The following is a 55,639-nucleotide window of genomic DNA, read 5'->3' on the forward strand; positions in this document are numbered from 1 at the left end:
GCCGCCGATGCTGCCAAAGTTCCCATCAGCCATCGCATCAAGAAATGCGCCTGGAACGACGACTATCTCATCAATGCCATCACTCATATGCGATAGCCCTGCCCTTGAGGGGGAGATGTCCGGCAGGCCAGAGGGGGGTGCTGTCCCGCCAACATTTCTGATCGCCTACCAGTCCATCACCACCTTGCCGGAATTGCCGCTCTTCATCGCTTCGAAGCCGGAAACATAGTCGTCGATGCCGATGCGGTGGGTGATCAGGCCGCTGACATCGAGAGGACCCTGCACCAGCGCAATCATCTTGTACCAGGTCTCGAACATCTCGCGGCCGTAGATGCCCTTCAGATGCAGCATCTTGAAGATGACCTTGTTCCAGTCGATTTCGAAGCCGGTCGGCGCGATGCCGAGAATGGCGATCTTGCCGCCATTGTTCATGGTGTCGATCATGTCGCGGAAGGCAGGGGCTGCGCCCGACATTTCGAGGCCGACGTCAAAGCCCTCGGTCATGCCAAGCGCCGGCATCACGTCGCGCAGCTTTTCCTTCGATGCGTCGACGACATGCTGAACGCCAAGCTTTTTCGCCAGTGCCAGGCGCACCGGGTTGATATCGGTGATGACCACTTTTCGCGCGCCGACGCACTGCGCCACCAGTGCACCCATGATGCCGATAGGCCCGGCGCCGGTGACCAGCACGTCCTCGCCGACGAGATCAAAGGACAATGCGGTGTGAACAGCATTGCCTAAGGGATCGAAGATCGCCGCGATCTCGTCGGGCACGTCGTCGGGGATCGGCACCACATTGTGCTGCGGGATCGCCAGGTATTCGCCGAAGGCGCCCGGCCGGTTGACACCGACGCCAAGCGTGTTGCGGCAAAGGTGCCCCCTGCCCGCCCGGCAGTTGCGGCAATGGCCGCAAACGATATGGCCCTCGCCGGAAACGCGCTGGCCGACCTTGTACTCGGTCACCGCCGCGCCGAAATCGGCGACGGTGCCGACGAATTCGTGGCCGGTCACCATCGGCACCGGCACGGTCTTTTGCGCCCACTGGTCCCAATTATAGATGTGAACATCTGTGCCGCAGATCGCGGTCTTCCTGATCTTGATCAGCACGTCGTTGGGGCCGATCTCCGGCACCGGCACCTCTTCCATCCAGATGCCCGGCTCGGCGCGGGCTTTGACGAGGGCCTTCATCATGTTCGACATTCTGTAGTCCCTTGAAAGTCTTGATCGGGGATGGCTTTTCGATTCCGGCCGTTCAGGAAATCACGCCGAGTTCGCGACCGACTGCGGCGAACGCCTCAACCGCACGATCGATGTCTGCGCTGGAATGGGCGGCCGACATCTGCGCGCGGATGCGCGCCTGGCCCTTCGGCACCACCGGGAAGGAGAAGCCGATGACGTAGATGCCGCGCTTCAGCATGCGCGCCGCCATCTCCTGCGCCAGCGTCGCGTCGCCCAGCATCACCGGGATGATCGGATGGTCGGCGCCGGCCAGCGTAAAGCCGAGCCTGCCCATCTCGGAGCGAAACCGCGCTGCATTGGCATATAGGCGCTGACGCAACGCATCGCCATTGCGGATCAGCTCGAACACCCGGAGCGAGGCGCCGGCGATCGCCGGCATCAGCGTGTTGGAAAAAAGATAGGGCCGCGAGCGCTGGCGCAGCCAGTCGACCACCGGCTTCCTGCCCGACGTGTAGCCGCCCGACGCTCCGCCCAATGCCTTGCCGAGCGTACCGGTGATGATGTCCACCCTGCCCTCGACGCCACAATGTTCGGCCGAGCCACGGCCATTCCTGCCGACGAAACCAACTGCATGGCTGTCGTCGACCATCACCATCGCATCGTATTTGTCGGCGAGGTCGCAGACGCCCTTCAGATTGGCGATGATGCCATCCATCGAGAACACGCCGTCGGTGGCGATCAGCCGGAACCGGCAGTCGCTCGCGTCTTTCAACCGCGCCTCCAGATCGGCCATGTCGTTGTTGGCGTAGCGGAAGCGCTTTGCCTTCGACAGCCGCACGCCGTCGATGATCGAGGCGTGGTTCAGCGCATCGGAGATGACCGCATCCTCCTCGCCGAGCAGCGTCTCGAACAGGCCGCCATTAGCGTCGAAGCAGGAGCCGTAGAGGATAGTGTCCTCCATGCCGAGGAAATCAGAAATGGTCGCCTCGAGCTGCTTGTGTTCTTCCTGCGTGCCGCAGATGAAGCGCACCGACGCCATGCCGTAGCCGTAACGGTCGAGCGCCTGCTTGGCTGCTTCCCGCAGTTCGGCGCTGTCGGCGAGGCCGAGATAATTATTGGCGCAGAAATTCAGCACCTTCTCGCCGCCCACCTCGATCTCGGCCGATTGGGTCGAGGTTATCACCCGCTCGGATTTGTAGAGACCTGCCGATTTCAGTCCTTCAAGCTCGCTGTCGATGTGGGAAAGGAATGCTTCGGTCATGATCAGGCCCTGTTGAGATCGATGAGGACTGTCGCGCCGCGCGGACGAAAAATCCATCGCAAAAGCGACCGCTTCGGTGGCGGCAATGGCACGGCAGAGGCCACGATGTTCAAATGCAGAGGCGCCGCGAAAGATTGCAATAACCACTTTGCGGGTTTCCCGCCACGGTCGTCGCCGCCGGCCTGTTGCCATCCCAAAGCTGTTAACACTTTGAAGCCAAAGGTTGTCGCACAAGAATTCGTTGGCGAGAGGCCGCCTCAGAAAATGTCACACCAGCCGGTGCACGCCGTTTCGGGCAGGCTCATACTCCTGATCAAATCCGGCTACTGGCTGGCTCTGCTGATCATAGCCGCCATGGTCGTGGCCTCCTTCATCCTGCTGCAGCAGGTGATGGCGACCCAACGGCACAATCAGGCGCTGCTCGATATCGTCAGCACACAAAAAGCCCTGTCGCAGCGCATCGTCTTCCTTGCCGGCGCCACAGGCAGCGCCCCGCGCGATCAAGAGCGCGCCCTGGTTACCGCGCTCAAACAAGCGACGGTGGAGTTCGAGAAGAATTACGATCTGCTGCTCGAACGAACCGCCGCGGATCCGGTGTCGCCGGCAAGGTTCGATCCGAAATCGATCGAGAGCGTGCTTTTCGCCAAGCCGTACCATCTCGACTATTTCTCGGTCGGGCTGATCGCCAATGGCGAGCGCCTGATCTCTTCATTCGAATCGCGGCTCAACACGACAGGCAGCGGCGGCTACAAGGGCGGAGAGGAGCGCGTTAATCTGGACGCTTCCGTTGCCAACGCAACTTTGTCGGGCTACGCAGCACTCGGCCAGCGCATCAGCGCCTACGCGGACCAGCGCTCCGAAAGGCTCCTCGATCTTCACCGCACATTGTTCTACTCGACCATCGGCGTCATGCTGCTGGTGGCACTTTTCATTTTTCGGCCGATGTCGAATGCCATCTTGCGCCGGACGCGCGAGCTGGTCGATGCACGCAATTCCATGGCCTTCATTGCCGTGCATGATGGGCTGACCGGCCTGCACAACCGTACCTTCCTGACCGACCATTTCGATACGTTCATCAGTGGTGCGCAGCGAAGGCGTGAGCGGGTCGCCGTAGTGCAGTTCGACCTCGACCGGTTCAAGCAGATCAACGACACGCTCGGCCATGCCGCCGGCGATTATGTGCTGGTGGTGGCCGCGCAGCGCATGCGCGATTCCTGCCGGACGTCGGATCTCAACGTGCGTCTCGGCGGCGACGAATTCGTTGTCGTCCTCAACGACGCCGGCAGCACCGCGGACATCGATATCGTCGCCAGACGCATGCTGGCCAAACTCAATGAGCCGGTCATCTTCCAAGGCACGACGATCCATCCAGGCGTAAGTGCCGGGATTGCGGTCTACCCCGTCGACGCCGACAATGCGCAGGACCTGCTCGTCCATGCCGATCTGGCACTCTATTCAGCCAAGAGGCAGGGCGGCGGCAGTTTGTCGTTCTTCTCCGATGAGCTGAGGCGCGAACTTGATAATCGCAAGCAGCTCGAACTCGACATCAGGATCGCCATCTCTGAGAAGGCGTTCGAAGTCTATTTCCAGCCGCAGGTGTCGCTGTCGGATGGCGCTATCAGTGGCATCGAGGCTTTGGTTCGCTGGAGGCATGCCGAGCGCGGCATGATCGCGCCGGGCGAGTTCATTCCGATCGCAGAAAAATGCGGCTTGATGCCCGAGATCGGCCGCATCGTTATTGCCAAGGCGATCGACGAAGCAGCCGAATGGAACCGCGCAGGCATCGCCTTCGGACGGATCGCCGTCAATGTGTCCGGCTCGGAGCTGCGCGAGACAGATTTCGAAGTCTTCCTGTTCGGTACGCTGGAGAGGGCTGGCCTGCCCGCGCACAAACTATCGCTGGAGATCGTCGAATCCGTCATTCTCGATGACGAGAAGACCGGTATCGCGGCAAAGCTGCGGCACATCCGCGCCGCCGGCATCCATCTTGAGCTCGATGATTTCGGCACCGGCTACGCATCGCTCAGCCATGTCAATCCAAACGAGATCGACCGGCTGAAGATCGATCGCCGTTTCGTCCAGAACATCAACGAGAACAGCGGCAACACCAAGATCGTGCGTGCCCTCACCGAGCTCGCCCGCGGTCTCGGCATCTCGATCGTCGCCGAGGGCGCCGAAACCGAAGCCGAGCTCGACTCGCTGATGGCGATCGGCTGCGACCAGGTGCAAGGCTATTCCATCGCTTTCCCGATGCCACCGGACAGGGTGCGCGAATGGCTGGTGGCCCGGGCGCCCAAGAAGGCCAGGCTGACGGTGCTGCAGGGCAGCCGGGCGTAGATCCGTCATGGTTCGGGCTTGCGAACCGACCTGATGAGCCGAGGCGGAAGGTCATCCTCATCACCGGGAAATGCTGCCAGCAATTGTCCAATGTTGGGCACACGCGCCAGTTTTTCGTAGTCCTGAAATGACAAAATGACCGCCTGCTTGCGGCCGCGCCGCGTGATGGCCGCCGGTTCTCCCGCGACGACCTGATCGAGCAGCGCCGAGAGTGTAGTCCTGGCATCCTTCAGCGAAATTTCGCGCATAGCGTTTTCCTAGCCTAATTCTAACCCTCGACATTGGCCCGCAGCGCGGCCAGCACCTGTGCAAACTCCGCCAACCTGTCGTCGGATAATCCCTTCCGCAGCCGCTTGTCGAAGGCTAACGCGGCGGTGCGCAATTTCAGGAACAGCGCTTCTCCGGCTTGGGTCAGCTCCACCTGGTGAACCCGGCGATTTTCGGGATCGCGGCGCCGTATCAGCAGGCCTTGCGTCTCCATGGCGTTGAGATGATGGGTCAGTGTTGCGCCCCGAATACCGATCATGCCGGCGAGCTCGCGTTGGTTGGCCAGCTCCCGCGACTTGACCGACAGCAAAGTCACCCAGACCGGCAGCGTGCCCCCCGCCTCGACCAGGGCAGCGTCGAAAGCCTGCGCGACCAGCTTGGCGGTGCGGGCGAGATTCATCCCGATCGGCGGGCGGTCAAAGGGCGTCATGATCCGACACTAGAACAAGGGCAAAGCCTATGGAACCGGCTCGAGCTTATGCGTTGACATCTAATCATTTGATATCTATCCATATGGTTAGCGGTGGGCAAGAGAGGAAATGCGGTCATGCAATATGTCTACATCATCGTCCTCGGCCTTCACGTCATGGCGGGTGTGTTCTGGGCCGGCACCACCATCGCGGTTGCCCGCGAACCGGAGATCCGGGCGGAACGTTTCTTCCGGCCGCAAATGGGCGCGGCCGGCGTGGTTTTCCTCACGGGTTTGCTGCTCTGGTATTTCTTCCACAACGGCTCCTTCGGCTCGATGGAGAAGGTCCTGGCGCTGGGCATCTTGACTGCCTTGATTGCCGCCGGGGTCCAGGGCGCACTGGTGGGTTTCGCCAGCAGGCAGTTGGCCGGCGCTGATGCGGCGACGCAAACCCAGTTGCGCGCGAAGATGACAAAAGGCGAACGCATCGCCGGCGGGCTGCTGGTCATCACCGTGTTCTGCATGGCTACCGCCAGGATGTTTTGAGCGGCCTGCCGCAATCGCCAGATCGTACGGTGTCCGGCCGCAAGCCGGCGGCGTGCGCGGCGCGCAGAACGAGCCGAAGTACCGTGGTGGCTCTCCGTACGGAGGTTCGGCTGCGCGCCACCAATCAATCCAAAATATTCCTCAGATTCGCAAGCCGAACCTGATGCCGTCATAGATGGCGGCGTGGATGTTGCGCGAGGCTACTGCATCGCCGATGCGGAAGAGCACGAAACCGGCGTTAGGATTGCGCACGGGAAAGATGTCGCCGCCATTGACCAGCTTTTCGTAGTCGATCGCGCCGGTGTTCTTCGACAGCGGCTTCAGCGCCAGATAGAGATCGTCGAGCGGCAGCGTGCCGTGCTCGACCACCACCTGGTCGACGCGGCGCTCTCCGCGCCAGCCATCAGCGAAGTCGGAGGCGAGCTCGGCGATCAGCTGGTTGCCCTCGCGCCGCACCGAACGCAGCCGTGTGTTGATGGTCACCGTGACACCCTTTTCCTGGAAGGCGCGCATGTAAGGCACATGGTTCATGCCGCCCATTTCCGGCGCGAAGAAGCGCTCTGGTGAAACCAGCTCCAGCCTGGCGCCGCTGTTGGCGATCAGTTCGGCAGCACCCATGCCCTGATGGCCGCCATTGTCGTCATAGAGCAGCACGTTCTCGGCCGGCTTGACGCTGCCGGCCATGATGTCCCAGCTCGAGGTGACGAGATCGTCGCCCGCAGTCAGAGGCGGGTTCTGCGGCAGGCCGCCGGTGGCGATCACCACCACGTCCGGCGACAGCGCCAGCACGTCGTCCTTCTCCGCCCAGGTGTCGTAGCGGATCTCGACGCCGAGCCGGTCCAGCTCGGCCAGACGCCAGTCGATGATGCCGATCAATTCCTTGCGGCGGGGATTCTGCGTTGCCAGCCGCACCTGGCCGCCGGCCTGGCTCGATGCTTCCAGCACCGTTACCTGGTGCCCGCGCTCGGCGGCGACCCGCGCTGCCTCCAGCCCGCCGGCGCCGGCGCCGACCACGACCACCTTTCGCCTCGGTCCCGCGGTTTTCGGAATAATGTGCGGTATCGACGCCTCGCGGCCCGTTGCCGCATTGTGGATGCACAGCGCCTCACCGCCCTCATAGATGCGGTCGAGGCAGTAGGTTGCACCGACGCAAGGGCGGATCTCGTGCTCGCGGCCCTCCATCACCTTCCTGACGATGTGCGGGTCGGCAATGTGGGCGCGCGTCATGCCGACCATGTCGAGCTTGCCGGCGGCGATGGCGTGACGCGCGGTGGCGACGTCGGAAATCCGCGCCGCATGGAAGGTCGGGAATTTCGTCGCCGCCCTCACCTCGCCGGCGAAGTCGAGATGCGGCGACGACCGCATGCCGGTCACCGGAATGACTTTTGTCAGCGCGGCATCAGTCTCGATCGAGCCACGGATGATGTTGAGGAAATCGACCTTGCCGGAGCCGGCCAGCCGCCTGGCGATTTCGACGCCTTCCTGTTTCGACAGGCCTTTCTCGAAATCCTCGTCGGCGACCATGCGGATGCCGACGACGAACTTTTCGCCGACCGCGGCACGCACCGCATCGAGCACCATTCCGGTGAAGCGCAGCCGGTTGTCGAGCGAGCCGCCGAAATCGTCGTCGCGCTGGTTGGTGGCCGGCGACCAGAAGCCGTCCATCAGGTGGCCGTAGGCCTCGAATTCGATGCCGTCGAGGCCGGCAGCCTGGCAGCGCTGGGCGGCCGCCGCGTAGTCGGCGACGATGCGCTCGATATCCCAGTCCTCGATAATCTTGGGAAAGGCGCGATGCGCCGGTTCGCGCACCGGCGAAGCCGACAGCACCGGCAGCCAGTCGGCCTTGTTCCAGCCGGTGCGGCGGCCGAGATGGGTGATCTGGATCATCACCTTGCAGTCATGCTCGTGGCAGGCGTCGGCAAGCTCGGCGAGCCATGGCACGATGCGGTCGTCATAGACATGCAGGTTGCCGAAGGCGGCCGGGCTGTCGCGCGAGATGATCGCCGAGCCGGCGGTCATGGTCAGCGCCATGCCGCCCTTGGCCTTTTCGGCATGATAGAGCCGGTAGCGTTCTTTCGGCATGCCGTCCTCGGAATAGGCCGGCTCATGGCTCGTCGACATGACCCGGTTCTTCAGCGTCAGATGCTTGAGCTGATAGGGCTGAAGGAGCGGGTCGTTGCTAGTCATCGTCTTCCTGCTGTTTCAAATTGTGCTAATGAGCGGCAAATTTTTGTTTTACGCATGTCGCTATCCCAAAATCGCTGCGCAGTTTTGGGCGACATGCAGCAAGGAACCTGCTCATGACCGATACGAAAAACCTCACCCAGCTCGGCACCAACGTCGAGGCGCCACAGAGCCCTGAAGCGGCAGTCCTGGAAACCGTGCCGTTTTCGCGCGGCGACGGCCCGCCGGCCATCGTTCGCTTCACCTGCCCGGAATTCACTTCGCTCTGCCCGGTCACCGGCCAGCCGGACTTCGCCCATATCGTCATCGACTACGCACCCGATGCGCTGCTGGTGGAATCGAAGTCGCTCAAGCTGTTCATGACCTCGTTTCGCAACCATGGCGCCTTCCACGAAGAATGCACCGTCATGATCGGCCGCCGCATCATCGCCGCGACCAAGCCATTGTGGTTGCGCATCGGCGGCTACTGGTATCCGCGCGGCGGCATTCCGATCGACGTGTTCTGGCAGACGGGCGCCCCGCCGGAAGGTGTGTGGCTGCCCGACACCGGCGTCGCCCCCTATCGCGGGCGCGGGTGAGCCTGAGTTTCTGAGGAAAATACGTTGCATCAGTTGAGCGGGAGCCGCCGGTAGCGGCCGGGATTGTTCGGGTCGCTGAAATGGCCCATCGGCCCGTGTTCGGCGAAGTGGCCCGCCCAGCGTTTCATCGCAGCCGGATCGAGTTCGACGCCCAGCCCGTCACCCTCCGGCACGCGCACCGTATTGCCCGTCTGGCGGAAAGGACCGTCCTTGATGACATCGCCGATCTGCCAGCGAAACAGCGACTGCGATGCTTCGGTGATCCACGGTGTCGCCGCCACGACGTGCAGATAAGCCGATGTCATGATGCCGAGATCGTTCGAATAGCACCAGAACCCCTTGCCCATCGCCTCACAGGCGGCGATGAATTTCAGAGTTTTCGACAATCCGCCGAGTGCTGCGAAATTGCAGACGAAGTAATCCGGCGCACCGAGCGCGACTGCCCGTCTGAGATCCGGGATGTGCGTGGAGAACGGAATGCGCGAATGCTGGCGCAGCGCTGCCATCTCCTCGAAGGTCGCGACCGGATCCTCGTAATTGCGGATGTTGAACGGCTCGATCTCGCGCAGTACCCAGCGCGCTGTGGTCAGCGACCACTGCATGTTGGAATCGAGTTTGATCTGCGCCTTATCGCCAAGCGCCTCGCGCAGCATGCGCACTGTCCTGATCTCGAGCTCGGGATCGCCCATGATCAGCTTGCCCTCGAAGATCGTCGAGCCGTGCTGTTCTCGCATGCCGAGACAATAGTCGACGATCGCTTCGGCGGTCATCTCGCCGCCGGCTCCGCCTTGAGCGGGGCGAAAGGCGAAATATTCCGAAAACGGAATGTCCTTGCGCACCGCGCCGCCGAGCAGCTTATAGAGCGGCATGCCGAAGACCTTGCCTCTTATATCCCAGAGCGCCAGTTCGATGGCGCCGAACGCCACCGTGGCTGCGTTCTCGCCGGTGTTGGCGGTGATCTGCCAGGGCGGCACACAGCGCGCCTCGCAGTCGGCGATGTCGAGCGGATCGGCGCCAATCAGCGCCGGCGCGATCTCGGCCTTGATCACCTCGCCGAAATGCCACCATGGCGCCTCGCCCAGTCCGACCACGCCTTCGTCCGTCTCGACCTCGATGATCGATTTCGAGGCGCCGCCGTAGAGACCAGCCGTCCACCAGAACGGAGCATCGAGCGGGACGTTGACGTGGGTGACGCGGATGTTGCTGATCTTCATCGGTTCCGTTCTCACTCACACTGGTATTGGCTGAGCGCCCATTCGCCTGTCACCGAGAGCAGGTCCGATATCTTCCAGTCGCCGTCGACCTTTTTGAGCTTCCATTCCAGCCGGTGCGGATTGCCGGAGGCGACGAAAGCGACAACGACCTTGGCCTGGTCGCCCTTGACCGCTTCGATGGTCTTCAGGCTCTTGTCGATCTCCGCCTCGTCGTATTCGGCATTGTCGAGCGCCATGTTGGGATCGAGGCACTCGCCCTGCCCCGACTTCCGCAGCGCGTCGCTCTTGTCCAGCACCGACTTTGCCGGATCGGTGAAATGGCCCCGCTGAGCCGGATCGACCTCGAGCCCGGCATGCTCGTAGAACGGCTTCACCACCGCCGTCGGCGAGCCCGGCTGCACGGGTGCGGCCGGTGCGTTTTCTGCCGGCGACTCTGCCGGCGGAGGTGCCGCGTTGTCGGCCGGCGCGTCTGTGGGCGGCGCGCCCAACAGGCCCTGAGCGGCGGCGCTGCTCAATCCGGCCAGCAGGCACCCAGTCGCCAGAACCCAGGGACGGCAGCGGAGCACGGCATCACTCCGGGGTCTGCCCGGCCAGACATTCGAGCGCACTGAGTGTCCAGCCGCTGGTCTTCGAGGTGATGTCGGCGACCTTCCACTGGCCATCGATCTTCCTGAGTGACCAGACCATTTCGCGTTTGGAATCATCGCCTTCCGGGAAAAGGTTGAACGTCGCCGACACCTCGGCGCTGTCGCCATCCAGCGTTTCGGCCAGCGTCAGCGTCTTGGCCACGGTCTTCTCGTCATAGTCCTGCGCATCGAGACCAGGGGCGAAGTCGATGCAGGGAACTTCATCCGGATGGTTCTTTGCCGCGTTGTCGTTCAGTTCGAACAGTTTCGTCACCGGCGCGGTGAAGCGGTCGCGATATTGCGCATCGGCCTCGAATTTGACCGACGGGACATAGAAGAACTTCACGGCGTTGGCAGCAGGGCCGGCAAACGCGGCCGCCGGCAAGGCCATCGAAAGCGCGGCAACAAAAAGTGGCAGTTTCATGCGTGTCCCCGATTGTTCACTGACGGAAGCTATCAGTACCACGCATCTTGCCTGTCGGCTTTCTTGCGGTCCATGAAATCCTGCAACGCGTCCTCTGCTGGCAACTCAGGCGTTCAGCCAGACGTTCTGGAGATCCATCTCGAAGGTTTGGTGGACACCGTAGTTCTTCACCTTCTCGTTCATGTGGCTGAACAGCTTCTGCCAAAACGGCTGAATGATGACGCCCGAATCCTGGAGGATCTGCTCGATGTCCTTCATGACCTCGCGGCGCTTCTCGACGTCGATAAGCGACAGAGCCTGCTTGAGCTTGGCATCGAAATCAGGGTTCGAGTAGCCGGTTTCGTTCCACGCCTCGCCGGTGCGATAGCCGAGCGCCAGCACCTGGACGCCAAGCGGGCGCATGTACCAGATGGTCATCGAATAGGGGTATTTCGTCCAGTCGTTCCAGAAGGTCGAACCCGGCAGCACGGTGCGCTTCACCTTGATCCCGGCATCGCGCAACTGGCCGGCAATAGCGTCGCCGGTATTCTTTTGCCAATCGTCCTCGACGGTGATCAGTTCATGCTCGAAGTCGGCCTGCTTGGCCTCGGCCATCAGCTTCTTGGCGCCCGCGGCGTCACGTGTCTTCTTGGGCAGCGCGAAGTATTCCGGATGAATCGGGCTGACGTGATGGTTTTCACCAACAGTCCCTCGCCCGGCATAGCCAAGTTCGAGCACCGCCTGGTTGTCGACGGCCATTTGCAGCGCGTTGCGGACGCGCTTGTCGTCGTAGGGCTTGTGCGTGACGTTGGTCCGGGCAACGAGCGTGGTCGCTGTCGCGACCTCCGATTTTACCAGCCCCATCTTGTCGAGGATGTCTATGAAGTCGGCGGGCGTCTCGAAGTTGAGATCGATTTCGCCGGAGTCGAATGCATTTATCGACGCGTTGAAATCGGTTCCGTAGTCGATGAATTCGACGCCGTCGAGAAGCGCTTCACCGCCCCACCACTTGCCAGTCTCACGACGCTTGACGACCGCTTTCTGGCCGACCGCATAAGACACCAGTTCGAACGGCCCGGTGCCAATCGGCTTCTCGATCGGATTGGCACCGTCGGCGTCGAAGTTGCGATGGACCACCAGCGCCGGATAGTCGGTGAAGTTCGGGATCAGCGAGATGTCCGGCTCGTTCAGCTTCAGCTTGACCGTGTTGTCGTCGACCTTGGTGATCGCGCCATCCCTGGCCTTGCCGGTTTTTGCGTCGATCAGTGCACCGACGCGCGCGGCCATGGAATTGCCGGCTGCAGCCTTTTCGCACCAGCGCGTCAGATTGTAGGCCACATCATCGGCGCCGAAAGCATCACCATTGGTCCAGGTGATGCCCTTGCGCACATGCAGCACATATTCGGTGGCGTCGTCATTGACCTCCCAGCTTTCAAGCAGAACCGGCTCGAAAGTGAACTGGCGGGTGTAGCGGACAAGCGGCTCGAGCCAGCAGCGTGAAATGTTCGCAAGTTCCACCCAGTCGTAGGTGCGCGGGTCCTTTTGTGCCTTCACCGACATCGAAACATGCAGCGTGCCGCCTTTCTTCGGCTCTTCAGCCAAAGCCCGTTCTGGCACGGCAAGACCGATCATGCCGTAGGCAAGGGCCGTCGATGCGCCGAAAGCGCTTGCCAGAGCCAGAAACTCGCGCCGATCCACACGACCTGCACGCGCCTCGCTGGCCATCGCTTCGATGGCGCTCGGTACGCGATCACCATTGCTTCTGAAGAGTGTCATTTTTTCCTCCGTTATGGTTCCCATCGGGTCTTCGCCCGTTATCAACTAACGCTGTCCGGTAGTTTCTCCTCGCGCCGCGCAATCAAATCTTTGAGACCATCGGCGATGCCCTCATCGAGCTTCGGCTCCTCATAATCGGCGAGCATGTTGCGCGCTTTCTCGCGGCCGCGACTGTCGTGGTCCTTTGCTCCTTCCGCCTTCCACTGTTCGAACGAATTGAAGTCCATGATGCTCGGTATGAAGAAGGCGGACTCGAAATGCTGGAGCGTGTGTTGGGTGCCGAGGAAATGGCCCTGCGGTCCGACCTCGCGGATAGCCGCCATAGCCTCCTTGAAATCGTCGAATGGCAGCCCGCCAGCATATTTGTACCAGCCGACAAGCTGCTCGCAGTCGGTGGCAAATTTCGAATAGCCGCAGGTCAGGCCGGCCTCGAGCCAACCGGCGGAGTGCCAGATGTAGTTGGCGCCGGCAAGGATGGCGGCATGCATCAGCATGTTCGCCTCGTAGCCCGCCTGGGCGTCGTTCAGCTTCGAACCGACATGGAAACCGGACGTGCGCCACGGCAGCCGATACTTCCGCGCCAGCGCGCCCATGAGATACATCATCTGGGCCGCCTCCGGCGTGCCGCCCATGGGAGCGCCGGTCTTCATGTCGACCGTCACCATGAACTGTCCGTAGATCTGCGGCGAACCCGGACGCAAGAGCTGTGTGAACGCGACGCCCGCCAGCGCTTCGGCATTGACCTGCGCGACCGCACCGACTGCAGAGGCCGAAGTCGAGGCGCCGCAAAGGGCGAAGGGCGCGAGGATCAGCGGCTGGTTGTGGCGCGCATAGACTTTCATCGCGTCCAGCATGGTGGCATCCCAGACCAGCGGCGAATTGCAGTTGGTGATCGCCACCAGGACCGGGTTGTCGCGGACATAGTCCTCGCCGAACACGATGCCTGCCATCGCCATCGTGTCTTCGGCTCGATCTTTGGAGGTCACGATGCCCATGAACGGCTTGTCGGAGTGCTTCAGCGCTGAATGGATGATGTGGAGGTGACGCTTCGGCACCGCGATTTCCATCGGCTCGCAGATGATCGAGCTCGACGAATGCAGCGCCGGCGCCATGTAGGCCAGCTTGTGGAAATTGTTGAGGTCGGCGAGTGTGCCGTAGCGCCTGTTGTTGTCGAGGTCGCGCACATAAGGCGCCCCGTACATCGGCACGAAGATGGAGTTGTTTCCACCCACACGTACGGAACGCTGGGGATTCCTCGCATTGAGCGTGAACTCCGACGGGACCTTCGAGACGAGGTCCATCAGCAGGGCGCGGTCGATCCGGACCCTTGTCTCGGAGACATCGGCGCCCGCCGCCTTCCACATTGCGATAGCCTCGTCGTCGCGGAACTCGCATCCCACCTCTTCGAGGATGCTGAGCGACTCCTGGTGGATGAGCTCCACCGCCTCGTCCGGGACCATCTGATACACCGGAATCTTGCGAACCAGGGTCGGAAATGACGCTACGGGAGCTCCCCGCAGCGCCTTGCGCCCCAGGCGGCCACCCGCGCGACGATTGGTATGTTCGCTCACTTCAACGGCCGGTGCGTTCATGGAGGCTCCATCTTCCTGTCTCGATCAATCTAGCCAGACAAAATGCAGCTGTGACGCTGGAAAATCCTGATCTCTTGTATAAGCTCAGCTTATGCGAAGCTTGCGCCATCTGCTGCCCTCGGCCGGCAGCCTGATCGTTTTCGAGGCCGCCGGCCGGCTGTCGAGCTTTACCGCCGCCGGGCGGGAGCTCGGCATGACGCAGGCTGCCGTCTCCTATGCGATCCGTGGGCTCGAGGAGCAGCTCGGCGCCAAACTCTTCCAGCGCCGCCACCGGCAAGTCAGCCTTACCGAGGCCGGCGACCGCTTTCACGCCGACGTCTCGCTCGGCCTGTCGCACATCCGCAAGTCGGCTGAGGATCTGCGCCAGATCGCCGTCGGCGCGCATGTGACGCTCGCCGCCTCGACCGCATTCGCCTCGTTCTGGATGATGCCGCGCCTGCAGCAGTTTCGCGACGAACTGCCGGGCATCGACCTGCGCATCCAGACCGCCGACCGCGATCTCGACATCATCGCAGAGGATATCCCGCTCGGCGTCCGCGGCGGCGAGCCCAAGGAATGGACGGATTATCATTCGCTGCCGCTGGCTGATGAAGTGATATTCCCCGTCGCCGGCGCTAGTTATGTGGCGCGATTCGGGCTGCCGGAGAGCGTCGCGGACCTCCCATCGCACCGCCTCATCCATCTCGAAGAGCCGTTTCGCGAGGCCGCCAGCTGGGACGAATGGTTCGCCTCGGCCGGTGTCGACATCGCCGATGCCGGGCGTGGCTTGCGCATCAACGACTATGCGCTGGTGATCCAGGCAGTCATGGAAGGGCAAGGCATCGCGCTCGGCTGGGGTCACCTCGCCGAGCGGCTGCTGGCATCAGGGCTGCTGGTGCGCGTCACCGGCCACACAATGACGACCGGCAAGGGCTTTCATGTCATCTGGTCGAGGAACCGCGAGCTCAGCGACAACGCCCGCAAGGTGCGGGACTGGCTGGCGGCGCAAGCGTGAGGCTATCCCACAATGCCCGGTCAAACCGTCACGACGATCTTGCCGAATTGTTCGTTCGACTCGAGATAACGATGCGCCTCGACGATCTGATCAAACGGAAAGGTTCTAGCGATTGCGGGCTTCAGCGAACCCGATTTCAGTCCATCAAGGATGAATGTCTTGGCGGCCTGTAGCCGGGCCGGATCGCGCACGATCTCGTGGACGAGATAGCCGCGCAGCGTCAGCGTCTTGCCTAGCACTGCAGGTAACGGAAAAGGTGTCGGGTCGGGGCTCAAGCCGCCATATTCGATGAGAATGCCACCCCGTGCCATCGCTGCCGTCAGAGGCTCGAAGATCGGCCCGCCGACCGCGTCGAACACCACGCGCACGCCGTCCGGGCCGGCGATTTCCTTCAACCTGGCTTCCAGATCCACCTCTGCCGAGGCGATGACGTGGGCCGCGCCGAACTCAAGCAGAGTCCGCTTCTTGGCGGACGTCCGTGTGACGGCGATCGGGGTCGCGCCAACCAGGTTGGCAATCTGGATCGCCGCCAGTCCGACGCTGCTCGATGCCGCAGTGATGACGACAAAGTCCTTCCTGCCGAGTTTGGCAATGTCGATCAGCGCACCGTAGGCCGTGAGATATTGCATCCACGCAGCGGCGGCCTCTTCCCAGCTCAGCGATGGTGGATGCTTGACGACGAGCTCGGCGGGATATGTGGCAATCTCACCATAGGCAGGCCAGCGGGCCATCGACACTGGCGGCACGATGCTGACGGCATCGCCCGGCGCAAACCCGTCCACGCCTTCGCCGACCGTTTCGACGAGGCCAGCGGCCTCAAGCCCAAGACCGGAAGGCAACGGCGCGGTTTGGATATATCTGCCTGAACGCAGCAACGCCTCGGCCCGGTTCAGACCCAACGCCTTGACACGGATCTGGATCTCGCCTCGTCCCGGCGCAGGCATGTCGACATTCTCGATGCGCAGAACCTCGGGACCACCCAGCTCATAAAAACGAACGACACGCGCCATCGGTCACAACTCCAAAATATTTGCACTGAATGTGCTATGCCAGCGGCAATCAGGCGGATAAATAGCCGCTTGAGTAGATCAGTGGAAACTGTGGGTTTTGAATATGGATCGCCTTACCAGCATGGCCGTGTTCGTCAAAGCCGTCGACCTGGGCTCGTTCGCGGCCGCGGCGGCGGCTCTTGATCTGTCCGGGCCGATGGTCGGCAAGCATGTCCGGTTTCTCGAGGAGCGCCTGGGCGTGCGCCTCATCAACCGGACCACGCGCCGCCAAAGCCTGACGGATTTCGGGCGCGCCTATTATGAACGCTGCCGGCTGGTGCTTGCCGAAGCGGAGGCCGCGGATGCACTCGCCGCCGACCAGCTTGCCGAACCGCGCGGAAAGCTGCGCGTCCTCATGCCGGTGCATTTCGGCCGGCGCTGCGTTGCCCCGATCCTGTTCGGGCTTGCGCAGCAATATCCGGCGCTGGAACTTGACCTGTCGTTCAGCGACGCCCTCGCCGACCTCGCCGAGGACGGCTGCGACCTTGCCATCCGAACGGGCGATCTGGAGGACCAGGCCGGGGTGATGGCGCGGCGCGTCGCGCGCCAGCACATGGTCGTCTGCGCGTCGCCATCCTATCTCGACAGGCACGGCCAGCCGCAGGCGATAGATGACCTCGGCAGCCATCACGCGATCATCTACCGCCGTTCCGGGCGTGCCGTTCAGCCGTGGCTGTTTCCACGCAATGGCCAGCCTGCGACGGAGGTCAGGCTCGCTGGCAGATTGCGGCTCGACGATCTCGATGCCATCGCCGATGCCGCGGCCGCCGGCATGGGGCTCGCCTGGCTGCCATACTGGCTGGTTCGCCAGCGCATTCAGGCGGGCGTACTTGTCCCGCTATTGCCGGAACAGCCGAGGTTTCTCTATGACGCCCATGCGCTGTGGCTGCAGACGCCACATCTGCCGATGAAAGTCCGCCTTGCCGTCGATGCACTGGCGGCAGCGCTGCCCAAGCTCATGAGTTGAAGGCACGGTCGCGGTCAGCTGCGTGGATTTCCTCGAGAACGACCCGACGATTGAACAATAATCTATATGGTAAGATTTCGAATATACAGGAGGTAAACCAGAACAACTGTTAGCGATATCGAAATAATCGTCCAAATAGTGAACAAAATTACTCTTGCAATACGACTCTTTCGACGCTGTATCCATCGAGCGAAGTTTACCATTAAGTAATCTAGGATGAATCCAAATGTCGCCTCCAACGGCCATTCGCTTCAGATTTTGGCCTTCGCCCGACTAAATCCACTAAGTCAATTGGGGGCCAAGCCCATTCACTTCAACAATATTCCTATCTCTACATCGTGGCGGGACAGCACCCCCCTCTGGCCTGCCGGCCATCTCCCCCGCAAGGGGGGAGATTGGCGGTTCATGCGTCCCGCCGACCTTTGAGACATTGGAGACTGGCGGAGGCCGAGGCGACATCCGATCTCCCCCCTTGCGGGGGAGATGGCCGGCAGGCCAGAGGGGGGTGGGACGGAGCGCAACGGAGCAGTCTCCCTGCCTTGCAACAATCAACGCTATTCTCCCCCTCCCGCATCGACCACGAATCCGCCTATAGTGCTGCCATGCCCATTCGCCAGCTTTCCGAAACGATGATCAACCAGATCGCCGCCGGCGAAGTCATCGAGCGTCCGGCAAGCGTGGTCAAGGAACTGGTCGAGAACGCGCTCGATGCCGGCGCCACGCGTGTCGAGATCGTCACCGCTGGTGGCGGGCTGAACCTGATCCGCGTCAGCGACGACGGCTCGGGCATTCCGGAAAAGGAACTGGCGCTGGCGATTGCGCGCCATTGCACCTCCAAGCTCGCCGACAACATTCACGACATCCGCTCGCTTGGCTTCCGCGGCGAGGCTTTGCCGTCGATCGGCTCGGTGGCGCGGCTGTCGATCCGCTCGCGCACCGCATCAAGCGAAAACGCCGCCGAGATCGGCATCGCCGGCGGCCGCGTCTCCGCCGTCAGGCCCGCCGCCGCCAATCGCGGCACCACGGTCGAGGTGCGCGACTTGTTCTTCGCCACGCCGGCGCGGCTCAAATTCATGAAGGGTGAGCGCGCAGAAAGCTCGGCCATCGGCGACGTGGTCAAGCGCATCGCCATCGCCTTCCCCGCCGTGCGCTTCACGCTCGCCGGCCCGGACCGCTCGACGCTGGAGCTGCCGGCGACTGAGGACAGCCCGGAAGGCCGGCTGCGCCGGGTGGCACAGGTGATGGGCGCCGACTTTCCCGACAATGCGATCGCCATCGACGCGGTGCGGGACGGCGTGCACCTCGCTGGCCATGTCTCGGTGCCCTCCTTCACCCGCGCCAACGCCCTGCAGCAATATGCCTATGTCAACGGCCGCCCGGTGCGTGACAAATTGATCGCCGGCGCCATTCGCGGCGCCTTCGCCGACGCGCTGCCGCGCGACCGCCATGCCGTCACCGTGCTGTTCCTGACGCTCGATCCGGCGATCGTCGACGTCAACGTCCATCCGGCCAAGGCCGACGTGCGCTTCCGCGATCCGGGGCTGGTGCGCGGCCTGATCGTCGGCGCCATTCGCGAAGCACTGTCCAATGCCGGGATCCGCGCCGCCACCACCGGTGCCGCCGGCATGATGGCAGCGTTCCGGCCGGGCGCGGCATCCTATGCGCATGGCGGGCCGGCCAACGGTCACCGCAGCTACGAGGCCGCCTATCGGGCATCGGGCTTTGCCGGGTTCGACCCTGCCCGTTCGCCGCAGCGGCCGCTCGATATGGGCTCTGCAAATGGCGGCTTCGGCGAGGACGAGCAGGCGGCCTTCGACGCCGGCCCACTGCACAGTGCCGACGCGCGCGCCGGACAGGATCAGGCGGCAGAGACGCTGCTCGGCACGGCCCTGGGCGCGGCGCGCGCGCAAGTGCATGAGAACTATATCGTCGCCCAGACCAGGGATTCGCTTGTCATCGTCGACCAGCATGCGGCGCATGAGCGGCTGGTCTACGAGGCCTTGAAGAACGCCCTCCACTCACGCGCGGTGCCGTCGCAGATGTTGCTGCTGCCCGAGATTGTCGATCTGCCGGAGGAAGACGCCGAACGGCTTGCCATGCATTCCGAGACGCTCGCCCGCTTCGGCCTCGGTATCGAGCGCTTCGGCCCAGGCGCCGTTGCGGTGCGCGAGACGCCGTCGATGCTCGGCGAGACCAACGTCCAGCAGCTGGTGCGCGACCTCGCCGACGAAATCGCCGACAATGACACGGTCGACACGCTGAAGGAGCGGCTGGACAGGATAGCCGCGACCATGGCCTGCCATGGCTCGGTACGTTCCGGCCGGCTGCTCAAACCGGAAGAGATGAACGCGCTGCTGCGGCAGATGGAGGCGACGCCCGGCTCCGGCACCTGCAACCACGGCCGCCCGACCTACATCGAACTCAAGCTGGCGGATATCGAGAGGCTGTTCGGGCGACGGTAAGCATTACCTGGGCAACCCCAAGCGAGGCACCCGCTCAATTCGCCAATTGATGATACTTCTTAGTTTTAAGAGAGAAAACATAGTCCATTGTATAGCCAGCGCCGCCGCCACGAAAGTTTACTGAAATGATCTCGGCGATTTTTTTCGTCTGTTTTTGAACATTCATGTAGATTGGCGTCATCAGCATTCCCGCGTCGCAATTGTCGTCATCGAACTCGATCTCTTGATAGACTTTCTTGCTTCGCTTGCCGATGACTTGCAATTTTCGCATGCAAATTCCGGCTTCGGTTTTCGCGTAGATGCCTGAAAACCTGTCGGTAGCGGTCTGCGCCCAGAACGGGATCTCAACGGTTCCGTCAATCTTCCCGTCGCCGGTATCGTCCAGGCTAGCAACTTTCTTGAGCGTGACGGGATGTTTGTCCGCACCCTTGCTCCAGGTTCCTGTTGCGCCGCTTTCACCAATGTCGAGAGAAAATGGGCATCCACTGGTGTCGACGGGCGTTTTCGAACCCATGACCAGCACCCGGTCGAATTCCTTGTCGTCCGCAATCTCGCAAAGGGATACGCTGGTGCCGTTGATCTTGCCGTACACTGCTATCGGGCTTTGCTTCGCGTCGTAGAAATAGCTCCCCTCGACCGTAATCCCGCTGCCGAAACTGTCATTCCTCTGCAGCGACAGATGGACTGGGGTAGGCCCAATGAAACCTTCGAAGTTTTCGATCTGATACCAACCCGCGACGGCATTTTGGCTGAACAGCAACAAGAAAAAAATTGCGGAGATAAACTGCATTCCCATGTCGACCCCTCGCCACGCTTCGCAAACGCAATCAACATAGACGCCGGCCTGGCTCATGTCTGCATCGCAATGGTCGTCAGTAACGGCTCATGGTTTGAGTCGGGAAAAAGCTTCAATTATCTGAATCACCTCCTCAAATTCACCACGATGACGCCGCCCAGCGCCAGCGCCCCGCCGATTATGCCGAGCAGCGTCGGCACCTCGCCCAGCCAGAAGAAGCCGATCAGCGTCGCCACCGGGGACACCAGATAGAGGAAGTTCGATGCGCGCGCCGCCGGCAGCCGGGAAAGTGCTGTTGCCCAGGCAGCGTAGGCGATGAGACTGGGCACGATGCCGAGAAAGATGACGGCGCCGAGCCCGGCGGTGTTGGCGGTAGCCGCTTGCGCCAGGCCGCTCGGCAGGAACGGCGACAGGCAGAGCGCGCCGAGCACCATGTTCGAGGCCGAGATGGTCAGCGGGTGGTGGCGACCAAACAGCGGCTTCTGGACGATGGTGTTGACGGCCGAGCACAATGCCGAGCCGAGGACAAGCAGCGCACCATCGTTGAAATGCAAGCCTTGCCCCTCGCCCATGGCGATGATGCCGATACCGGCGAAGGACAGGAATGTGCCGGCCCAGGCCAAGCCTGAGAAGCGTTCGCCGAGCAGCGCCATGGCCATGATGGCGGTGAAGATCGGGCTGACATTGATGATGAAGCCCGCCGCACCTGCCGAAACGGTCAGCTCGCCGAAATTGAGCATCACCGTGTAGAGCGCGACGAAGACGGCACCACCGAAGACAAAGCGCCAGAGTTCGTCGAGCCTGGGCAGAGCCGGCCGCTTGACCGCGAGAAAGATCGCCGCCGGAACGGCGGCGATGGCAAAGCGCAACGCGCCAAGTTCCAGCGGCCCGAAGGCGGCAAGGCCGGCGCGGATCGCCGGAAAGGCCGAAGCCCAGCCGACCACCGTCAGCGCCACCGCGATGGCAGCGGTGGTGTCCATCCGCTGTGTCGGATTCAACGTTCCGGAATAGACGCTCATCTCGGTGTCCTCGCGATCCAATGCCATGAAGTAGAGAAACGCTATTGCGCGTCGATTGACAAACGAACAAATCGAGTATCACCTGTGACTATGGATCACAGCTCAGACTCGATGCTGCCGCTTGAAACCCTGCGCGCCTTCGATGCCGCGGCGCGGGCAGGCAGCTTTTCGGCGGCGGCCGAGAAGCTCAACATCACCCATGGCGCCGTCAGCCGGCAGATCGCCAAGCTCGAGAACTGGCTCGGGCTGAAAGTCTTCGATCGCGGCGCGCGCGGCGTCTCGCTGACCGTCGAGGGCAATCGCCTGCATCTGCGCACCACTGAAGCCTTCGCCCTGATCGCCAGCAATTCGGATCGCTGGGTAGAGCCGCGCGGCACGGCGGTGGTGCGGCTGACCTCGATCCCCTCGGTCAGCGGGCTGTGGTTGATGCCGCGCATGGCGGCGCTGGAGAACCAACCGTCCAAGCTGCGCATCGTGCTCGACGTCGACATCCGCCAGGGCGATCTTGCCGACGAGGGCATCGACCTGTCGATCCGCTGCGGGCGCGGCCGCATTCCGGGCCGGATCTCGGTGCAGCTTTTCGAGGAATATGTGTTCCCGGTCGCCTCGCCGGAATTGGCCAGGGAGATCGGCCGCGGCGATCCGGCCCGGCTGCTCGAATTTCCGGTGATCAACGATTCCGACGCTTCGGCGTGGCGCGCCTGGTTTGCGGCGCAGGAGATGGACTATCGGCCGCGGCCGCACGACCGCCGTTTCGAGGATTACAACCTCGTGCTCGACGCCGCCGCGCACGGGCTCGGCATTGCGCTGGCGCGTCCGCCATTGACGGTGGACCAATTGAAATCGGGCCGCATCGTCGCCGTGGACGAGCGCGGTGCCCTCAGCCCGATATCCTACTGGCTCGACCGGCCGCTGGGGCGGCCGCGCGCCGCGGCAGCCGAACTTGCTCGTCGCATCGCAGTCCAGGCCGGGCTGCCAGCGGAGAGGATCGAAGAGTTTATCATCGCCGAAGAATGAGATGCCTGAAGCGCGTCGCGTTCGACCGGCCTCATGCGACGCGCTTCAGGTTCTTGTGTTTATGCATGTCGTTATCGCAAAACCGCTGCACACTTTTGCGCGACATGCATTGGCATCCGCTTTGCCGGCTTGTTCGAGCAAGTGTCACCAGAAACAGAGGCAGGCAAAGCCAACCAAGCTTGACCTCGCCGCAATTTGTGGCGATGACATCGTCATGAATTTCGGCTCCACCCCATGATGAACCGTTTCGAAGGCCCCGGCGGCAAGGAAGCCCGCATCCGCTATCTCGACGGCGACTTCCAGGTGACTAGCCCCGGCGCCTTCGTTCGCTGTGCGGTGACCGGCGAGAGCATCCCGCTCGACGAGCTCAAATATTGGAGTGTCGCCAGGCAGGAACCCTATCTGAATGCCGCTGCATCATTGCGCCGCGAGATCGAAGCGCATCCGGAACTGCGCCGCCGACGGTAGTCTGACGCAAATGCAAGTCGCCCCGTTGCGATCCTTCGCGCGCCGTCTCCTGCCGCGACGTCAAGCCAGCGACACCGAAACCTTAGAAGTTATCTTGAAATAAAAAACCCGCCTCGGGGCTCGAGGGCGGGTCGTCGGCGAATCATCACCATACCTAAATTACTAGCATAGCTGCCGGCACAAAGCAAGAACAAAAATACACTCGACCCGCGGAAAGATGCAAATTCCAGTCCCCACATCGCCTCGGTCTCAAGCTGCCGGTCAGCCTTTAAGCCTGCGCTGCCGCCAGGCATCCAGCGTTTCGTCGATGATGCGTTGCGGCACATGGTCGAGCTCGAAGACGGTGTCGATCTCCAGCACATCGAGCCGGTCGAGGAATTCCGGCGGCGCTGCGCCGTGACGCAGGCGGGCAGCATCCTTGGCAGTGGTAATCAGGCCAAGCCCGGCTTTACGTGCCGTCGCCGCCAATTCGGCAAGCTCGTCCGCGCTGTAGAAATGATGGTCAGGAAACGGTCGGGTCAGCGCAAGCTCGCCGCCGGCCTCGGCTACGGTGTCGAAAAACTTGTCGGGATGGCCGATGCCGGCGAACGCCAGGAACCGCCTGCCGGCCAGCGTCACCGTGCTGCTCGGGGCGGTGTGCGCCTCGAAGATCGGCCTGCCGGCGCGCGCTGCCTGGCGCACGACCGTATCGGCCGCGGTGCCCTCGCCCATCTTCAGCAAGCCGCTGGTGAAGACCAGCTGGTCGACGATGTTCGCCCGCAGCGGTCCGCCGGGGATGACGCGGCCATTGCCGATGCCATGGCGCGCGTCGACGACGACCAGCGCATAATCGATGTGGATGCGCGCGCTCTGAAAACCGTCATCCATGATCAGGAAATCGCAGCCGAGCTTCTCCAGCAGAAGCCTGGCGCCGGCGGCCCGGTTCGGCGTCACCGCGACCGGCGCATGTTCGGCCAAAAGCAGCGGCTCGTCGCCGACATGCTTGGCGGCGTCGTGGTGCGGATCGACGACATGCGGCTGCGCGAAGGAGCCGCCATGGCCGCGCGACAGGAAACCGGGATTGAGCTGCATGCGCCGGGCCTGCTCGGCCAATGCGATCGCCACCGGCGTCTTGCCGGTGCCGCCGACCGTGAAGTTGCCGATGCAGAGCACCGGCGCCTCGACTTTTTCGCGCGGCGCGTGCCGCATGCGGCGACCGGCGATAAGCGCATAGATGGCGGAAAGCGGCGACAGCGCCACGACCCGCCAGTCCGGCTCTTCCCACCAGAAGGGCGGCGCTTCCGAGGTCACGTCAACGCCCGTTCGCGCCCTTCAGGCGCGACTTGACGACCAGCGGCTGGATATAGGGCTCGAGCGACCTGAGCGTGTGCGCCAGCGCACCGCGCATCTCGTCGACCGTCGCCGCACCCGCCGCCATCATTTCGTGACGAGCCACCTCGTTGGTCAAAAGGAAATTCACGGCGCCGGCCAGCATATCGCGGTCGCGCACCAGCTTGGCGCCGCCACTGTCGAGCAGGCGCTGATAGGCCTCGCGAAAATTCTGGACGTTGCGGCCGGCAAGCACCGCTGTCTCCAGCATGGCCGGTTCCAGCGGGTTCTGGCCGCCCTCGGAAGTCAGCGAACGGCCGACAAAGGCAATTTCCGTCAGCCTCAGATAAAGCCCCATCTCGCCGATCGTGTCGCCGAGCAGAATATCGGTATCGGCGGTGATCCTGTCGCCCTTGCTGCGCTGCGCCAGCTTCAGGCCCATGCCGGAAATCTGGGCGGCCAGCTGCCCGGCGCGTTCGGGATGGCGCGGCACGATGATCGTCAAAAGCCCGTGGTGCCGCTTGTGCAGCATGGCGTGAACTTCGGCCGCGACCGCCTCTTCGCCGTCATGGGTCGAAATCGCCGCCCAGGTCGGGCGAGCGCCGATCTGGCGTTTCAGCGCCGCCAGTGCCCGTTCGTCGGCCGGCGGCGGCGCGGTGTCGACCTTGAGATTGCCGGACACGGTGACCGGCCGGGCGCCGAGCGAAAGGAAGCGCTCGCCATCGAGATCCGACTGGGCGACGACATGGGCGAGATTTTCGAACAATGCTTCGGCGATGTTGGCGCGCTTCTTCCAGGATTTGAAGGAGCGGTCGGACAGCCTGCCATTGACCAGAACCTGCGGCACGCGGCGGGCGCCGAGTTCCAGGATGGTCATCGGCCAGATCTCCGATTCGGCGATGATCGCCAGGTCCGGTTGCCAATGATCGAGGAAGCGGCTGACCGCCGGCTTGAGGTCGAGCGGCACATATTGGTGGATGATGCGGCCGCCCAGCCGTTCTTCGGCGACCTGCGCCGAGGTGACGGTGCCCGTCGTCAGCACGATGTTGACGCCGTAGTCGAGAATGCTCTCGACCAGCGGCACGACGGCGATGGTCTCGCCGACGCTGGCTGCATGGATCCAGATCACCGGGCCTTCGGGGCGCTCGCGTCCGGCGACGCCGTAGCGCTCGCGCCGGCGAATGCGATCCTCCTTGCCTCTGGATGTGCGCCAGGCGACATAAGGTCCGACCAGCGGGTAGGCGGCGGCCCCGGCGAAGCGGTATGCCGTCAGGAAGGCGCGCGCCCAGCGCATACTCATTTCGAACCGTCCACAAGGCGATAGGCCTCGGCGGTCGCGGCATTGAGCGAGGCCGTGACCTCCTGGCGCTTGCGTTCCATTTCCGCGGCGTCTGCGTTGGCCGGCACGAAGACAGGCGTGCCGACGACAATCGAGGAGCGGCCGAAGGGCAAGTTGATCGTCGTCTTGTCCCAGCTGCCCTCGATCACCTTGCGGCGGCTGGTGGCAATCGCGGCAGGCAGGATCGGCCGGCCGGACAGCCGCGCCAGGAGGACGACGCCGAGCCCCGCATCGCGCGGCGTGCCGTGGGGAATATCAGCAATCATGGCGACATTCTTGCCGGTGGCGAGCGACTTTTTGAGGGCGATGAGCGCCTTGGCGCCGCCCTTGTCGAGATGCCTTGCGCTTTCGCGCCCGCCAGAGCCGCGCACCGCCTCGATGCCGAATTTCTCGACCATCAGCGCGTTGAGCTCGGCATCGGCGCTGCGCGACACCATGGCAACCAGTGGCCGTCCCTTGGGATAATAGGCCGGCGTCAGCAGATGCTGGCCGTGCCAGAGCGCGATGATGCCAGGCTCGAGCTGCGCATAGGCGCCGCCGGAAAACTTCGCCGATCCGTCGACCATGCGGTTGGTCAGGCGGACAAGGCGGACGAAATACGCAAACAGCGCGGCAAGCGCATTCTTGACGAATCGCGACTGCGCCAGCGGTTCGCGGATCTTGCGCCAGAACGTCTTCGGCTTGCGACGTCTGACCGCCGACCGCGGGGCTGATCGCTTGACCGCTTCATGGTTCATCGATGTCAACCGGCAGCCTTGTTTTCGGGGTCGAGCAGGCGGTGCAGGTGAACGACGAAATAACGCATATGGGCATTGTCGACGCTGGCTTGCGCCTTGGCCTTCCAGACGGCGTGCGCCGATTGATAGTCGGGATAGATGCCGACTACGTCGAGCGCGTCGAGGTCGCGGAATTCGGTGCCGCCCAGCTTCTTGAGTTCGCCGCCGAACACCAGGTGCAAAAGCTGTTTCTTTCCGTCTTCAGCGGCCATGTCGATCCTTCACATATCGTGAGTTTGGGACAGGTCTAGACCAAAGCCGCCGACTTTGGAACTATTGATGATGGTCAATTGTCCAGCCCGGCGATGACGCCGGCGAGCACAGCGAGGAGTTCGCCGCTGCCGGCGGCAAGCGCGCCGTGGCGGATCACTTCGCCGGCATAGAGCGGCGCGCGGCCGTGCCGATCGAGCACGGCGCCGCCTGCCTCGCGCAGGATGAGGTCGGCCGCGGCGATGTCCCAGTCATGCGCGTTGGCCTTGACGAAGGTGGCATCGAGCTGGCCGCCGGCGATCATCGCCAACCTGTAGGCGAGCGAAGGAATATAGGGCACGCGCTTCAGCCGTTTGTGCCATTTCGCCGGCATCAGGTCGATCATCGCCTTCGGTCCGGCGATTTCGGCCGTTTCCGACGGCGGACGCACGCTGATGCGCTTGCCATTCAGGAATGCGCCCTCGCCCGGCAGCGCCCAATAGATTTCGCCCTTCGCCGGGCAGTCGAGCACGCCGGCAAGCGTGCGGCCGTTCTCGACCACCGCGACGCTGACGCACCATGTGGGCAGGCCTTCGAGGAAGCCGCGCGTGCCGTCGATCGGATCGACGACGAAGGTGCGGCGCGCGACAAGTCTTACCGGGTCGTCGACGGTTTCCTCCGACAACCAGCCATAGTCCGGCCGGGCCGCCAGCAAGGTCTCGCGCAGATATTTGTCGGCGGCGTGATCAGCTTCGCTGACCGGCGAGGTGCCGCCCTTCATCCATACTTGCGGATTGTTGTTGAAGTACTGCATGGCGATGAGCCCCGCCTCGCGGGCAGCGTCGCGCAGCAGCTGCAGGTCTTCAGTAGCGCCGGCCGAGACGGCCGGATCAAGCTCCGGCAAGGGTCATCCCTTCGATCAAAAGCGTGGGCGCGGCAGTGCCGAAATTGCGGTCGAGATCGCTCGCCGGAACCATGTTGAGGAACATCGTCTTCAAATTGGAGGCGATGGTCACCTCGGCAACGGGATAGGCCAGCTCGCCATTCTCGATCCAGAAGCCGGAAGCGCCGCGGCTATATTCGCCCGTCACCATGTCGACCCCCTGGCCGAACACTTCGGTGACGTAGAAGCCGGTCTCGAGCGACTTGATCAGCTCTTCCGGCGTGTTTTCCCCGGGCTCGATGGCGAGATTGGTCGACGATGGCGAGACCGACGAGCCGCTGCGCGAGCCGCGCCCATTGGTGACGAGGCCGAGTTCCCGCGCCGCCGAGGTCGACAGGAACCAGTGGTTGAGCACGCCCTTGTCGACCATGAACAATTTCTCGCCCTCGACGCCTTCGCCGTCGAAGGGGCGCGAGGCCTGGCCGCGGCGCCGGAGCGGCTCATCGGTGACGGTGATTGCGGCCGAAGCCACCTTCTTGCCCATCATGTCGCGCAGAAAGCTGGTCTTGCGCGCCACCGCGGCGCCATTGATGGCACCGGCGAGATGGCCGGCAATGCCGCGCGCGACGCGCGGATCGAACACCACGTCGACCGGCCCGGTCGCCGCCTTGCGCGCGCCAATGCGGCGTACGGCGCGCTCACCGGCCTTGCGGCCGATGTCTTCCGGCGCGTCGAGATCGGAAAAATGCTGGCGCGAGGAGAATTCGTAATCGCGCTCCATGCCGGTGCCCTCGCCGGCGATGACGCTGGTCGAGCGCGAAAAGCGCGACGCGACATAATGGCCGACAAACCCATGCGAAGTGGCGAGCACAAGGCCGCCGAGCCCGGCGCTGGCGCCGCTGCCGGCCGAATTGGTGACGCCCTTGACGGCAAGCGCCGCCGCCTCGGCGGCAAGGGCTGCTTCCTTCAACTGGTCCGCCGATACCTCGGTGGCGTCGAACAGATCGAGATCGCGCGGCTTTTTGACCAGCAAGGCCGGATCGGCGAGACCCTGATAGGGATCTTCGGGCGACACTTTGGCCATGGCGACGGCGCGCTCAGCCAGCATATTGGGGTCGGATGCCGCCGTTGCCGAAACGCTCGCCACCCGTCTGCCGACGAAGACGCGCAACGAGACGTCCTCGCTCTCGGACGCCTCTGTGCCTTCGACCTTGCCAAGCCGCACCGACACACCGGTTGAGCGGCCGCGTACTGCAACCGCATCGGCGGCATCGGCGCCGGCCCGTTTGGCAGCCTCGACCAGGGCCGCGACGCGGTCGGTCAGTTTCGCTGCGTCGAGCGTATCGGTCATGCGCATAATCCTGTTATTTCCGGCCGGCTGAAGGGCAGCCGCTGCTGCACCATCTATTGTCCCGATGCAGCTTCTGCAATGGGAGAAGGCGCAAAGCGGGGGCATCAAGCGCCTGAACAGGGCTGCCAGTGTCAGGCAGGTGAGCGGCAATGGCGAGATCGACAATCCCTCAGGAAGCGGCCACCGGCGTCCAGATCACGTCGTCGATCCTGAGCGCGCCGGTGGCGAGCATCACCAGCCGGTCGAAGCCGAGCGCCGCGCCGCTCGCTTGCGGCGTGATGGCGAGGGCGGCGAGGAAATCCTCGTCGATCGGATAGCGTTCGCCATAGACACGCTGCTTTTCGTCCATTTCGGCGGCAAAGCGCCGGCGCTGCTCGGCCGGATCGATCAACTCGCCAAAGGCGTTGGCAAGCTCGACGCCGCAGCAATAAAGCTCAAAACGCTCGGCGGTGCGTGGATCGTCGGCGCTCGGCCTGGCCAATGCCGCCTCCGAGATCGGATATCCGAAAAGAATGGTGGCGCGCCCCTGCCCCAGCGCCGGTTCGATTTTTTCGACCATCACCCGGCTGAACAGGTCGGCCCAATTGTCGTCGGGCGCGGTCCGCAATCCGGCCTGGACCAGGGCGGCATGCAACCCCGCGCGGTCGGTGCTGCCATCGGCTGCCACAGTCGCCAGCAGATCGATGCCGGCATGGCGCATGAAGGCTTCGGCGACGCTCAACCGTTCCGGCTCGGCGAACGGGTCGGCCTCGCGGCCGCGGAAGCTAAAACGCTTTGCGCCCGCCCGTTCGGCCGCCAGCGCGACGAGCTCGGCGCAATCGCGCATCAGGCTCTCATAGGCCTCGCCGACGCGGTACCATTCGAGCATGGTGAACTCCGGATGGTGCAAGGGGCCGCGCTCACGGTTGCGCCACACAGCAGCGAGGCTGAAGATGCGCTCCTCGCCGGCGGCAAGCAGCTTCTTGCAGGCGAATTCCGGCGAAGTGTGGAGGTAGAGCGGCTGGCGCTGCCCGTCCGGCCCGATCGCCTCGGTGGCAAAGGCCGACAGATGCGCTTCATTGCCGGGCGAGATCTGCAGGGCCGATGTCTCCACCTCCACGAAGTCACGGCGGGCGAACCAGTCGCGCATGCCGGCGGCAATGGCGTTGCGCAGGATCAGCCGCGGCCGGCGGTCGGCATGGACATGCGGCGTCCACCATGGCGAAGCGGCGGTCATCGGCTTCAGGCGAATTGCACAGAGGGCTGGCGATTGCGGCCAAGATGCGCTAGGCCGCACCCAACGGCCTCTCCAGCCGATTTGCGCCAACAAATTTTATCAGGATGGAAACCCGTGAAGGTCATCGCCAGCTCCTTACGCAAAGGCAACGTCGTCGAAAAGGACGGCAAGCTTTATGTGATCCTCTTTGCCGAAAACATTCATCCTGGCAAGGGTACGCCGGTCACCCAGCTCGACATGCGGCGTATCTCCGACGGGGTTAAAGTTTCCGAGCGTTACCGCACCACCGAGCAGGTCGAGCGCGCCTATGTCGAGGAGCGCGAGCACACTTTCCTCTACCAGGACGGCGAAGGCTTTCATTTCATGAACCCGGAGAGCTACGACCAGGTGGCGGTGCCGGAGAGCGTGGTCGGCGACATGGCGCCCTACCTGGTGGAAGGCATGCCGGTGCAGATCTCGCAATACAACAGCATCGCCATCTCGCTGGTACTGCCGCAGCGCGCCACTTTCGAGGTGGTCGAGACCGAGCCGGTGACCAAGGGCCAGACGGCGTCCTCGTCCTACAAGCCGGCAACGCTGTCCAACGGCGTGCGTACCCTGGTGCCACCACACATCAGCGCCGGCACCCGCGTGGTGGTGATGACGGCGGATGGCGCGTATGTCGAGCGCGCGAAGGATTGAGGCGCGAAGCCTGAAACGCCTCGCCCTAGCGCGCCGAGGCGGCCGGTCATCGTCGACCGCTTTGTGCCAGGGGGCTTTCGAGCATTGGGACGCGGCACGCAGACCGCAGCGTCAACGCCCGGCCAGTTCTTTCCTATTGCACGACGCCAGCGGGCAATCTTTGAGCCTCGAGCAACGCCGACCGTCCCTTTCGCCAGGTGCCAGGTGGAATGCCGACGAACTTTTTGAAGGCGCGATTGAAGGCGGCTCCCGACTCGTAGCCGACCTCGGCACCCGCTTGCGCAATGCTCATTTCGGGCCGTTCGAGCAAACGTCCCGCCAGTTGCAGACGCCAGCGAGCAAGATAGTGCATCGGCGAGACCTCGACATAGTGGGTAAAGCGGCTCGCAAACGCCGTGCGCGAGAGCCCTACTTCGCGGGCGAGCCGGTCCAATGTCCATTCCTCCCTGGGGCGAGCGTGGATGAGCCGGAGCGCCTCGCCGACATGTGGATCCCGTAGGCCTGACAGCCAGCCGCGCGAATCGCCGGGGAGGGTCTCGAGATGGCGGCGGATGATCTCGACAAACATCAGCTCGCTCAGCTTGGCGAGGATCGTTTCACCGCCCGCCCGCCCACTGCCACCTTCGGCCAGCGCCAGCCGAAACAGGTCGATAACCCAGCTGCTTCCATCGGCGGGCTTGCGGGCACACAGGATGGCCGGCAATGCAGCGAGGAGAGGATTGAAGGGACGTGCATCGCAGCCAAGATACCCGCAAATGAACCGGGTCCGCTCGTCTCCCCCGCCACCATGGATCACCGCGAACGGCAGGCTCTCGTCAATCGGCCGATAATACATCGCCATATTGGGTTCGCCCCGCGCTCCGGGCGAAGAGCTCAAGACGTTCGGAACACCACCGGGGAAGACAACGACATCACCGGCGTTCACGAGCACCGGGGGCACCGAATCGTCTGCCAGCGCGGCCCAGCACGAGCCCGACATCACGGCATGAAAAGAAATGATGTGCTCTGCCTCCGGCATGATGGCGGCGGCAATGTCGGCCGTGCCCGGCGACTCGCCGACCCAGGGAGAGCTGGCGTCGACGTCGAAATAGATCGCACCGGTGAGGCGAACGGCTCGGAGCACATCGGAAAGGACATCCATGCACTACACCTCCGGAAACGATCGGCTACTCCCTTTGACAACGAGTTTTTCGGCCAGGCATCTCGAACTATCCGGCAATACAGCCGCCCGAGCAACTACCCATCCGGTCTAATCCTACTCTGAACGATCGGGCAACAGAAATGGACGATGTGACATTTGCGGGAACAGCGGACGGGATTAGCGTTTCATCGACCGGCCGACAGGTCCAATAACAGGGAGGAATGTCATGCACGATGAAGACATCACCAAATTCGCAGCAAGCCTGCGGGGCGAAGTCATCCGGACCGGCGACGCCCGCTATGATGAGGCCCGCAAGCTCTACAACGGCATGATCGACAAGCGGCCGCTGATCATCGCCCGCTGTGTGGACGTGGCCGACGTGATCACAGCGGTGAATTTCGGCCGCGACAACAATTTGCTGGTTGCGGTACGTGGCGGCGGCCATAACGGACCAGGATTGGGGAGTTGCGACGACGGTCTGGTGATCGACCTGTCGGCGATGAACGGCGTGCGTGTCGATCCGGATGCCCGTACGGCGCGGGTGGGTCCGGGCTGCACTCAGGGCGACCTCGACCACGCAACCCATGCCTTTGGCCTGGCCGTACCGGCGGGCATCATCTCGACCACCGGGGTCGCCGGACTGACGCTGAGCGGCGGCCATGGCTATCTGACGCGCAAATATGGCCTGACCATCGACAATCTGGTCGAGGCCGATGTCGTGCTTGCCGACGGAAGCTTCGTCACCGCCAGCAAGGAGCGGAACCCTAGCCTGTTCTGGGCGCTTCGCGGCGGCGGCGGCAATTTCGGCGTCGTCACCAGCTTTGTGTTCAAGCTCCACCAGGTCAGCATGGTCTTTGCGGGGCCGATCGCATGGGATCAGCGCCAGGCCCGCACCATCATGCAGCATTATCGCGAGTTCCTGCCGCGCGCGCCCGAGGAACTCGGGATCTTCCTCGGGCTCAAGACGATCCTGTCGAGCGCACCGTTCCCGGAAGAGTTTTGGGGAAAGCGGATGTGTCTCCTGATGTGTTGCTACAACGGCCCGGAGGAAAAGGGCAGAGAGGCGCTGGCTCCGCTACTCGGTGCGCTCCCCGCGCCCTGGTTCAATTGGATGGGAATGATGCCCTATCCCGCGGTGCAGAGCATGTTCGATGGGCTCTATCCGAAGGGGATGCAGTGGTATTGGCGGGGCGATTTCGTCAAGACTCTGTCCGACGAGGCGATCGACGCTCATCTCGAGCAGGCGGCGAAGACGCCGAGCGAGCTATCGCTCATGCATCTCTATCCGATCGACGGCGCTGTCCATCGCGTCGGCAAAGACGAGACACCGTGGAATTACCGTGATGCGACCTGGTCGATGGTCATCGCTGGGATCGATCCGGACCCACAGAAAGCGGGGCCGGTGACGCGCTGGACCAAGGCCTACTGGGAGGCCGTGCATCCGTTCGATCTGGGTGGCGCCTACCTGAACTTCATGATGGATGACGAGGGCGAGGGAAGGCTCAAGGCGGCTTATGGCGATAACTACGAGCGCCTGGCCTCGCTGAAGAAGAAATACGACCCGAACAACCTCTTCCGGGTGAACCAAAACATCCGGCCGGCCGCTTGACGGCCGCCCTCGTCTGGCCAGCAAGTGTTGTATCGTACCGGCCGGGCCCGCTAAGGCCCGGCCGGTACGATAGGTTGCCGGTCAGGACGCTCGGCGGCCTACAAGCGCGATACTCGGCCGGGCTCGGCGACCATGTTCCATGAGCCATGTCTGACATGCGTCGAAGCGGTCGGCCCGCACGCTCAGGTCACCCGTAGCGCTGCTTCAACAGGCAAGTCCGGGAGCAGGCAATGCGGTCAACGGGTTATGCCTCAGCGACTGCTTCTCGCCAGGCCGATCGCGCCGGCAGCCTACCGACAATTTCACGCTTCGATGCGGACGTCCGACGTCACCACGACACCCTTCAGTCCTCCTCGAGGACCGGTATCCCCTTAAGAACTAGATAAATTAGCAGTTTCTTAATTGCCTTTGGAACTTTGTAGCTTGCGTTCCATTTTCAACCGCATGCGAGAGTCTGTGGTCCAAGGCCCGGGAATAACGGTGAACAGGTCACCGCCGCGCTACTCGCTGGTCCTGCCCGTATACAATGAAGAACAGGTGCTGCCTCGGCTGATCGAGCGGATCAGTTCGCTTATCGGCCGGCTGGACGGCGAAACGGAGGCCATCTTCGTCGATGACGGAAGCCGCGATGGAAGCGTCGAATACCTTCAAAAAGTGGTCGCCGCCGAGCCGCGCTTTCGGCTGATCGAATTTTCCCGCAATTTCGGCCACCAGGTGGCGATTACCGCCGGCATGGACGCCGCTGCGGGCGATGCCGTCATCGTCATGGATGCGGACCTGCAGGATCCGCCGGAAGTCGTTCTCGATCTGGTGGCTAAGTGGAAGGAAGGTTTCGAGATCGTCTACGCCCGCCGGGTCAAGCGCGAGGGCGAATCCTGGTTCAAGCGCTTTACGGCAAGTCTTTTCTATCGCCTGCTGGAGAAAATGACGTCGGTCGATATTCCGCGCGACGTCGGCGACTTCCGCCTAGTCGGCCGCAAGGCGCTGGAAACCTTCAAGCGTATGCCCGAACATGACCGCTTCGTCAGGGGCATGTTCGGCTGGATGGGGTTCAAGCAGACGGCCGTGCCATTTGAGCGCCACGCACGAACCCTGGGCCAGACCAAATACCCGTTCTGGAAGATGATGCACCTTGCGGTTCACGGCATCGTCAGTTTCTCCGAGAAGCCGTTGCGCCTGGCGCTCTGGGGCGGGTTGGTCATTTCCGCGCTTGCGGGGGTCTTTGGCGCCTACGCCATCTTTGCCTGGTTTTTTGAAACCGGGATCATTGCCGGGTGGACATCCACGGTGGTGATCGTGTCGCTCCTGTGCGGGATCAACCTTTTCATGACCGGCGTGGTCGGACTCTACGTCGGCAGCATCCACGCCGAGGTGAAACGCCGCCCGCTTTATGTCATCGATCGGCTCACCGGCTTCGACGAGTCGATGCGTGCCGCCTCCGGTGAGCGCCGCCGATCGTTTCACAAACCCAGGAGTGGAGTCCCCGCCAATGGCCGAACTCTTCGACAGCTATAAATCCAACTATGGCGAGGCGGTCGAAGGGTCCATCCGGTTTTCCGGACTCAGCCACGACTTCTTCCTTGTCGCCAAGGCGGATCTGCTGCGGCGTCTGGTCTTCGAGCGAAAGCTTCGGCAGGGTGGGTCGGCTGTAAGGGCGCTGGATGTCGGCTGCGGCGTCGGTTCGCTCCACCCCTACCTCGACGGTGCTTTCGACAGCGTCGATGGTTGCGATGTCTCGCAAGAATCGATTTTGCACGCCAGCCAACACAATCCGCGTGTGGCCTACAGGACCTGCAGCACTCAGGGGCTGCCTTACGAGGACGGCACGTTCGATCTGGCTTTCGCTAGTTGCGTCGTCCATCACGTTCCGCCCTCCTCCTGGCTCGATTTCTTCCTGGAAATGCGGCGCGTCGTACGGCCGGGCGGCGTCGCCTGCATTATCGAGCACAATCCCTACAATCCACTGACGCGCCTTGCTGTGTTCCGGTGTCCGTTCGATCACGACGCGGTTCTGCTCAACGCCGCCAAAGCGAGGTCCGTTTTTCAGGAAACAGGCTTCCGGGACATCCGCTCCGAGCATTTCCTGCTGCTGCCATCGGCAAGGCCCTTGGCCAGAAGGGTCGAGCGGGTATTCGCGCCTTTGCCGCTTGGAGCGCAGTATGCGTGTAGTGCGCGTGTCTGAGCGCCGTTCAACCGGCGACGCCGGGCTGAGGGTGCTGGCGCGCTTCGGGTCGGTCGGCATCGCCGCAACGATCCTTTATGCAGTGATGGCCACCGCTTTGGTAAAATGGCAACGGTTCGGCCTCTCGCCGGTCGGTGCCTCGCTCGCGGCTTACACCGCAGCCGCCCTGTTTTCTTATCTCGCGCATAAGTTCGTGACTTTCGCGTCGAGCGGATCGCATCGATCGGAAGCTCCGCGTTTTTTCTTGCTGACGGCGACAGGCTTCGCCGTTGCCTACGCGGCGCCGGCGGTTTTGACGGCCAAACTCGGCCTGCCGCCGATCATCGCCATTCTGGTTACATGCTTGCTTGTTCCAGCGGTCAATCTTCTCATGCTCGACCGGTGGGTTTTTGCGCAGCGAAGACCCGGCCAGCAACGTGATCGCCCGCCCTAACCCGGCTCAACAGGATCGAGCCGGAACGACAACAATTTGATGGCGCGCTTGTAGATGTTGCTGGCGGCCGAACTTGGCGGAATGCCGTCGAGGTAGTCGAAGGCGACATCGAGTATCCTGGCCTCGGCGAGGGCCGCCGTTGGAATGACGAACGAGACCGTTCGCGGCTCTTTGCCGGACAGCGTCACCGCATGCACCCGAACGCCATTCACCGAAATAATAATCCGCTGCGTGACCTGCGGCGGGCGAATGGCGGCGGCCATTTGCAGCGTGGCCGTCACACTGTCGTGGAGCGGCGGTATCTTCAGCCGAAGCCGCGAGGTCTCGCCTAGGGAATGGGTGCCGTCGGCAACGGGTCCCGACCAGCCGCAGACCCTCATGCCGGCTGCCTTTTTGGCTCCGTCGGACCGGAACGACACCGTCTCGCCTAGGGTATAGCTGCCGACCGCATCGCGATTGAGGCAGGTCGTCGTCCGGTCAATGTAATAGGCGCGATAATCGGCGTTGACATTCGGATTGAGAGCAAGCGCAAGAATGACGATTTCCGTTCCCGCCAGAACCGCCGCCAGCGCGTAGCTGGCAAGCCTGGCCCCGCGCAGATACCGGCCCGAAATGTCAGACCAGGGCAAGATAGCCTCCGATCCATGCCACGGTCATGAAATAACAGGCGCCCAGGAAGAGAGCCAGAGCCGCAAGAAAAGTCAGCTTCGACGCCGACGACAGCATGGCCAGCAATATTGTCAGAGGTGCAAGCCCAACGACGTATCTGACCATCGAGGCCAGGTTCGTGATCAGCGGCAGGATGATGCAGCAGGCGCAGAACAACGCGGCGCCATATTGCCTGCGAACCGCCAGAACCGCCGATAGCGCCAGTCCGATGAGTGCGGCGAGCGCGCTCCATTGCGGCGCCGTGGGCAGCCATCCAGTTGTCGGAACGGCCGAAAACCCGTCCCATATAAAGGCGAGCGGATTGCCCGGCACCCGTCCAAACGCGCGCTGCACGTGCAGGAAGGCAAAGCCGTCGCCGATGGTCAGATAGAGAAACAGGATGTAGGCGAATAGGCCGGCTGGCGAGATGAAGATGGCGACGAGCAGATCCGGTCGGCCAAGCAGCCAACGCGGGAACGACAGCGTCGATCCGCCCTTTGCGCGGTAATCCGTGAACATCTGAATGACGGTCGCGAATACAACGAGCACCCCGACGAGCCTGGTTGCCGACAGGAGAGCCGATGACAGTCCCGCAGCCAGATAGCTGGAGCGTTTGAGCGCCAGAAAAACGCACGAAGTCAGGAGTACGAAAAGAGGTTCGGTCAGGAAAGTCGTGAAGTGATAGGAGAACGGGCCGCTGAGCAGGAAGGCGCAATACAGAACATAAGCGCGCATGTTCTTCTCGAGCAGTGGCCACGCCACCAGACAGGCGGCATAGCTGCACGCAATCGATGTGATCGACGCGACGAGTATCGTCGGAAAGCGGAAAACAGACCGGATTGCCGCCACCAGCATCGGATAGAGCGGGAAGAAGCCCCAGCGTCCGACATTGCTCTGGCCTGGAATGGGAAAGCGCTCATAGCCGTGTTCGGAAATGCCGACATACCACGCGCAATCCCAGCGGCAGAGCGCCTGGGCATAGGCCGCGAAGCCGGGTTCTGCCGAAACCGAAGCAAATGCGGCATAGCGAATGGCCAGCCCACTGACGACGAAAGCCAACGGCACCGCGACGACGGCTACCGCAACAAAGCGGCCACCGGCGTTCGGACGCGCGACAGCTTCGAGCGCCAAAATCTGCCTCCACCCGTTCAATGGCAGGCGCCACTCAAAGCTAGATGACGCGCGCCCCGGCGAATTCAAGGCGTGCACGCGGCTCAAATTGGGGATACTGCTATCCGGCGCTTCTGAGCCAGACCAGCATCTCGCCGGGGTCGCGGTTGTGCCAGGCGAAATGCGGCACGGCGGCGAATTTCACTTCCTCGCCCGCCGGCGGTTCGGTGCGGTAGAGCCCCTTTCCAGTTTTCGAAAGTCTCCTTTTGGCAATCGCCGAAAGCGTGACGCCGGCGCCCAGACGGTTCGCTGCTTGTGTGCCTCGATCTCAGCCGTTCGCGGCAGAGCGATGCGGTGCCGTGGCTGGAATTCGACGCGCAAAAGTCCGCCGCGTATTTTGTGCGATTCCGTCAAGCTGTTGTACACGACAGTTTTGAACCCTGATGCCGCGCCCGCGTACTCGGCCCTTGAGAATCCTCCAGCCTTCGGCAACATGGCGGCAAGGTTGAGAGCATGAGGATGAGCAAGGTCATTTCCGCCGCATCGCGGCGTCAGTCGGCGCCGCGCAAGCCGCCGATGGCGCTGACCGAGGCGCTGGTCGCCCGCACCTTGCGGGCGGTCGAGGACGCCGGGCCGACGCCGGGCATGGTCTACATGACCGATGCCGATTACGCGCGCATTCGCGACGAGGTGCTGGCCGGCGCGCCGGCCGGGCCGGTGAAGCTGTTCGCCTATGGTTCGCTGCTATGGAAGCCGGCCGGCGAGGTCAGGGGTGGCGAACGGGCCGTAGCGACGGGCTGGCACCGTTCGTTCTGTTTTACGGTGCAGCGCTTCAGGGGCACGGTGGAGCAGCCCGGCCTGATGATGGCGCTCGACCGCGGCGGCCAATGCCAGGGGATGGTGTTCGAGATCGCCGAGCCAGTGGCGGCCAATCTCGAAGCGCTGCTGCGCCGCGAGATGACCATCCTGCCGGCCGTCAACGTGCCGCGCTGGCTGCAGGTCAGGACGGGCGACGGCATGGGCCAAGCGCTTGGTTTCGTTGTCGATCCCGCCAATCCGCGCTATGCCGGCAAGCTCGAAAAGCGAGCGATAGCGGCGACCCTGGCCACGGCCGTCGGCCATTGGGGTTCGGGCGCCGAATATCTGTTCGAGACCATTCGCCATCTCGACGCCTGCGGCATCCGCGACCGCAATCTCTGGCAGCTGCAGGAACTTGTGGCCGAGGAGATCGGCCGGGCGCCGCCGTCGGGCTTTATTCGTCCCTGAGCCAGACCAGCATCTCGCCGGGATCGCGGTTGTCCCAGGCGAAGTACGGCACGGCGGTGACTTTCGCTTCCTCGACCGCCGGCGGTTCGGTGCGGTAGAGCCCCTCTTCCCAGTTTTCGAAAGCCTCCTTCTTGGCAATAGCCGAAAGTGTCACGACGCCGCCCAGAAGGTTCGGCTGCTTGTGTGTCTCGATGTCGGCCGTTCGCGGTAGAGCGATGCGGTGCAGCTGGCTGGAATTGTCGGTCTCTTCGATGCAATAGATCAGCGGTCCGCGCGCCAGTGCGACGCGGCCGATATCCTGCCGCACCTGCGGGTTGGCGTAGAGGCGGTCGACCGCCATTTCGAGATCGAGCTCGACGCGGTCGCCCTTGCGCCATTCGCGGCGGATCGCGGCATAGCCGTCGCTGGTGATAGCAGCCAGATCGACATCGGCGCCGTTGACCTTGAGCGTTGCCTTGCGGCACCAGGCCGGCAGCCGCAGATGCAAGGTGAACTCGGTCGGCGCTTCCGGTTCGACGGAGATCGAGACCGCGCCGTCCCAGGGATAATTGCTGGTCTGGGTGAGCTCTATCTGCGCCCCGGCGATATCGAAACGAGCCGTGCCGTTTCCATAGAGGTGGACGGCAAGTGCTGTGTCCGACAGGCCATAGAAATAGCTGCCGATCGAGGCGACCATGCGCCCGACATTGGGCGGGCAGCACGGGCAGCGGTGCCATTTCCAGCGGTGGTGGGCGCCGCGGCTTTCGAGCGGATTTTCGTAGAAGAACAGCGAGCCATCGAGCGACAGGCCCGAGATCGAGCCGTTGTAGAGCGCCCGCTCCATGATGTCGGCGTAGCGCGCATTTGGGCCCATGCCGAGCATGCGGCTTGCCCAGAACACCAGGCCGACCGAAGCACAGGTCTCGGCATAGGCGGTGTCGTTGGGCAGGTCGTAATCGGCAGTGAAACCCTCGTTGTGCGACGATGGCCCGAGACCGCCAGTCACGTAAAGGTTCTTGGTCATGAGATCGTCCCACAGCCGGTCGAGCGCCACCCGCAGCGTGTCGTCGCCATATTCGGTGGCGATGTCGGCCATGCCCGAATAGAGGTACATCGCCCGCACCGCATGGCCGACGACCTTGTCCTGCTCGCGAACGGGCTTGTGCGACTGGTTGTATTCGTAGGTCTTGAAGTGATAGGCCTTCGGGTCGGCGCCGCGGGCGCGCGCCTCCTCGTCGAAATAATGCGGCTGCTGGCCGCGCTGATCGATGAAGTATTTGGCAAGCTCCATGTATTTGCGCTCGCCCGTCACCCGCGCCAGCTTGACCAGCGCCAGCTCGATCTCCTCGTGGCCGCAATAGCCCTTCTTCTTGCCGGGCTCGGGACCGAACGTCTCGGCGATATGGTCGGCATAGCGGCACATGATGTCGAGCAGCTTGCGCTTGCCCGTGGCCTGGTAATAGGCGACGGCGCCCTCGATCAGATGGCCGGCGCAATAGAGCTCATGGCAGTCGCGCAGGTTGGTCCAGCGCAGGCCCGGCTGGATGCGCTGGTACCAGCTCGACAGATAGCCGTCGGGCTGCTGCAGCTTGCCGTACATGTCGATGACGGCGTCGATCTTCTTCTCCAGCTCCTCGTTGCGGCGGCGGTAGAGCGAATAGGCGGCGGTCTCGATGGTCTTGCCCCAATCCGAGTCCCAGAACATCTGGGTGGTCACCGTCGATCCGGTGAATTCGTTGCCGGCGGTGGCCGCCTCGTCCGGCGACGGTGAGTGGAACGGAATGACGATGCCGGGCGACGGCCGGTCGGGATCGATCTGCTCGAGCATGCGCGCCTCGACGCATCGGTCGTAGAGGATGCCGGCGGTCTTGCTGGCAACGGCATCGACACGGTCGCCCCAGAAGCCGCGCACGTCGACCTGCGGTACCGGCAGCGGGCGGAATGCGAGTTTCGGCTTGGCGCCCTGACTGGCGGATGGCGATGCGGTCATCAATTTACTCCGGTTCGGTTCGATTGGTCACTTGACGGCCCCTGCCATCAGGCCGCGGATGTAGAAGCGCTGCAGCAGCAGGAAGAGCACCAGGCACGGCACCATCATCACGGTGACGCCGGCCTGCACAGCGCCCCAGTCGATGGCGCCGAAGCGGCCGGACTGCAGTGCGGTCATCATGATCGGCAGCGTGAATTTCGACTGGTCGGTCATCAGCACCAGCGCGGCCAAAAACTCGTTCCAGGCGCCGAGGAAGGCAAACAGCGCGATGGTGACGATGCCCGGCCAGACCAGCGGCAGCATGACCCTCAACAGCATGGTGACGTTGTTGGCGCCGTCCATGCGCGCGGCTTCCTCGATCTCGCGCGGCACCGCGTCGAAGGCGTTGCGCATCATGAAGATCGAGAACGGCAGCTGCAGCGTGACGTAGACGCAGACCAGCCCGGTCAGCGTGTTGTGCAGGCCGATCTTGGTCAGCACCAGGAAGATCGGCGTCAGGATCGACTGGAACGGGATCATGATCGTCGACAGGATGACGACGAAGAGCAGGTTCTTCAGCGGAAAACGGAAGCGCGAGAAACCGTAGCCGGCGAGCACGCTGACGATCACCGACAGCACCACCGTCATGACAGAGACATAGATGCTGTTTTGCGCCGGCAGCCACAGGCCATCGCCGAAGGTGTTGAGCGTGGCGTAGTTCTCGAGCGAGAACCCAGTTGTCGGCCAGGGCGGCAGCGGTGGCTGGCGCGCCTCCTGCGCCGGCTTGAACGCCGAAAGAACGGTCCAGACGATCGGCGCCAGGAACAGTATGGACGCGGTGATGCCGGTGGCGTGCTCGGCAATCTGCGTGCCGATGCGGCTCTTGCGGCTGCGGGCTAGCGCCATCAGTCGACCCCTTCCGGATTGCGCAGCAGCCGCAGCTGGATGAGGCTGAGCGCCACCAGGATGACCAGCAGGACCATCGAAAGGGCGGCGCCATAGCCGAGCTTGAACGACACGAAGGACTGGTTGAAGATCCAGTAGACGGCGGTCAGCGTCTGGTTGCGCGGCCCGCCGCGCAGGATGATGTAGAACTGGTCGAAGGCCAGGATCGAGCCGGCAACCGACAGGATCAGCGCCAGCGCCAGCGTGCGGCGCATCAAGGGCAAGGTGATGGCGCGAAACCGCGCGAATGGCCCTGCCCCGTCGATCATCGCCGCTTCCTGCAGATCCGGCGGGATCGACTGCAGGCCGGTCATCAGGATGATCATGGTGAAGCCCGCCACCTTCCACACCACCATGGCGATGATCGACCAGAAGGCCGGCTGGAAGGTCGCCAGCAGATTGAATTTCTTTTCGGTCAGGCCAAGCTCGAAAGCGGCCGGGCTGAACAGGCCGGAATCGACATTGAGCAGCCACGACCACAAAAGGCTCGCCGAGGCGAAGCCGATGACCGCCGGCATGAAGAAGGACGTCCGGTAGAAGCCGGTCAGCTGCCGCGGCCTTTCGATGAACAGCGCCAGCGGAAAGGCGACGGCAAAGATCGCGATCGTCACCACCACCGTGTAATAGCCGGTGAACTTCAGCGCGTTCCAGAAGCGGGTGTCGCGCAGGATCGCCCAGTAATTGTCGAGCCCGACAAAGCTGTGCGCGCCCATCAGCGGCCAGTTGTGCAGCGACATCCAGGCGGTCATGCAAAGCGGCACGATGAAAAAGACGACGACAAGGGCAACGGCCGGCGCGACATAGAGCAGGCCGATCCACTGCCGGCGCCCGGCGCCGACCAATTTGCGGGGGCGCGTCGGGGTGGCGGTGGTTGCTGTGATGGTGGTCATGCGCGGTTCTTGCGGTTGAATGGTTGCAAATCTTCGGTCTCCCGCCCCAAGTCAATCGCGTCTGGTTTGCGCTGCCCCTCATCGCCCTGCCGGGCACTTCTCCCCGTATAGTGACGGGGAGAAGGGTGCCTTCGCAAAGGATTTCGCCAACATCCCGCGTTGCAGAAAGGGTGCCAGGGTCGCGGCCAGCCCCTTCTCCCCGTCACTATACGGGGAGAAGGTGCCGGCAGGCGGATGAGGGGCGGTGCCGACATTAACAATCGGTCCTTCCAAGGTGAGTTGCGGGCGGTCTTCCGATGCAATGTCCGGCCACCCGCCCAGGGAGACAGGCGGGCGGCCGGAGCGCCGGCGCTTTACTTCTGCGGCGCCGAATCGATGATCGATTGCATGGTCTCCTGCGCATTGGCGATGGCGCCGTCGACGTCTTCGCCGAAGAAGACCTCGTTCATCATCTGGTTCCACGGACCGTTGGCCGAGTTGATCAGATCGTTGAACACCACCGAATAGGGCGTGCGGCCCTTGGCCATGGCTTCGGCGGCGACCTTGTAGCGCGGGTCGAGGTCCTTCAGCGCCTCATTGGCGATGTCGCCGCGCACCGGCAGGCTGCCGTATTTCGCCAGGATCGTCTGGCCCTCGAGCGAATAGGCGAAGTCGAGGAACTCCTTCACCACCGCGACCTTGGTGGTGCCCTTGGTGACGACGAAATTATCGCCGCCGGCAAACGACGACCAGCTGCCATCCTTGCCGGGCAGGAAGGTGATGCCGTAGTCGATGTCGGGATATTGCGTGTTGAGCGCGCCGATGGCGAAGGCGCCGGACGGCGAGATGCCGATATTGCCGGTGGCGAAGGCGGCGAAGAAGTTGGAGCCGGTGTCGGTCTGCGCGCCTGAAGGCACCAGGTCCTTCTTGACCATCGAACGGTAGAGGTCGATGGCGCCGCGCATCTGCGGCGTGTCCAGCGTCGCTTTCGAGCCGTCCTCCGTCAGGATATCGCCGCCCGAGGCCCAGATCAGCGGCGTGAAGGTGAAGATGTTGCAGCCGCCGCAATTGCCGGAGAAGTAGAAGCCCTTGATGTCGCCGCCGAGCGCATTGACTTTTTCGGCATCGGCTTCGATTTCGGCCCAGTTTGTCGGGCCCTTTTCCGGGTCGAGGCCGGCCTGCTTGAACAGCTTCTTGTTCCAGATCAGCACCGAGCTATCGGCCGAGAACGGCAGCCCGTAGATGCGGCCCTTATAGGTGCCGGTCTTGACATGCGCCGGCGACAGGCTGGCGAAATAAGGCAGCGATTTCGCCCAGTCGGTGATGTCTTCCAGCTGGCCGGCGGCAGCGAAGGACGGCGTATAGATCAGGTCGAGCGACAGCGCATCGGGTGCCGTGCCGCCGGCGGCGGCCGCGCCGTATTTCGGGATGATCTCGGCATTGGGGATGATGTCGAGCTTGATCTGGTTCTGATGCCCCTTGTTGAAGGCGTCGACGATGCGCGGCATGAAGTTCGAGCCGTCGGCGCGAACCCAGATGTTGGCGGTGTCGGCGGCGGCCGAGCCGACCGTCGCCAGCGTGCCGAAAATGCTCGCGGCGATGGCGAGCCCGGTAATGGTGGTTCTCATGCTTCTCCTCCACATGGTTTTAATTTAGCGTCTTAATTTAGCCGCGCCCCCAAGCGGGTGACTATCGACACGGCCCGTTTCGTTCAGCCGTCCGGCGGACGGCCGCATGACTGACGCACCACCAGCCGGCACGGCAGTTTTCTAATGCCCGGCAAAGCGGGTTCGCCGCCGACGAGCGAAAGCAGGGCAAGGCCGGCCTCGCGGCCAAGTGCTGCGAGATTCATGTCGACCGAGGTCAGCGGCGGGCGGGTCGCCTCGGCGACGATCTGCCAATTGTCGAAACCGATGACGCCGACATCGTCCGGCACGCCGATGCCGCGCTCGCGCAAGGCGTCGATGACGCCGCGCGCAATCTGGTCGTTGCCGCAGAAGACGGCATCGGGTTTCTCGCCGCTCCCATCGGGACCCTGGCCGTCGAACAGCTTTTTGACCGCCTCGTGCCCCCAGGCTTCCGACCACGGGCCGAGCAGCGGCTCCATGACCGGCAGGCCGTTCTCGATAAGGACATCGGTGTATGCCTGCGCCCGCGCGTGCACCGTGGCAAAGCTCGTCGGCCCGCTGACATGGGCGATGCGCCGCCGCCCGAGCCGGCAAAAATGCTCGACCGCCAGCCGCGCCCCGCCGGCATCATCGGACACGAAAGCGATGGCGCCGGGATCGGGCTGGGTAAAGGCATAGATCGCAGGAATGCGGAGATTGGCGAGGTCGACCGGCAGATGGCGGTCGATGCGCTTGCCGGTGGCGATGATGCCGTCGACGCGCTTGTCGAGCATGGCATCGACATGCAGCTGGGCGAGCCGCGGGTCGTCCTCGACATTGCACAGGAACACCGAGACGCCGGCATCGACCAGCGCATCGGAAACGCCGGCCATCAGTGGCAGCGAAAAGCGGCCATAGGTGTCGTTGGTCAACAGCCCGACGGTAAAACTGCGCCTGCGCAAAAGGCTCTGCGCCAGGCTGTTCGGACGAAAGCCAAGCCGCTGCGCCGTCTCGCGAATGCGCGTCCGCGTCTCGGCGGTCATCCGCCCCTGCCCGTTCAGCGCTTTTGACGCGGTGGCAACGCTGACGCCGGCAAGCGCCGCCACCTCACGCAGGGTGACGGGCTGGTTGGCAGGCTGCGCATCGGACGCCAGGATATCGATCCTCCCATTTGAGAAAAGCTTTTCTCTTATGGCCCTGCGAGGCGCTGGGTGGTGAGGTCAGCGGAGGCCGGGCGAGTTGGGAAAAGGTTTTCTCAGAGGGAGATTAGGATGCGAATGCTGGGAAAGCAAGCGGGTATGGTGGGGTGGGTGACGCGAGCAAGCTGTTATCCCGCATGACCGTGTTGCGCCAAAGAGCGGTCATCACTGAACCACTCCTCAGACGTCGCGATCGGGCCGCAAGCAGACTGGCCGATTCTAGGCTGGAACACGCGAAACCCGGACATTCAGGCCATCACGTACATCGCGGCGGACGAATAGTCCGCTTGGGTGACGCCGGGCGGTCCATTTCCCTTAACTCGATAACTCGCTCAAGGGATGGGTCCGGCTCATGAAGTCTCATCTCAAGAGTTGGACCTGGCTACCTTGTTACAAATAGTCACCGTCAACTCCGATGTTACATCGCTCGCTGAGACAGCTGGTCATGTCACTTCAGGGCATGCCCTGAAGTGGTTCGCAATGGCGGCGCCCGCCCGCCCGGATACTTCAAAGTGAGAAGGAGATCCATGCGCATGACGAACGTTCAGTACAGGTCGCGAACGCGTACGAATGGGCCGCCAGTTTCAACGGCGCGGCGTACCTTTCTGGAGATCACGTCAGCGAAGGACAACTGACGGGATAGGGTTTCGTGAAGATCGAACCCATCCATGCAGATGATCGAAGTCGGCGCTGTGCCGAAAGCTGTGAGTCCATCGGGAGTGAAACCAGTATTACTGATGAACAAGCCTCGTGCCCATTTTGCCTTCCTGCCGACCTTGCCGGCAAACCGATCTAGATCGGCTACACCGGAATATTCATTCTGCCATTTGGCTTCGAGAAGATAGGTCTCACCTTCGAGTGCGAAACTGCCGTCGATCTGTTCTCCGGTATTTCGGAAGGAGCCGCGCGGGGCAAGGTCATAGACAGCAAACAGCTCGTGCAGAAATTTCTCAAAAGCGTAGCCACGTGGCTGCGGTGCAAGTTTGCTGACCTCGATCAGTTGCTGAGAGAGCGAAGTCAGCAGCGTCGTTGTTGCCTTGCCGGAGGTTTTTTCGACTGGCGGCGGATCGCGCCGGGGCAACATGTCGAGAAAAGATGCCTCGGTGAGTTCGGGTATGCTGAACGAAACACCGCGCAGCAGACTATTGAGTTGCTCGATCTCTTCTCGCTTTAACGGATCGCCTCGTCCTCTCCGCCATGTCATCGACTGGCGTACAATCGCATAGATGAGAGGGCAAAACCGGTTCCGCCGGTGCTCCAGTGTAACGCTGAGAAGCTGGACAAGGGATGGTAGCTTGCTTCCTTGCTGCCAGAAGTCTCCAACGCCGGCCTCGTTCGCGGCCAGTGGAAAGGCCGTGCGAGAGTTTCCGCTGCCGGGCAAGAACTCATAAAGGAGATCAGCAATTGCGCTGATTGCGGTCGCCTCTTTCATGCTGAGTGCCATCGGCTAGCCCCTCTCAGCATTTTTCGGCGCCTGGTCCGGATGACTGGCAGGTGTCTGGATTTCGACGTCGCAAACCACGCAACAGAAAAATCCGTTCGTGGTGGCGAGTTGGCTGGTTTGGGCATCTATGGATCCGTCGGCTTTCCTTGCCAGTGACCGACTGTGATCGTCCGACCGAAACCGCATGTATCGGCTAATGTTGGCTAGGCCGACAAACAATGGCCGAAACCCAAAACCATGCCCCTGTTCGGTGTAGTAACGGGATACTCCTTCGTCCAGGGCCAATTCGAGCGCGGTGCCCGCATCAACCAGATGGGCATATGTCGGGTTGCTGCGAAGGCTGTTCAGGACCCCCATTCCAGCATCCGCCACAACAAATTCGAAGCGGCCGGGAGAGGCGCTATAGACAACGTAGCCGGAATCGATACGCCCGCTATGGTCGATGACGTTTGCATAAAACTCGCCAATCGCCGCCGTTAGCTTACCGCCATAGTCGTCAGAAAAACCGGCCGATATCGCTGCCCGTTTGGCGCGTAGCACGAAGCCGGTCCATGCGAGCTCATCTCTCCGAAGTTTGTCGACCGAAATAAATCCCTGGTATCCTGATCTTGGCTCGAACCAAGCATCCGTTTCGCGCATGTTGCGCATAAGTTCGCAGTAGTTGTCCGCCGTTAGCCAAAGGGGTCCGCCATCTCGGTTTAAAATGTTTGGCTGCGTGTGCCGCAACTCTAAAAGCGGCCCGAGGCCATCGGCATTGGTCGTCGGCAGGTCAGCCTCCGTGATCGTGCCGCTCTGCACTCCGAGGCAAATGTCATCTACAAGATCGAAGGTCAGCGTCTCGATTTTCCACCTCACGCAGCTTTTGCAAAAGGCGCATCGCAGCCGTAGTAGGTGGCTCGCAAAAAGGCGATCTGCTCTTCAACATTATGGCTCAGAAGCTTATCGACAGTCTCATCGACAACGGTCGGCGCCGGGAGCCAGCGAAGCGCATTGTTGTCCAATCGTTCGGCGCGCTGGCGCTTCAAGGTTTTCATGAAAGCATTGGTCTCAATGTAGATGACGCGGCGGTAGAATTGCCGCAGGAACGGAATGACCTGAGGATCGCCGCGAACCACGATGTCCAGTTCCCTGCCGGAGGCCTTGGCTAGATCAGCAAGCCTATCCAAGTGAAACTGCGTTCTGAGCTTCTGACCTGAGCCGGTGATAAATTCGTAGGCGAGCGTCTCGATCTCGGAGCGCTCGGCAATGAACTTCGACCAGCGCTCAAAGTCCTGATAGGTCCGCCCGTTGGGATGTAGTGCGCAGGCCACCCCTTCACGCTGGAATTCTTCGAATGTAATGGCGATACGCTTTATCGCGTGAAGATCATCTGTTCGCGGATTGTCGAGCAGAAGACTGAAGTTCGGGGTCGTTACAAGCGCGATTCCAAGTTCCTTCATCGCCCTAATGATGGCGATGCGCTGCTCGCCAAGGGTCCACCAGGGCTCAATCCGATGATCGTGATTGACGCCGGTTAGAATAAGGTCAGCGGTGGAGTCTATGTTGTATGTCCGACACAAGGCTTCGCGCGTTTCGAAGTGAAGCTTCCCGAGTTTGAAATCGATGAGATCGGGCAAGCGCAAGGCGAACGCTTTGCCAGCGAGCGCAGTCATTCGACTGCTTCCATGGTAGATGAGCGGCACGATATCCGCGCTCAATTGGGCAGAACAAACGGCTGTGCGTGGAATGTCGTCAAATCCAAAGCCGCCAACCTCCCGCATCTGCTGCACAAAGAGCTGCGGCTTATGCCGACAGACGCGCGTGCAGTGAGCCGAGTCCCCGCAGCAGAGTTGCAAACAATCGAAAATTGAATCACGAACCGAGAGGCCGCCGCATTCAGAGAAGTGCGGGCATCCGGGGCAACCCAATGCCATGGTGTTCCGATAGGGATCGTCTGTTAGCGACCGGACGATCACCTCATGGCTTCGCGTATCTGGGCGATTAAGGTTCAACACAGAGATACTTCTGCTTTCTTCGAGAGCTTGTGTACTCGACCAACGACACCGTTCGCTGCGCCTCCCGATTTTTCAATTGCAGAAATTACGTCGCCAGAGGGACTATCAAATGAACCGACGACGCTATTGCCCCGGCGTAAACTCACCCGTCCGCCCTTAGTCTCTACGATAAGCACTTCACCGTTGGCGACATTTACCCCTGCGGTGATCGACGCAATCGCGCGGCGCGGCTGGTTCGTGGGATTGACCGTGAACAAGCCGGGCGTCGCAAGCTCTGCCCGCTTCGTATCGACGTGCTTGCGGATCGTTTTCTTTGTTCGGTTTAAAAATTCGACCCCCATCAGATTACCTCCTCAAATAACGGACGATAGTATTTCGAACGACCCTGAGCAAACTCACGAATCACGCCGCGAGCCGCAAGACTGGCAAGCCGATTGTTCCACGCCGTCGTGCTCTTGGTTTGCTCAGCTTCTCCAAATTTTTCCATGAGATGGTTGGCATCAACTCCATTATATTCGTTCACCAAGTCGAATGTCATCTGTTGCTTCGGATCAAGGCTGCCAATCAACTCCGCTCCCGAGACGCGTTCGTCGCGGTCCAGGCGGCAGCTCATAATCGCATCACCTTTAGTATTCGCGACAATCAGCAATTCATCCAAAATATCGTCATTTACATTCGCAACAACTGGGTAATACTTGGATGAAAGGGTTCGCATGTACGCTTTCAGAGCGAACACCGATTCTCGAAGATAGCTGGCGGTAGCCACATCGATATTTGTAAAGTCGAGGAATAGCGGCGTCGGCGCAGCCGGCTCGCGATCAATGGCCTTCACAAAGGCCGCAAAAGCAGCTTTGCCATTGATGGAGCCTGATAGCACGGGGCCGCTCCCAATGATTGCCATGTCCATTTTCATAGTCGTCACCTTCCTCACGTGTTTGACGTGAGATTAGGCCGCTGACCCATAATGTCAAGAATTTTCTGGACTATCGGTGAACTGCACTGGCGATGGAACGAGCCCGCCGTTCCGACAGCCCAGTTCGGCCCTGCCCACCATTATCGCTGCGGCAATAGGAGGATCATCGACAAATAAGCCGCCTGTCTCTTCCGAGGCAGGCGGCAAATCGTAATACGACCGTGCGGACGAAGACGGATGCGGTCCGGTGATGCACATCTTAATCCACTGAAATTACTTGCTGCCTGCTTGCGTACTCGCGCGTAATCGGGCTTACAAAAGACGGCTTGCGGATAGATTTTTCTGTGGGGGATCTTCACAGGTGAAAGCAAGACGGCTCTAGTGCTTCCCGGAGAACGCGACGAGAGCGATACGTTATGGTCCATTATGCTACATCGCATAGGAGTATCCGCAAGCCGCCCCTCCCATGACAGTTGTTTCACTTAAGCTAGAGCAGTACAAAAAAGCGGAAACTCTGACCGATGTGGCACGGATTCTGGACCTCAAGCCGGCGCACATCTCCTATGCGCTTTATAAGCTCTCCAAAGTCGCCAAGTACGACGAATTCACCGTGCCTAAAAAGTCGGGCGGTGAGCGGACGATTCGTGCGCCCCATAAGGTTTTAAAAGCCGTTCAAAAACGCCTCGCTAATGATTTGCTCCTGATCGAGCAGCAGCTTGAGGCCAGCAGGATCACGAAACGCAACTGCATTCTCGCCCATGGTTTCAAGAAAAAGCTTTCCATAATAACCAACGGAGAGAACCACCGCGGTCAGCGATACGTTTTTAATGTGGACCTCAGGGACTTCTTCCCTGCGATCAATTTTGGGCGGGTCTTCGGATTCTTCACCAAGCACAAGGACTTCGCACTCAAGCCCAAGGTAGCCGCTGTCCTGACGCAGATTGCGTCCTTCGACAACCAGCTGCCGCAAGGCAGCCCGTGCTCACCGGTCATTTCAAACCTAATCGCCGGCGTGATGGACATCCGCCTTAATGAATTGGCGAGACAGAATCACTGCACATACACGCGGTATGCCGACGACATTACGTTCTCGACCAGTGAGCGGCTGTTTCCTTCAGCTATTGGGCGGCGGGTAAATGGCAGCATCAACCTTTGGGAAGCTGGCCCGAAATTGGTGAAGGCCATATCCCGTGTCGGATTCGAATTAAACCCGATCAAAACGCGTATGCAGTATTACTATTCCAGGCAGGACGTGACAGGCGTCGTCGTCAATCAAAAGGTCAATATCGCATCAGATTATTACGCTACCGTCTGCGCCATGTGCCACTACCTGTTCATGGACGGTTCGTGCCACGTGAAGGTCGATGGCGTGAAACAGCCGTTCCCGATAGCGAAGCTTCGAGGCCGCCTGGCCTTTATCTACCAAGTCCGTGGCCGGGGGCCGAAGGTACGTCCAGTTCCTGACGACAAGGACGAGCAGGCGAAGGCGCCTCCACAGAAAATCTGGGCCAGTTTCAAGCTCTTTGAGCGCTTTCTGAATTATGTGGACTTATACGGCGCAGACCGACCTATTGTCCTCTGCGAAGGCGTGACGGACAACATTTACATCAAGTCAGCCGTTCAGGCCCTCGCCGCCAAGTACCCAACACTTACGAGCCCCGGTGGCGAGCTCAAATTCAAGCTGTTCAAATATACAAGGACCTCGGCTGCCGTTCAGCAGCTAGGGGGCGGATGCGGCGATCTTACCAAGCTCGCGAGAATGTTTTCGATACGCGGGAAAGGCTTTAAGAGCGGGGGTAAGCACCCGCTAATCATGGTCGTTGACTCGGATGATGGCTCGAAAGACCTGTTTAAGCACATCTTCCATGTCACGAAAAAGAAAGTGGATGGAACCGACAGTTGGCACCATCTGGAATCCAACCTTTATGTCATTCCAATCCCTAAGGTTGGCGGCGGCGATACACCCATCGAGAAACTTTTCGAACAGGGGCTCCTCGACCAGCCGTACGAGGGCAAGAAGTTCGAAATTAAGCTGAAGGACACCGATGGCGCTACACACATCTCCAAAAAGACGTTCGCAAGCAAGGTCGTTGCGGCCAACAAGGGCTCGATCAACTTCAGTGGATTCGAACCCGTGCTTAATTCAATCGCCGAAGTGATTGAAGACTATAAGAAGAAAGTCGGCCTACTGCCGCCCGCTGCAGCCGTGCCAGCTCCAGCCCCAGTTGCCGCGGTACCTTAATCTCCTTGCCAGCGGAAACCGCGCATCCATACATGCGGCCCAGGTGCACTTGGTTCTCCCAAATGAGGTCGACGCTCCTGTCTGATAATTCCTAAAAACGCCAAAGCGCCGCGCTAGTTTTCATGAGGCGGCTCACAGGAGGCCAGCGCAGCCCGCCCCCTTGTAGAAGGAGCCCGCCATGAGAAAACTCATCGTCACCGAATTCATCAGCGTCGATGGCATTGCCGAGGTCGAGAAGCTGCCGGGCGTTACCTGGAACGATGAAATGCAGAAATTCAAGGACGGCGAGCTTGCCGACAGCGGCGCCGTGCTTTTGGGGCGCACGACCTATGAGATCTTTGCCGGCTCGTGGCCCAAGGAAACCGGAGACTTCGCCGAGCGGCTCAACGCGCTGCCGAAATATGTCGCGTCGACGAGCTTGACGGCGCTCGGATCGGGGCGTCTCCCGCGATTGATGCGATCGAGTTCGCAGCCACCAGGCGAAAGGTTCTGATCCGCCCTTTCTTGCTGCTGCGGTAGAAAGACTTCTTGATTCAGCCACAAGCCCAAATTGCTGGATTTGGCAGCACAGGAAGCGTAGGCTTGGTTTTTGGTTCAGCGATGGAACAGAGACTAGCCGCAATTCTGGCTTCCGATATGGCGGGCTACAGTCGGCTAATGGAGGCCGACGAATCCGGCACGCTCGCACGCCTTCGGACCCATCGCATAGAACTGGTCGATCCCGCCATCGCCAAGAACAAGGGCCGGATCATCAAGACCACCGGAGACGGCATGCTCGTTGAGTTCCAGAGCGTGACCGATGCCGTGAAATGCGCCGTGGAAATCCAACAGCGCATGAAACGGCGCAATTCGGATGTGCCGCAAGAACGGCGCATCGAATTCAGGATCGGCATAAATCTCGGCGACATCATTTTCGACGATGAGGACATTTTCGGCGACGGCGTCAATATTGCCTCGCGCATCGAGCAACTCGCCGACGTCGGCGGTATCTGCGTGACCGCCGCGGTGGCGACCCAAATTGCCGACCGTCTCGAAATTGCCATGGAGGACCTGGGCGAGAAGACGTTAAAGAACATCAGCCGCCCGGTTCGCCTCTATCGCGTTGGGTTTGACAGTCCTGTCCTGCCACAAGTCGAGGCAAAGCGATCCATCTCGAAACCTTCGATAGTGGTGCTGCCATTCAGCAACATGAGCGGCGACCCCGAGCAGGAATTTTTCGCGGACGGACTGACCGAGGACATCATCACCGAACTGTCCCGCCACCATGAGTTGTTCGTCATCTCGCGCAATTCCGCCTTCGTCTACAAGAACCGCGCCGTGAATGTGCGCGAGGTGGCCGAAAAACTCGACGTCCAATATTTGGTGGAGGGAAGCGTCCGCAAGATCGGCGACAGGGTGCGCGTGACGGTTCAGCTCATCGACACGGCGAATGACGCACATATTTGGGCAGACAAATATGACCGGAAGCTGGTCGACATATTCGCGATTCAGGATGAGGTGACCGCGGCGATCGCAGCCACGCTGCCCGGTCGTGTCGAGGCGGCTCAGCGGGACCAGCTCGCGCGCGCGAAACCTGCAAACATGGCCGCGTATGAATGTGTGCTTGCTGCCAAGGTGCTGCATCACCGAAGCACGATTGCGGATAATGAACGCGCGCAAACCTTGATAGAAAGGGCCGTCACCCTCGACCCCGATTATGCCCATGCCCATGCCTGGCGGGCCTGCATTCTTGGCCAGGCCTGGGTCCATAACTGGTGCGAAGACAGGGATGCCGTCTGGAACAACGTTATGGCAGCGCTGGACAGGGCGCTGGCGCTGGACAACAACGATGCCGATGTCCACCGCATCCTCGCGGCAGTGAACGTGAACAACAATGAGCTGACCACAGCGCGCTACCATCAAGAGCGGGCGCTGGCCCTCAATCCCAATTACGACCTCGTGGTGGTGCAGCAAGGCGAGTTATTGACATGGCTGGGGAGGCCGGAAGAGGGAATCGAATGGATCCGCAAGGCAATGCAGTTGAACCCGCACCACCCGGAGAGATTCTGGAGCCATCTGGGAAAGGCGCATTTCGCCGCGCGCCAGTATGGCGAGGCGATCGAAGCTTTCATGCATCTGTCAACCATGGACTCGGTTCAGCACGCTTTCGCCGCTGCCTGCTACGGCTGGCTCGGTGACGAAATCGCGGCTGCGGCGCATCTGGGCAAGATCAGAACGCTCGATGCCCAATTCGACCTCGATCCATTTATCGCCACCCTGCACTTTGCCCAGGAGTCTGACGTGCAGCACGTCCGCGAAGGACTGCTGAAAGCCGGTATTGCCAACTTGTAGGCAGCCCGTAACTACTAACCAGACCCGATAGGGGCCCGACGCGGACCTTGTGGCATGACCGAACGACGGGCAGGTCGGAGACGCTTTTCCCACGGTGTCCGTCTTTGGAAGCGAATGGGGAAAGCCCCTCCCCCTGACAACGCGCGGCGCTAGTTGACGGCGCAGTTCGCATAAGGCCCGCACGGCCGCCCCAACAGAAGGGAACCCGCCATGAGAAAACTCATCATCACCGAATTCATCAGCGTCGATGGCATTGCCGAGGTTGAAAAGCTGCCGAGCGTGGCCTGGAACGATGAAATGCAAAAATTCAAGGACGACGAGCTTGCCGACAGCGGCGCCATGCTTTTGGGGCGCACGACTTATCAGATCTTTGCCGGCTCGTGGCCCAAGGAGACCGGAGATTTCGCCGACCGGTTCAATGCGCTGCCGAAATATGTCGCGTCGACCAACTTGACGGCGCTCGACTGGCAGCCGGCCGAGTTGCTGCAGGGCGCCTTGCCGGACGCCGTCAGAGGGCTGAAGCAAGGCAGCGGCGGCAACATCTATGTGCATGGCAGCCTCAGCGTCGCGCAGGAATTGCTGCGCCACGGCCTTGTCGACCGCATCCGGCTGCTCAGCTACCCCGGTGCTGTCGGCCAGGGCAAGCTGCTGTTCCCGCCCGGCGCGCAATTGCCGCTCGAGCTGGTGTTTGCCAGGCAATTCAGCAACGGCGTGGTGGCGCTGGAGTATGCGGCGGGGAAGGCGTGATGAGCCAATCTCCCCCCTTGAGGGCCTGTTGCGTAATTCGCTGATTGTGATTCTCTGAGGTGGACGCTCTGAGGGAATCGCGATGGCAGTGAAGCAGACGGGCCAGTTGAGCTTGGCGGAGGCT

The 55,639-nt window shown here is 62.0% G+C and carries 52 protein-coding genes; 18 read left to right on the forward strand and 34 right to left on the reverse strand.

Annotation, left to right across the window (positions count from 1 at the left end):
• Window positions 1–165 precede the first annotated feature (165 nt).
• Both tdh and NKH37_RS31790 read right to left on the reverse strand, forming a co-directional pair.
• Window positions 166–1,200: an L-threonine 3-dehydrogenase gene (gene tdh / locus NKH37_RS31785; protein ID WP_353006773.1), complete on the reverse strand. Its 1,035-nt coding sequence runs from the start codon at window positions 1,198–1,200 to the stop codon at window positions 166–168.
• Between the two features lie 52 nt (window positions 1,201–1,252).
• Complete coding sequence (locus NKH37_RS31790; protein ID WP_353006776.1) at window positions 1,253–2,440, reverse strand: glycine C-acetyltransferase; 1,188 nt, start codon at window positions 2,438–2,440, stop codon at window positions 1,253–1,255.
• 264 nt (window positions 2,441–2,704) lie between these two features.
• Between NKH37_RS31790 and NKH37_RS31795 the strand changes: the two genes are divergently transcribed.
• Complete coding sequence (locus tag NKH37_RS31795) at window positions 2,705–4,777, forward strand: putative bifunctional diguanylate cyclase/phosphodiesterase (RefSeq protein ID WP_353006778.1); 2,073 nt, start codon at window positions 2,705–2,707, stop codon at window positions 4,775–4,777.
• Between the two features lie 5 nt (window positions 4,778–4,782).
• Here the strand turns inward: NKH37_RS31795 and NKH37_RS31800 are convergent, their stop codons facing one another.
• Entirely contained in the window at window positions 4,783–5,025 is a 243-nt protein-coding gene (locus NKH37_RS31800) for a type II toxin-antitoxin system Phd/YefM family antitoxin (RefSeq protein WP_023717185.1), read from the reverse strand.
• A gap of 20 nt (window positions 5,026–5,045) precedes the next feature.
• Window positions 5,046–5,474 (reverse strand): MarR family winged helix-turn-helix transcriptional regulator, encoded by a 429-nt coding sequence (locus NKH37_RS31805; protein WP_023717184.1) that lies wholly within the window; start codon window positions 5,472–5,474, stop codon window positions 5,046–5,048.
• A gap of 117 nt (window positions 5,475–5,591) precedes the next feature.
• Between NKH37_RS31805 and NKH37_RS31810 the strand changes: the two genes are divergently transcribed.
• On the forward strand, window positions 5,592–5,999 hold the full coding sequence (locus tag NKH37_RS31810; RefSeq protein ID WP_353006782.1) for a hypothetical protein: 408 nt from the start codon (window positions 5,592–5,594) through the stop codon (window positions 5,997–5,999).
• Window positions 6,000–6,140: 141 nt separating this feature from the next.
• Here NKH37_RS31810 and NKH37_RS31815 read toward each other — a convergent pair whose 3' ends face one another.
• Window positions 6,141–8,186, reverse strand: coding sequence for an oxidoreductase (locus tag NKH37_RS31815; RefSeq protein WP_353006784.1), 2,046 nt, complete (start codon window positions 8,184–8,186; stop codon window positions 6,141–6,143).
• Window positions 8,187–8,299: 113 nt separating this feature from the next.
• On the opposite strand from NKH37_RS31815, the gene queF reads away from it, so the two are divergent.
• A complete protein-coding gene (gene queF, locus NKH37_RS31820; RefSeq protein ID WP_023674394.1) occupies window positions 8,300–8,761 on the forward strand; it encodes a preQ(1) synthase in 462 nt (153 codons plus the stop codon).
• Between the two features lie 29 nt (window positions 8,762–8,790).
• On the opposite strand, the gene NKH37_RS31825 is transcribed toward queF, so the two are convergent.
• The 5 genes from NKH37_RS31825 to NKH37_RS31845 all read right to left on the reverse strand — a co-directional run bounded on the left by NKH37_RS31825 (window position 8,791) and on the right by NKH37_RS31845 (window position 14,372).
• A complete protein-coding gene (locus NKH37_RS31825; protein WP_023717180.1) occupies window positions 8,791–9,975 on the reverse strand; it encodes a mandelate racemase/muconate lactonizing enzyme family protein in 1,185 nt (394 codons plus the stop codon).
• A gap of 11 nt (window positions 9,976–9,986) precedes the next feature.
• The gene (locus NKH37_RS31830; protein ID WP_353006786.1) at window positions 9,987–10,541 is read right to left on the reverse strand and encodes a hypothetical protein; all 555 of its coding nucleotides are present in this window, start codon (window positions 10,539–10,541) and stop codon (window positions 9,987–9,989) included.
• Between the two features lie 4 nt (window positions 10,542–10,545).
• Window positions 10,546–11,025 carry a DUF3828 domain-containing protein gene (locus NKH37_RS31835; RefSeq protein WP_353042322.1) on the reverse strand — a complete coding sequence of 160 codons (480 nt, stop codon included), beginning with the start codon at window positions 11,023–11,025 and terminating at the stop codon, window positions 10,546–10,548.
• A gap of 105 nt (window positions 11,026–11,130) precedes the next feature.
• On the reverse strand, window positions 11,131–12,780 hold the full coding sequence (locus NKH37_RS31840; protein WP_353006789.1) for an ABC transporter substrate-binding protein: 1,650 nt from the start codon (window positions 12,778–12,780) through the stop codon (window positions 11,131–11,133).
• Window positions 12,781–12,821: 41 nt separating this feature from the next.
• Complete coding sequence (locus tag NKH37_RS31845) at window positions 12,822–14,372, reverse strand: trimethylamine methyltransferase family protein (protein ID WP_353006791.1); 1,551 nt, start codon at window positions 14,370–14,372, stop codon at window positions 12,822–12,824.
• Window positions 14,373–14,463: 91 nt separating this feature from the next.
• On the opposite strand from NKH37_RS31845, the gene NKH37_RS31850 reads away from it, so the two are divergent.
• Window positions 14,464–15,366: a LysR substrate-binding domain-containing protein gene (locus NKH37_RS31850; protein WP_353006794.1), complete on the forward strand. Its 903-nt coding sequence runs from the start codon at window positions 14,464–14,466 to the stop codon at window positions 15,364–15,366.
• Between the two features lie 20 nt (window positions 15,367–15,386).
• On the opposite strand, the gene NKH37_RS31855 is transcribed toward NKH37_RS31850, so the two are convergent.
• Entirely contained in the window at window positions 15,387–16,376 is a 990-nt protein-coding gene (locus NKH37_RS31855) for a zinc-dependent alcohol dehydrogenase family protein (protein WP_353006796.1), read from the reverse strand.
• Window positions 16,377–16,479: 103 nt separating this feature from the next.
• Here NKH37_RS31855 and NKH37_RS31860 point away from each other — a divergent pair, with 103 nt between their 5' ends.
• Together NKH37_RS31860 and mutL are read left to right on the forward strand one after the other, a co-directional pair.
• Window positions 16,480–17,382 (forward strand): LysR family transcriptional regulator, encoded by a 903-nt coding sequence (locus NKH37_RS31860; protein WP_352845189.1) that lies wholly within the window; start codon window positions 16,480–16,482, stop codon window positions 17,380–17,382.
• Between the two features lie 602 nt (window positions 17,383–17,984).
• Window positions 17,985–19,844 (forward strand): DNA mismatch repair endonuclease MutL, encoded by a 1,860-nt coding sequence (gene mutL, locus NKH37_RS31865; protein ID WP_353006799.1) that lies wholly within the window; start codon window positions 17,985–17,987, stop codon window positions 19,842–19,844.
• A 34-nt stretch (window positions 19,845–19,878) separates the two neighbouring features.
• Here mutL and NKH37_RS31870 read toward each other — a convergent pair whose 3' ends face one another.
• Both NKH37_RS31870 and NKH37_RS31875 read right to left on the reverse strand, forming a co-directional pair.
• Window positions 19,879–20,697, reverse strand: a complete 819-nt coding sequence (locus tag NKH37_RS31870) for a hypothetical protein (RefSeq protein ID WP_353006802.1) — start codon at window positions 20,695–20,697, stop codon at window positions 19,879–19,881.
• A 68-nt stretch (window positions 20,698–20,765) separates the two neighbouring features.
• Window positions 20,766–21,659, reverse strand: a complete 894-nt coding sequence (locus tag NKH37_RS31875; RefSeq protein WP_352496156.1) for a DMT family transporter — start codon at window positions 21,657–21,659, stop codon at window positions 20,766–20,768.
• A 111-nt stretch (window positions 21,660–21,770) separates the two neighbouring features.
• Between NKH37_RS31875 and NKH37_RS31880 the strand changes: the two genes are divergently transcribed.
• Together NKH37_RS31880 and NKH37_RS31885 are read left to right on the forward strand one after the other, a co-directional pair.
• Complete coding sequence (locus NKH37_RS31880) at window positions 21,771–22,676, forward strand: LysR substrate-binding domain-containing protein (RefSeq protein WP_352496157.1); 906 nt, start codon at window positions 21,771–21,773, stop codon at window positions 22,674–22,676.
• 234 nt (window positions 22,677–22,910) lie between these two features.
• Window positions 22,911–23,144: a DUF2093 domain-containing protein gene (locus NKH37_RS31885; RefSeq protein ID WP_031193470.1), complete on the forward strand. Its 234-nt coding sequence runs from the start codon at window positions 22,911–22,913 to the stop codon at window positions 23,142–23,144.
• Between the two features lie 261 nt (window positions 23,145–23,405).
• On the opposite strand, the gene lpxK is transcribed toward NKH37_RS31885, so the two are convergent.
• The 7 genes from lpxK to epmA all read right to left on the reverse strand — a co-directional run bounded on the left by lpxK (window position 23,406) and on the right by epmA (window position 30,206).
• Window positions 23,406–24,434: a tetraacyldisaccharide 4'-kinase gene (gene lpxK / locus NKH37_RS31890; RefSeq protein ID WP_023717168.1), complete on the reverse strand. Its 1,029-nt coding sequence runs from the start codon at window positions 24,432–24,434 to the stop codon at window positions 23,406–23,408.
• A 1-nt stretch (window position 24,435) separates the two neighbouring features.
• On the reverse strand, window positions 24,436–25,752 hold the full coding sequence (gene waaA, locus NKH37_RS31895) for a lipid IV(A) 3-deoxy-D-manno-octulosonic acid transferase (RefSeq protein WP_023717167.1): 1,317 nt from the start codon (window positions 25,750–25,752) through the stop codon (window positions 24,436–24,438).
• Window positions 25,749–26,528 (reverse strand): lysophospholipid acyltransferase family protein, encoded by a 780-nt coding sequence (locus NKH37_RS31900; RefSeq protein WP_023717166.1) that lies wholly within the window; start codon window positions 26,526–26,528, stop codon window positions 25,749–25,751. Before NKH37_RS31900 ends, waaA begins: the two co-directional genes overlap by 4 nt.
• Window positions 26,529–26,533: 5 nt before the next feature.
• Window positions 26,534–26,779: a DUF4170 domain-containing protein gene (locus NKH37_RS31905; protein WP_023717165.1), complete on the reverse strand. Its 246-nt coding sequence runs from the start codon at window positions 26,777–26,779 to the stop codon at window positions 26,534–26,536.
• Between the two features lie 74 nt (window positions 26,780–26,853).
• On the reverse strand, window positions 26,854–27,660 hold the full coding sequence (locus NKH37_RS31910) for a 3'(2'),5'-bisphosphate nucleotidase CysQ (RefSeq protein ID WP_023717164.1): 807 nt from the start codon (window positions 27,658–27,660) through the stop codon (window positions 26,854–26,856).
• Window positions 27,647–28,990, reverse strand: a complete 1,344-nt coding sequence (locus tag NKH37_RS31915) for a TldD/PmbA family protein (protein ID WP_023717163.1) — start codon at window positions 28,988–28,990, stop codon at window positions 27,647–27,649. Before NKH37_RS31915 ends, NKH37_RS31910 begins: the two co-directional genes overlap by 14 nt.
• Window positions 28,991–29,159: 169 nt before the next feature.
• Window positions 29,160–30,206 carry an EF-P lysine aminoacylase EpmA gene (gene epmA / locus NKH37_RS31920; RefSeq protein WP_023717162.1) on the reverse strand — a complete coding sequence of 349 codons (1,047 nt, stop codon included), beginning with the start codon at window positions 30,204–30,206 and terminating at the stop codon, window positions 29,160–29,162.
• Window positions 30,207–30,320: 114 nt separating this feature from the next.
• Between epmA and efp the strand changes: the two genes are divergently transcribed.
• Window positions 30,321–30,887 carry an elongation factor P gene (efp, locus tag NKH37_RS31925; RefSeq protein WP_023717161.1) on the forward strand — a complete coding sequence of 189 codons (567 nt, stop codon included), beginning with the start codon at window positions 30,321–30,323 and terminating at the stop codon, window positions 30,885–30,887.
• A gap of 133 nt (window positions 30,888–31,020) precedes the next feature.
• Here the strand turns inward: efp and NKH37_RS31930 are convergent, their stop codons facing one another.
• Entirely contained in the window at window positions 31,021–32,028 is a 1,008-nt protein-coding gene (locus tag NKH37_RS31930) for an AraC family transcriptional regulator (RefSeq protein ID WP_352481290.1), read from the reverse strand.
• A gap of 226 nt (window positions 32,029–32,254) precedes the next feature.
• Between NKH37_RS31930 and NKH37_RS31935 the strand changes: the two genes are divergently transcribed.
• The 4 genes from NKH37_RS31935 (at window position 32,255) to NKH37_RS31950 (ending at window position 36,252) form a co-directional block, all read left to right on the forward strand.
• Window positions 32,255–33,637: an FAD-binding oxidoreductase gene (locus NKH37_RS31935; protein ID WP_352845198.1), complete on the forward strand. Its 1,383-nt coding sequence runs from the start codon at window positions 32,255–32,257 to the stop codon at window positions 33,635–33,637.
• 444 nt (window positions 33,638–34,081) lie between these two features.
• Window positions 34,082–35,152 (forward strand): glycosyltransferase family 2 protein, encoded by a 1,071-nt coding sequence (locus tag NKH37_RS31940; protein ID WP_156948034.1) that lies wholly within the window; start codon window positions 34,082–34,084, stop codon window positions 35,150–35,152.
• On the forward strand, window positions 35,127–35,819 hold the full coding sequence (locus tag NKH37_RS31945) for a class I SAM-dependent methyltransferase (RefSeq protein WP_023717157.1): 693 nt from the start codon (window positions 35,127–35,129) through the stop codon (window positions 35,817–35,819). The genes NKH37_RS31940 and NKH37_RS31945 overlap by 26 nt, the downstream gene beginning before the upstream one ends.
• A 31-nt stretch (window positions 35,820–35,850) precedes the next feature.
• Window positions 35,851–36,252, forward strand: coding sequence for a GtrA family protein (locus tag NKH37_RS31950; RefSeq protein WP_352950991.1), 402 nt, complete (start codon window positions 35,851–35,853; stop codon window positions 36,250–36,252).
• Here NKH37_RS31950 and NKH37_RS31955 read toward each other — a convergent pair.
• The 3 genes from NKH37_RS31955 to NKH37_RS31965 all read right to left on the reverse strand — a co-directional run bounded on the left by NKH37_RS31955 (window position 36,249) and on the right by NKH37_RS31965 (window position 38,215).
• Window positions 36,249–36,881, reverse strand: a complete 633-nt coding sequence (locus NKH37_RS31955) for a hypothetical protein (RefSeq protein ID WP_023717155.1) — start codon at window positions 36,879–36,881, stop codon at window positions 36,249–36,251. The genes NKH37_RS31950 and NKH37_RS31955 overlap by 4 nt on opposite strands.
• Window positions 36,868–38,031: a putative hexosyltransferase gene (locus tag NKH37_RS31960; protein ID WP_023717154.1), complete on the reverse strand. Its 1,164-nt coding sequence runs from the start codon at window positions 38,029–38,031 to the stop codon at window positions 36,868–36,870. The genes NKH37_RS31955 and NKH37_RS31960 overlap by 14 nt, the downstream gene beginning before the upstream one ends.
• A gap of 100 nt (window positions 38,032–38,131) precedes the next feature.
• Window positions 38,132–38,215 (reverse strand): hypothetical protein, encoded by an 84-nt coding sequence (locus NKH37_RS31965; RefSeq protein WP_353006844.1) that lies wholly within the window; start codon window positions 38,213–38,215, stop codon window positions 38,132–38,134.
• A 314-nt stretch (window positions 38,216–38,529) separates the two neighbouring features.
• Between NKH37_RS31965 and NKH37_RS31970 the strand changes: the two genes are divergently transcribed.
• Window positions 38,530–39,276: a gamma-glutamylcyclotransferase gene (locus NKH37_RS31970; RefSeq protein ID WP_352818344.1), complete on the forward strand. Its 747-nt coding sequence runs from the start codon at window positions 38,530–38,532 to the stop codon at window positions 39,274–39,276.
• Here the strand turns inward: NKH37_RS31970 and NKH37_RS31975 are convergent.
• From NKH37_RS31975 to NKH37_RS32020, 10 genes are all read right to left on the reverse strand, one after another.
• On the reverse strand, window positions 39,263–41,245 hold the full coding sequence (locus NKH37_RS31975) for a glycoside hydrolase family 127 protein (RefSeq protein ID WP_353042324.1): 1,983 nt from the start codon (window positions 41,243–41,245) through the stop codon (window positions 39,263–39,265). The two genes, NKH37_RS31970 and NKH37_RS31975, sit on opposite strands and share 14 nt — an antisense overlap.
• Window positions 41,246–41,272: 27 nt before the next feature.
• Window positions 41,273–42,130 (reverse strand): carbohydrate ABC transporter permease, encoded by an 858-nt coding sequence (locus tag NKH37_RS31980; protein WP_352909517.1) that lies wholly within the window; start codon window positions 42,128–42,130, stop codon window positions 41,273–41,275.
• A complete protein-coding gene (locus tag NKH37_RS31985; RefSeq protein ID WP_353006815.1) occupies window positions 42,130–43,059 on the reverse strand; it encodes a carbohydrate ABC transporter permease in 930 nt (309 codons plus the stop codon). Before NKH37_RS31985 ends, NKH37_RS31980 begins: the two co-directional genes overlap by 1 nt.
• Window positions 43,060–43,412: 353 nt before the next feature.
• Window positions 43,413–44,666, reverse strand: coding sequence for an ABC transporter substrate-binding protein (locus tag NKH37_RS31990; protein ID WP_353006818.1), 1,254 nt, complete (start codon window positions 44,664–44,666; stop codon window positions 43,413–43,415).
• Window positions 44,667–44,749: 83 nt separating this feature from the next.
• Window positions 44,750–45,799 (reverse strand): LacI family DNA-binding transcriptional regulator, encoded by a 1,050-nt coding sequence (locus tag NKH37_RS31995; RefSeq protein WP_353006847.1) that lies wholly within the window; start codon window positions 45,797–45,799, stop codon window positions 44,750–44,752.
• Window positions 45,800–46,388: 589 nt separating this feature from the next.
• On the reverse strand, window positions 46,389–47,288 hold the full coding sequence (locus NKH37_RS32000; protein WP_353006821.1) for a restriction endonuclease: 900 nt from the start codon (window positions 47,286–47,288) through the stop codon (window positions 46,389–46,391).
• A gap of 3 nt (window positions 47,289–47,291) precedes the next feature.
• Window positions 47,292–48,143 carry a hypothetical protein gene (locus NKH37_RS32005; RefSeq protein WP_353006824.1) on the reverse strand — a complete coding sequence of 284 codons (852 nt, stop codon included), beginning with the start codon at window positions 48,141–48,143 and terminating at the stop codon, window positions 47,292–47,294.
• Complete coding sequence (locus tag NKH37_RS32010) at window positions 48,140–48,940, reverse strand: hypothetical protein (protein ID WP_353006827.1); 801 nt, start codon at window positions 48,938–48,940, stop codon at window positions 48,140–48,142. Before NKH37_RS32010 ends, NKH37_RS32005 begins: the two co-directional genes overlap by 4 nt.
• Window positions 48,941–49,275: 335 nt before the next feature.
• Window positions 49,276–49,623, reverse strand: coding sequence for a hypothetical protein (locus NKH37_RS32015; RefSeq protein ID WP_353006830.1), 348 nt, complete (start codon window positions 49,621–49,623; stop codon window positions 49,276–49,278).
• Window positions 49,623–50,195, reverse strand: coding sequence for a hypothetical protein (locus tag NKH37_RS32020; protein WP_353006833.1), 573 nt, complete (start codon window positions 50,193–50,195; stop codon window positions 49,623–49,625). Before NKH37_RS32020 ends, NKH37_RS32015 begins: the two co-directional genes overlap by 1 nt.
• 466 nt (window positions 50,196–50,661) lie before the next feature.
• Between NKH37_RS32020 and NKH37_RS32025 the strand changes: the two genes are divergently transcribed.
• The 4 genes from NKH37_RS32025 to NKH37_RS32040 all read left to right on the forward strand — a co-directional run bounded on the left by NKH37_RS32025 (window position 50,662) and on the right by NKH37_RS32040 (window position 55,515).
• Complete coding sequence (locus tag NKH37_RS32025) at window positions 50,662–52,437, forward strand: retron Ec67 family RNA-directed DNA polymerase/endonuclease (RefSeq protein ID WP_353042326.1); 1,776 nt, start codon at window positions 50,662–50,664, stop codon at window positions 52,435–52,437.
• 178 nt (window positions 52,438–52,615) lie between these two features.
• Complete coding sequence (locus NKH37_RS32030; RefSeq protein ID WP_353006839.1) at window positions 52,616–52,930, forward strand: dihydrofolate reductase family protein; 315 nt, start codon at window positions 52,616–52,618, stop codon at window positions 52,928–52,930.
• A gap of 107 nt (window positions 52,931–53,037) precedes the next feature.
• Window positions 53,038–54,768, forward strand: coding sequence for an adenylate/guanylate cyclase domain-containing protein (locus tag NKH37_RS32035; RefSeq protein WP_353006853.1), 1,731 nt, complete (start codon window positions 53,038–53,040; stop codon window positions 54,766–54,768).
• 210 nt (window positions 54,769–54,978) lie between these two features.
• Window positions 54,979–55,515: a dihydrofolate reductase family protein gene (locus tag NKH37_RS32040; protein ID WP_353006842.1), complete on the forward strand. Its 537-nt coding sequence runs from the start codon at window positions 54,979–54,981 to the stop codon at window positions 55,513–55,515.
• Window positions 55,516–55,639 lie beyond the last annotated feature (124 nt).

The sequence above is a fragment of the Mesorhizobium sp. M1217 genome (assembly GCF_040318275.1).
Classification (GTDB): Bacteria; Pseudomonadota; Alphaproteobacteria; order Rhizobiales; family Rhizobiaceae; genus Mesorhizobium.

What these genes read in the sequence shown, in the direction of transcription:
- tdh (WP_353006773.1), bottom strand. Translation starts at nt 1,200, where the DNA reads ATGTCGAACATGATGAAGGCCCTCGTCAAAGCCCGCGCCGAGCCGGGC.
- NKH37_RS31790 (WP_353006776.1), bottom strand. Translation starts at nt 2,440, where the DNA reads ATGACCGAAGCATTCCTTTCCCACATCGACAGCGAGCTTGAAGGACTG.
- NKH37_RS31795 (WP_353006778.1), top strand. Translation starts at nt 2,705, where the DNA reads ATGTCACACCAGCCGGTGCACGCCGTTTCGGGCAGGCTCATACTCCTG.
- NKH37_RS31800 (WP_023717185.1), bottom strand. Translation starts at nt 5,025, where the DNA reads ATGCGCGAAATTTCGCTGAAGGATGCCAGGACTACACTCTCGGCGCTG.
- NKH37_RS31805 (WP_023717184.1), bottom strand. Translation starts at nt 5,474, where the DNA reads ATGACGCCCTTTGACCGCCCGCCGATCGGGATGAATCTCGCCCGCACC.
- NKH37_RS31810 (WP_353006782.1), top strand. Translation starts at nt 5,592, where the DNA reads ATGCAATATGTCTACATCATCGTCCTCGGCCTTCACGTCATGGCGGGT.
- NKH37_RS31815 (WP_353006784.1), bottom strand. Translation starts at nt 8,186, where the DNA reads ATGACTAGCAACGACCCGCTCCTTCAGCCCTATCAGCTCAAGCATCTG.
- queF (WP_023674394.1), top strand. Translation starts at nt 8,300, where the DNA reads ATGACCGATACGAAAAACCTCACCCAGCTCGGCACCAACGTCGAGGCG.
- NKH37_RS31825 (WP_023717180.1), bottom strand. Translation starts at nt 9,975, where the DNA reads ATGAAGATCAGCAACATCCGCGTCACCCACGTCAACGTCCCGCTCGAT.
- NKH37_RS31835 (WP_353042322.1), bottom strand. Translation starts at nt 11,025, where the DNA reads ATGAAACTGCCACTTTTTGTTGCCGCGCTTTCGATGGCCTTGCCGGCG.
- NKH37_RS31840 (WP_353006789.1), bottom strand. Translation starts at nt 12,780, where the DNA reads ATGACACTCTTCAGAAGCAATGGTGATCGCGTACCGAGCGCCATCGAA.
- NKH37_RS31845 (WP_353006791.1), bottom strand. Translation starts at nt 14,372, where the DNA reads ATGAACGCACCGGCCGTTGAAGTGAGCGAACATACCAATCGTCGCGCG.
- NKH37_RS31850 (WP_353006794.1), top strand. Translation starts at nt 14,464, where the DNA reads ATGCGAAGCTTGCGCCATCTGCTGCCCTCGGCCGGCAGCCTGATCGTT.
- NKH37_RS31855 (WP_353006796.1), bottom strand. Translation starts at nt 16,376, where the DNA reads ATGGCGCGTGTCGTTCGTTTTTATGAGCTGGGTGGTCCCGAGGTTCTG.
- NKH37_RS31860 (WP_352845189.1), top strand. Translation starts at nt 16,480, where the DNA reads ATGGATCGCCTTACCAGCATGGCCGTGTTCGTCAAAGCCGTCGACCTG.
- mutL (WP_353006799.1), top strand. Translation starts at nt 17,985, where the DNA reads ATGCCCATTCGCCAGCTTTCCGAAACGATGATCAACCAGATCGCCGCC.
- NKH37_RS31870 (WP_353006802.1), bottom strand. Translation starts at nt 20,697, where the DNA reads ATGAGCCAGGCCGGCGTCTATGTTGATTGCGTTTGCGAAGCGTGGCGA.
- NKH37_RS31875 (WP_352496156.1), bottom strand. Translation starts at nt 21,659, where the DNA reads ATGAGCGTCTATTCCGGAACGTTGAATCCGACACAGCGGATGGACACC.
- NKH37_RS31880 (WP_352496157.1), top strand. Translation starts at nt 21,771, where the DNA reads ATGCTGCCGCTTGAAACCCTGCGCGCCTTCGATGCCGCGGCGCGGGCA.
- NKH37_RS31885 (WP_031193470.1), top strand. Translation starts at nt 22,911, where the DNA reads ATGATGAACCGTTTCGAAGGCCCCGGCGGCAAGGAAGCCCGCATCCGC.
- waaA (WP_023717167.1), bottom strand. Translation starts at nt 25,752, where the DNA reads ATGAGTATGCGCTGGGCGCGCGCCTTCCTGACGGCATACCGCTTCGCC.
- NKH37_RS31900 (WP_023717166.1), bottom strand. Translation starts at nt 26,528, where the DNA reads ATGAACCATGAAGCGGTCAAGCGATCAGCCCCGCGGTCGGCGGTCAGA.
- NKH37_RS31905 (WP_023717165.1), bottom strand. Translation starts at nt 26,779, where the DNA reads ATGGCCGCTGAAGACGGAAAGAAACAGCTTTTGCACCTGGTGTTCGGC.
- NKH37_RS31915 (WP_023717163.1), bottom strand. Translation starts at nt 28,990, where the DNA reads ATGACCGATACGCTCGACGCAGCGAAACTGACCGACCGCGTCGCGGCC.
- epmA (WP_023717162.1), bottom strand. Translation starts at nt 30,206, where the DNA reads ATGACCGCCGCTTCGCCATGGTGGACGCCGCATGTCCATGCCGACCGC.
- NKH37_RS31930 (WP_352481290.1), bottom strand. Translation starts at nt 32,028, where the DNA reads ATGGATGTCCTTTCCGATGTGCTCCGAGCCGTTCGCCTCACCGGTGCG.
- NKH37_RS31935 (WP_352845198.1), top strand. Translation starts at nt 32,255, where the DNA reads ATGCACGATGAAGACATCACCAAATTCGCAGCAAGCCTGCGGGGCGAA.
- NKH37_RS31940 (WP_156948034.1), top strand. Translation starts at nt 34,082, where the DNA reads ATGCGAGAGTCTGTGGTCCAAGGCCCGGGAATAACGGTGAACAGGTCA.
- NKH37_RS31945 (WP_023717157.1), top strand. Translation starts at nt 35,127, where the DNA reads ATGGCCGAACTCTTCGACAGCTATAAATCCAACTATGGCGAGGCGGTC.
- NKH37_RS31970 (WP_352818344.1), top strand. Translation starts at nt 38,530, where the DNA reads ATGAGCAAGGTCATTTCCGCCGCATCGCGGCGTCAGTCGGCGCCGCGC.
- NKH37_RS31975 (WP_353042324.1), bottom strand. Translation starts at nt 41,245, where the DNA reads ATGACCGCATCGCCATCCGCCAGTCAGGGCGCCAAGCCGAAACTCGCA.
- NKH37_RS31980 (WP_352909517.1), bottom strand. Translation starts at nt 42,130, where the DNA reads ATGGCGCTAGCCCGCAGCCGCAAGAGCCGCATCGGCACGCAGATTGCC.
- NKH37_RS31985 (WP_353006815.1), bottom strand. Translation starts at nt 43,059, where the DNA reads ATGACCACCATCACAGCAACCACCGCCACCCCGACGCGCCCCCGCAAA.
- NKH37_RS31990 (WP_353006818.1), bottom strand. Translation starts at nt 44,666, where the DNA reads ATGAGAACCACCATTACCGGGCTCGCCATCGCCGCGAGCATTTTCGGC.
- NKH37_RS32000 (WP_353006821.1), bottom strand. Translation starts at nt 47,288, where the DNA reads ATGGCACTCAGCATGAAAGAGGCGACCGCAATCAGCGCAATTGCTGAT.
- NKH37_RS32010 (WP_353006827.1), bottom strand. Translation starts at nt 48,940, where the DNA reads ATGACTGCGCTCGCTGGCAAAGCGTTCGCCTTGCGCTTGCCCGATCTC.
- NKH37_RS32015 (WP_353006830.1), bottom strand. Translation starts at nt 49,623, where the DNA reads ATGGGGGTCGAATTTTTAAACCGAACAAAGAAAACGATCCGCAAGCAC.
- NKH37_RS32020 (WP_353006833.1), bottom strand. Translation starts at nt 50,195, where the DNA reads ATGAAAATGGACATGGCAATCATTGGGAGCGGCCCCGTGCTATCAGGC.
- NKH37_RS32025 (WP_353042326.1), top strand. Translation starts at nt 50,662, where the DNA reads ATGACAGTTGTTTCACTTAAGCTAGAGCAGTACAAAAAAGCGGAAACT.
- NKH37_RS32030 (WP_353006839.1), top strand. Translation starts at nt 52,616, where the DNA reads ATGAGAAAACTCATCGTCACCGAATTCATCAGCGTCGATGGCATTGCC.
- NKH37_RS32035 (WP_353006853.1), top strand. Translation starts at nt 53,038, where the DNA reads ATGGAACAGAGACTAGCCGCAATTCTGGCTTCCGATATGGCGGGCTAC.
- NKH37_RS32040 (WP_353006842.1), top strand. Translation starts at nt 54,979, where the DNA reads ATGAGAAAACTCATCATCACCGAATTCATCAGCGTCGATGGCATTGCC.